The organism is Streptococcus cristatus ATCC 51100 (assembly GCF_011612585.1).
Lineage (GTDB): Bacteria > Bacillota > Bacilli > Lactobacillales > Streptococcaceae > Streptococcus > Streptococcus cristatus_H.
Window position 1 is genome coordinate 288,357 of record NZ_CP050133.1, and the last position, 57,671, is coordinate 346,027.

At 43.4% G+C, this 57,671-nt stretch carries 54 protein-coding genes and 1 pseudogene (2 of these 55 cut by a window edge); 49 read left to right on the forward strand and 6 right to left on the reverse strand.

The annotated features are described in order from the left end of the window. The 25 genes and pseudogenes from rsgA to HBA50_RS01585 all read left to right on the forward strand — a co-directional run. On the forward strand, positions 1-202 hold the end of the coding sequence (gene rsgA / locus HBA50_RS01465) for a ribosome small subunit-dependent GTPase A (protein ID WP_045500499.1). Its footprint begins 677 nt before the window's first position; the window shows 202 of its 879 coding nt (coding positions 678-879); the start codon falls outside the window, past its left edge; its stop codon occupies positions 200-202. 14 nt (positions 203-216) lie between these two features. Further along, positions 217-876: a ribulose-phosphate 3-epimerase gene (gene rpe, locus HBA50_RS01470; protein ID WP_045500502.1), complete on the forward strand. Its 660-nt coding sequence runs from the start codon at positions 217-219 to the stop codon at positions 874-876. Continuing rightward, a complete protein-coding gene (locus HBA50_RS01475; protein WP_045500504.1) occupies positions 869-1,501 on the forward strand; it encodes a thiamine diphosphokinase in 633 nt (210 codons plus the stop codon). The genes rpe and HBA50_RS01475 overlap by 8 nt, the downstream gene beginning before the upstream one ends. A gap of 1 nt (position 1,502) precedes the next feature. Further along, positions 1,503-2,759, forward strand: coding sequence for a DNA recombination protein RmuC (locus tag HBA50_RS01480; protein WP_045500506.1), 1,257 nt, complete (start codon positions 1,503-1,505; stop codon positions 2,757-2,759). Further along, positions 2,749-3,693, forward strand: a complete 945-nt coding sequence (locus tag HBA50_RS01485; protein ID WP_045500508.1) for a 3'-5' exoribonuclease YhaM family protein — start codon at positions 2,749-2,751, stop codon at positions 3,691-3,693. The genes HBA50_RS01480 and HBA50_RS01485 overlap by 11 nt, the downstream gene beginning before the upstream one ends. A 200-nt stretch (positions 3,694-3,893) precedes the next feature. Then, the gene (gene purR, locus HBA50_RS01490; protein WP_166492628.1) at positions 3,894-4,709 is read left to right on the forward strand and encodes a pur operon repressor; all 816 of its coding nucleotides are present in this window, start codon (positions 3,894-3,896) and stop codon (positions 4,707-4,709) included. A 15-nt stretch (positions 4,710-4,724) separates the two neighbouring features. Then, a complete protein-coding gene (locus HBA50_RS01495) occupies positions 4,725-5,270 on the forward strand; it encodes a hypothetical protein (RefSeq protein ID WP_045500512.1) in 546 nt (181 codons plus the stop codon). Between the two features lie 333 nt (positions 5,271-5,603). After that, on the forward strand, positions 5,604-6,017 hold the full coding sequence (rpsL, locus tag HBA50_RS01500) for a 30S ribosomal protein S12 (protein ID WP_005591658.1): 414 nt from the start codon (positions 5,604-5,606) through the stop codon (positions 6,015-6,017). 19 nt (positions 6,018-6,036) lie between these two features. Next, on the forward strand, positions 6,037-6,507 hold the full coding sequence (gene rpsG / locus HBA50_RS01505) for a 30S ribosomal protein S7 (protein ID WP_005591659.1): 471 nt from the start codon (positions 6,037-6,039) through the stop codon (positions 6,505-6,507). A 172-nt stretch (positions 6,508-6,679) separates the two neighbouring features. Then, positions 6,680-8,758, forward strand: a complete 2,079-nt coding sequence (gene fusA / locus HBA50_RS01510) for an elongation factor G (RefSeq protein ID WP_045500513.1) — start codon at positions 6,680-6,682, stop codon at positions 8,756-8,758. Positions 8,759-8,997: 239 nt separating this feature from the next. Then, positions 8,998-10,005, forward strand: coding sequence for a type I glyceraldehyde-3-phosphate dehydrogenase (gap, locus tag HBA50_RS01515; protein WP_005591661.1), 1,008 nt, complete (start codon positions 8,998-9,000; stop codon positions 10,003-10,005). Between the two features lie 245 nt (positions 10,006-10,250). Beyond that, positions 10,251-11,450: a phosphoglycerate kinase gene (locus tag HBA50_RS01520; protein ID WP_045500515.1), complete on the forward strand. Its 1,200-nt coding sequence runs from the start codon at positions 10,251-10,253 to the stop codon at positions 11,448-11,450. A gap of 431 nt (positions 11,451-11,881) precedes the next feature. Then, complete coding sequence (locus HBA50_RS01525; protein ID WP_005591664.1) at positions 11,882-12,406, forward strand: FUSC family protein; 525 nt, start codon at positions 11,882-11,884, stop codon at positions 12,404-12,406. Positions 12,407-12,482: 76 nt separating this feature from the next. Then, entirely contained in the window at positions 12,483-12,848 is a 366-nt protein-coding gene (locus HBA50_RS01530) for a MerR family transcriptional regulator (protein ID WP_005591665.1), read from the forward strand. Between the two features lie 30 nt (positions 12,849-12,878). Further along, a complete protein-coding gene (gene glnA / locus HBA50_RS01535; RefSeq protein WP_005591666.1) occupies positions 12,879-14,225 on the forward strand; it encodes a type I glutamate--ammonia ligase in 1,347 nt (448 codons plus the stop codon). Positions 14,226-14,409: 184 nt separating this feature from the next. Next, positions 14,410-15,117, forward strand: a complete 708-nt coding sequence (gene purC, locus HBA50_RS01540; RefSeq protein ID WP_045500516.1) for a phosphoribosylaminoimidazolesuccinocarboxamide synthase — start codon at positions 14,410-14,412, stop codon at positions 15,115-15,117. Between the two features lie 45 nt (positions 15,118-15,162). After that, the gene (locus HBA50_RS01545) at positions 15,163-18,888 is read left to right on the forward strand and encodes a phosphoribosylformylglycinamidine synthase (RefSeq protein ID WP_045500518.1); all 3,726 of its coding nucleotides are present in this window, start codon (positions 15,163-15,165) and stop codon (positions 18,886-18,888) included. Positions 18,889-18,900: 12 nt separating this feature from the next. After that, a complete protein-coding gene (gene purF, locus HBA50_RS01550) occupies positions 18,901-20,343 on the forward strand; it encodes an amidophosphoribosyltransferase (RefSeq protein ID WP_045500520.1) in 1,443 nt (480 codons plus the stop codon). A 39-nt stretch (positions 20,344-20,382) separates the two neighbouring features. Continuing rightward, positions 20,383-21,405 carry a phosphoribosylformylglycinamidine cyclo-ligase gene (gene purM / locus HBA50_RS01555; protein ID WP_045500523.1) on the forward strand — a complete coding sequence of 341 codons (1,023 nt, stop codon included), beginning with the start codon at positions 20,383-20,385 and terminating at the stop codon, positions 21,403-21,405. Continuing rightward, on the forward strand, positions 21,402-21,953 hold the full coding sequence (purN, locus tag HBA50_RS01560; RefSeq protein WP_045500526.1) for a phosphoribosylglycinamide formyltransferase: 552 nt from the start codon (positions 21,402-21,404) through the stop codon (positions 21,951-21,953). The genes purM and purN overlap by 4 nt, the downstream gene beginning before the upstream one ends. A gap of 60 nt (positions 21,954-22,013) precedes the next feature. After that, the gene (locus tag HBA50_RS01565; protein ID WP_045500529.1) at positions 22,014-22,721 is read left to right on the forward strand and encodes a suppressor of fused domain protein; all 708 of its coding nucleotides are present in this window, start codon (positions 22,014-22,016) and stop codon (positions 22,719-22,721) included. 41 nt (positions 22,722-22,762) lie between these two features. Beyond that, positions 22,763-24,310, forward strand: a complete 1,548-nt coding sequence (gene purH / locus HBA50_RS01570; RefSeq protein ID WP_045500532.1) for a bifunctional phosphoribosylaminoimidazolecarboxamide formyltransferase/IMP cyclohydrolase — start codon at positions 22,763-22,765, stop codon at positions 24,308-24,310. A gap of 143 nt (positions 24,311-24,453) precedes the next feature. Beyond that, complete coding sequence (locus HBA50_RS01575) at positions 24,454-25,821, forward strand: AAA family ATPase (protein WP_045500535.1); 1,368 nt, start codon at positions 24,454-24,456, stop codon at positions 25,819-25,821. Between the two features lie 4 nt (positions 25,822-25,825). Next, positions 25,826-26,719 (forward strand): RloB family protein, encoded by an 894-nt coding sequence (locus HBA50_RS01580; protein ID WP_045500538.1) that lies wholly within the window; start codon positions 25,826-25,828, stop codon positions 26,717-26,719. 53 nt (positions 26,720-26,772) lie between these two features. Beyond that, a pseudogene (locus tag HBA50_RS01585) lies at positions 26,773-27,003 on the forward strand (IMP cyclohydrolase); the annotation flags it as partial. A gap of 117 nt (positions 27,004-27,120) precedes the next feature. Here HBA50_RS01585 and HBA50_RS01590 read toward each other — a convergent pair. Then, complete coding sequence (locus HBA50_RS01590) at positions 27,121-27,420, reverse strand: YbaB/EbfC family nucleoid-associated protein (RefSeq protein WP_045500544.1); 300 nt, start codon at positions 27,418-27,420, stop codon at positions 27,121-27,123. 169 nt (positions 27,421-27,589) lie between these two features. Here HBA50_RS01590 and HBA50_RS01595 point away from each other — a divergent pair, with 169 nt between their 5' ends. Further along, the gene (locus HBA50_RS01595) at positions 27,590-28,003 is read left to right on the forward strand and encodes a hypothetical protein (protein ID WP_045500546.1); all 414 of its coding nucleotides are present in this window, start codon (positions 27,590-27,592) and stop codon (positions 28,001-28,003) included. 36 nt (positions 28,004-28,039) lie between these two features. Here the strand turns inward: HBA50_RS01595 and HBA50_RS01600 are convergent, their stop codons facing one another. After that, entirely contained in the window at positions 28,040-30,331 is a 2,292-nt protein-coding gene (locus tag HBA50_RS01600) for a Xaa-Pro dipeptidyl-peptidase (protein ID WP_045500547.1), read from the reverse strand. Between the two features lie 102 nt (positions 30,332-30,433). Here HBA50_RS01600 and gla point away from each other — a divergent pair, with 102 nt between their 5' ends. From gla to HBA50_RS01655, 11 genes are all read left to right on the forward strand, one after another. Continuing rightward, a complete protein-coding gene (gene gla / locus HBA50_RS01605; protein WP_045500550.1) occupies positions 30,434-31,330 on the forward strand; it encodes an aquaglyceroporin Gla in 897 nt (298 codons plus the stop codon). Between the two features lie 192 nt (positions 31,331-31,522). Beyond that, a complete protein-coding gene (locus HBA50_RS01610) occupies positions 31,523-32,260 on the forward strand; it encodes a CppA N-terminal domain-containing protein (RefSeq protein WP_045500555.1) in 738 nt (245 codons plus the stop codon). After that, a complete protein-coding gene (locus HBA50_RS01615) occupies positions 32,257-33,189 on the forward strand; it encodes a serine hydrolase domain-containing protein (RefSeq protein ID WP_045500558.1) in 933 nt (310 codons plus the stop codon). The genes HBA50_RS01610 and HBA50_RS01615 overlap by 4 nt, the downstream gene beginning before the upstream one ends. 179 nt (positions 33,190-33,368) lie before the next feature. Continuing rightward, the gene (gene mvk / locus HBA50_RS01620) at positions 33,369-34,247 is read left to right on the forward strand and encodes a mevalonate kinase (protein WP_045500562.1); all 879 of its coding nucleotides are present in this window, start codon (positions 33,369-33,371) and stop codon (positions 34,245-34,247) included. Then, complete coding sequence (gene mvaD / locus HBA50_RS01625) at positions 34,229-35,176, forward strand: diphosphomevalonate decarboxylase (RefSeq protein WP_045500564.1); 948 nt, start codon at positions 34,229-34,231, stop codon at positions 35,174-35,176. Before mvk ends, mvaD begins: the two co-directional genes overlap by 19 nt. Beyond that, positions 35,166-36,185, forward strand: a complete 1,020-nt coding sequence (locus HBA50_RS01630; protein ID WP_045500567.1) for a phosphomevalonate kinase — start codon at positions 35,166-35,168, stop codon at positions 36,183-36,185. The genes mvaD and HBA50_RS01630 overlap by 11 nt, the downstream gene beginning before the upstream one ends. Continuing rightward, positions 36,169-37,173, forward strand: a complete 1,005-nt coding sequence (fni, locus tag HBA50_RS01635; protein ID WP_045500570.1) for a type 2 isopentenyl-diphosphate Delta-isomerase — start codon at positions 36,169-36,171, stop codon at positions 37,171-37,173. The genes HBA50_RS01630 and fni overlap by 17 nt, the downstream gene beginning before the upstream one ends. Positions 37,174-37,350: 177 nt before the next feature. Further along, on the forward strand, positions 37,351-37,641 hold the full coding sequence (gene rpsF / locus HBA50_RS01640) for a 30S ribosomal protein S6 (protein WP_002896497.1): 291 nt from the start codon (positions 37,351-37,353) through the stop codon (positions 37,639-37,641). A gap of 11 nt (positions 37,642-37,652) precedes the next feature. Continuing rightward, entirely contained in the window at positions 37,653-38,147 is a 495-nt protein-coding gene (locus HBA50_RS01645; protein ID WP_005591685.1) for a single-stranded DNA-binding protein, read from the forward strand. A 40-nt stretch (positions 38,148-38,187) separates the two neighbouring features. Beyond that, complete coding sequence (gene rpsR, locus HBA50_RS01650) at positions 38,188-38,427, forward strand: 30S ribosomal protein S18 (protein WP_000068664.1); 240 nt, start codon at positions 38,188-38,190, stop codon at positions 38,425-38,427. Positions 38,428-38,551: 124 nt separating this feature from the next. Then, positions 38,552-39,946 (forward strand): IS1182 family transposase, encoded by a 1,395-nt coding sequence (locus HBA50_RS01655; protein WP_045496874.1) that lies wholly within the window; start codon positions 38,552-38,554, stop codon positions 39,944-39,946. A 79-nt stretch (positions 39,947-40,025) separates the two neighbouring features. On the opposite strand, the gene HBA50_RS01660 is transcribed toward HBA50_RS01655, so the two are convergent. Further along, positions 40,026-40,700 (reverse strand): DUF1129 domain-containing protein, encoded by a 675-nt coding sequence (locus tag HBA50_RS01660; RefSeq protein ID WP_045500576.1) that lies wholly within the window; start codon positions 40,698-40,700, stop codon positions 40,026-40,028. A gap of 18 nt (positions 40,701-40,718) precedes the next feature. Then, positions 40,719-41,663 carry a magnesium transporter CorA family protein gene (locus tag HBA50_RS01665; RefSeq protein ID WP_045500579.1) on the reverse strand — a complete coding sequence of 315 codons (945 nt, stop codon included), beginning with the start codon at positions 41,661-41,663 and terminating at the stop codon, positions 40,719-40,721. Between the two features lie 122 nt (positions 41,664-41,785). Between HBA50_RS01665 and uvrA the strand changes: the two genes are divergently transcribed. Beyond that, positions 41,786-44,611, forward strand: a complete 2,826-nt coding sequence (uvrA, locus tag HBA50_RS01670; protein WP_045500582.1) for an excinuclease ABC subunit UvrA — start codon at positions 41,786-41,788, stop codon at positions 44,609-44,611. 113 nt (positions 44,612-44,724) lie between these two features. On the opposite strand, the gene HBA50_RS01675 is transcribed toward uvrA, so the two are convergent. Continuing rightward, positions 44,725-45,180 (reverse strand): universal stress protein, encoded by a 456-nt coding sequence (locus HBA50_RS01675; protein ID WP_005591690.1) that lies wholly within the window; start codon positions 45,178-45,180, stop codon positions 44,725-44,727. A gap of 257 nt (positions 45,181-45,437) precedes the next feature. Here HBA50_RS01675 and HBA50_RS01680 point away from each other — a divergent pair, with 257 nt between their 5' ends. From HBA50_RS01680 to HBA50_RS01725, 10 genes are all read left to right on the forward strand, one after another. Further along, a complete protein-coding gene (locus HBA50_RS01680) occupies positions 45,438-46,652 on the forward strand; it encodes a pyridoxal phosphate-dependent aminotransferase (RefSeq protein WP_045500585.1) in 1,215 nt (404 codons plus the stop codon). A 211-nt stretch (positions 46,653-46,863) separates the two neighbouring features. Then, positions 46,864-47,652 (forward strand): GTP-sensing pleiotropic transcriptional regulator CodY, encoded by a 789-nt coding sequence (gene codY, locus HBA50_RS01685; protein WP_005591692.1) that lies wholly within the window; start codon positions 46,864-46,866, stop codon positions 47,650-47,652. Then, positions 47,652-48,209 (forward strand): cysteine hydrolase family protein, encoded by a 558-nt coding sequence (locus tag HBA50_RS01690; protein ID WP_045500587.1) that lies wholly within the window; start codon positions 47,652-47,654, stop codon positions 48,207-48,209. Before codY ends, HBA50_RS01690 begins: the two co-directional genes overlap by 1 nt. Before the next feature lie 309 nt (positions 48,210-48,518). Further along, positions 48,519-50,255 (forward strand): aspartate--tRNA ligase, encoded by a 1,737-nt coding sequence (gene aspS, locus HBA50_RS01695; protein ID WP_045500590.1) that lies wholly within the window; start codon positions 48,519-48,521, stop codon positions 50,253-50,255. Between the two features lie 202 nt (positions 50,256-50,457). Then, a complete protein-coding gene (gatC, locus tag HBA50_RS01700; RefSeq protein ID WP_005591696.1) occupies positions 50,458-50,760 on the forward strand; it encodes an Asp-tRNA(Asn)/Glu-tRNA(Gln) amidotransferase subunit GatC in 303 nt (100 codons plus the stop codon). After that, positions 50,760-52,226, forward strand: a complete 1,467-nt coding sequence (gatA, locus tag HBA50_RS01705; protein ID WP_045500592.1) for an Asp-tRNA(Asn)/Glu-tRNA(Gln) amidotransferase subunit GatA — start codon at positions 50,760-50,762, stop codon at positions 52,224-52,226. Before gatC ends, gatA begins: the two co-directional genes overlap by 1 nt. Then, the gene (gene gatB, locus HBA50_RS01710) at positions 52,226-53,659 is read left to right on the forward strand and encodes an Asp-tRNA(Asn)/Glu-tRNA(Gln) amidotransferase subunit GatB (protein WP_045500595.1); all 1,434 of its coding nucleotides are present in this window, start codon (positions 52,226-52,228) and stop codon (positions 53,657-53,659) included. The genes gatA and gatB overlap by 1 nt, the downstream gene beginning before the upstream one ends. Before the next feature lie 90 nt (positions 53,660-53,749). Next, a complete protein-coding gene (locus HBA50_RS01715; protein ID WP_045500596.1) occupies positions 53,750-54,106 on the forward strand; it encodes a hypothetical protein in 357 nt (118 codons plus the stop codon). A 48-nt stretch (positions 54,107-54,154) separates the two neighbouring features. Then, the gene (locus HBA50_RS01720; RefSeq protein ID WP_045500598.1) at positions 54,155-54,448 is read left to right on the forward strand and encodes a hypothetical protein; all 294 of its coding nucleotides are present in this window, start codon (positions 54,155-54,157) and stop codon (positions 54,446-54,448) included. A gap of 103 nt (positions 54,449-54,551) precedes the next feature. Continuing rightward, positions 54,552-55,463, forward strand: coding sequence for a DMT family transporter (locus HBA50_RS01725; protein WP_045500600.1), 912 nt, complete (start codon positions 54,552-54,554; stop codon positions 55,461-55,463). Between the two features lie 66 nt (positions 55,464-55,529). On the opposite strand, the gene HBA50_RS01730 is transcribed toward HBA50_RS01725, so the two are convergent. Continuing rightward, positions 55,530-56,897, reverse strand: a complete 1,368-nt coding sequence (locus tag HBA50_RS01730) for an aspartate kinase (protein WP_045500602.1) — start codon at positions 56,895-56,897, stop codon at positions 55,530-55,532. Positions 56,898-57,142: 245 nt separating this feature from the next. Here HBA50_RS01730 and HBA50_RS01735 point away from each other — a divergent pair, with 245 nt between their 5' ends. Beyond that, on the forward strand, positions 57,143-57,671 hold the 5' portion of the coding sequence (locus tag HBA50_RS01735; RefSeq protein ID WP_045500604.1) for an enoyl-CoA hydratase. It continues 263 nt past the right edge of the window; the window shows 529 of its 792 coding nt (coding positions 1-529); the start codon lies at positions 57,143-57,145; its stop codon lies beyond the right edge, outside the window.

The window sequence follows — 57,671 nt, forward strand, 5'->3', positions numbered from 1 at the left end:
CTTTCCAGAAATTGCCGAAATCAGTCGGGACTGCAAGTTCCGCACTTGTACCCATACGCACGAGCCGGCTTGTGCTGTCAAACCAGCCGTAGAAGCCGAGCGAATTGCCGCTTTTCGTTTTGAAAACTACCTGCAATTTCTTAGTGAAATCGAAAATCGTCGTGAAACTTATAAAAAGACGGCTAAAAAACTTCCTAAATAGAGAAAGGAACTATCATGAAAACATTTAAAATTGCTCCCTCTGTTCTGAGTGCGGATTATGCTAATTTTGAGACTGAGTTGAAAAAGCTAGAAGCTAGCGGGGCGGAGTATGCCCATTTGGATGTCATGGATGGCCATTTTGTCCCTAATATCAGCTTTGGAGCTGGTGTTGTGGCCAGTATGCGTCCCCACAGCAAGATGGTTTTTGATTGCCATCTTATGGTGTCCAATCCTGAGCATCATATTGAGGAATTTGCTCGAGCAGGTGCAGATATTATCAGCATCCATGTGGAAGCGACACCGCATATTCATGGAGCTCTGCAGAAGATTCGGGCGGCAGGTGTCAAGCCTAGTGTGGTTATTAATCCTGGAACACCGGTTGAAGCGATTAAAAATGTCTTGAACTTAGTGGATCAGGTCTTGGTTATGACAGTCAACCCAGGCTTTGGCGGTCAGGCTTTTCTGCCCGAAACCATGGGTAAGATTCGTGAACTGGTCGCTCTGCGAGAGGCCAATCAGCTGAACTTTGATATTGAAGTGGACGGTGGGATTGATGATAAGACAATTCAGATGGCTAGAGAAGCTGGCGCCAATATTTTCGTAGCAGGTAGCTATGTCTTCAAAGGTGATGTCAGCCATCAAGTTCAGACCTTGAGGGATGCGTTAGATGCCTAGAATTGCTCTGTTTGCTGGCGGTGATTTGACGGAGGTCAATCGGGATTTTGATCTTTTTGTCGGAGTTGATCGTGGTGCCTTTTATTTGCTAAAGCAGGGCTTGCCTCTAGATCTAGCGGTTGGCGATTTTGATTCTGTTTCTGATGAAGAATTGCTGCGCATAAAAGCTGGCGCCAAGGAAGTCATTCAGGCTCAGCCTGAAAAGGATGATACGGACTTAGAATTGGCTGTTCTGGCTTGCTTTGAGCGCTATCCAAATGCTTATCTGACTATTTTCGGCGCCTTTGGCGGTCGTCTAGATCATGCTCTGGCCAATGTTTTCTTACCCAGCAATGATAAAATCGCTCCCTATATGGAGCAGCTGATCTTAGTGGATGCCCAGAATTGCATCTGCTATGTTCCCTCTGGCCGTCATGAGATCAAGCCGGTGGAAGGCATGGACTATCTGGCCTTTCTGCCGACAGAGGATGTTCCTTTGACCATTGAAGGAGCTAAATATCCTTTAAATGAAAGGAATTTTTTCTTTAAAAAAGTCTATGCTTCTAACGAATTTATAGATAGACCTGTATTTTTATCCTTTGACAGAGGTTATACGGTTGTTATTTACAGTAAAGATAGGAGTTGATATGGAGTATATCATCATCATCCTGCTTATCATCAATCTGGTCTTTCTCTATTTCTTCTGGCAGAGACAGGGGCAGCAGGAGCAGGCAATCAAAGTCTTGCTAGAAGAGCAGGAAGATCACTTGTCCGACCAGCTGGATTACCGCTTTGAGCAGGAAAGGCAGCAGGAGGCTCTTCGGCAAAAAGAGTTGGAACTTGTTCTGGGCGATCGGTTAGCCGAAGTTCGAACAGATTTGCACCTTCATTTGACGGATTTACGTACCGAAATGGCGGAGAGTTTCAGCAAAAATCGAGACAAAACCGATGAACGGATGCGTCAGATTCAGGAGTCCAATGACCTGCGACTGGAGCAGATGCGCCAGACCGTTGAGGAAAAATTGGAGAAGACTTTGCAGAGTCGCCTGCAGACCTCCTTTGAGACGGTGTCTAAGCAACTAGAGTCTGTCAATCGTGGTTTAGGAGAGATGCAGACAGTGGCTCGGGATGTGGGCAGTCTCAATAAGGTTCTTTCCAATACCAAGACCCGCGGCATTATGGGCGAGCTCCAGCTGGGACAAATTATCGAAGACATCATGACACCCAGCCAGTATGAGCGGGAATTTGCCACAGTGGTAGGTTCTAGTGAGCGCGTGGAGTATGCCATCAAATTGCCGGGGCAGACGGATCAGGACTATGTCTACCTGCCCATTGATTCCAAATTTCCTCTGGCGGATTATTACCGCTTGGAAGAGGCTTACGAGTCTGGCAACAAGGAAGAAATTGAACTTTATCGCAAGTCGCTGTTGGCTAGCGTCAAGCGTTTTGCCAAGGACATCAACAGTAAATATCTAGCTCCGCCAGCTACGACTAATTTTGGGATTATGTTTTTGCCAACGGAAGGTCTCTATTCTGAAGTAGTTCGCAATCCAGAGTTTTTCGACGGTCTGCGGCGAGATGAGCAGATTGTCGTGGCGGGTCCATCTACCTTGTCAGCCTTACTCAACTCTCTCTCGGTTGGCTTTAAAACCCTGAACATTCAGCGTAGCGCAGATGACATCAGCAAAGTTCTGGGCAGTGTCAAGCTGGAATTCAATAAGTTTGGCGGTATTCTAGCCAAGGCTCAGAAGCACCTAAAGAACGCTTCTGGCAGCATCGATGAATTACTGACTCGCCGAACCAATGCCATTGAAAGAACGCTACGGCACATTGAGTTGTCTGACCAAGACCTTCACTTACACTTGCTCGATATTCCAGATGAAAGGGAAGACTATGAAAATTAATCAAATGAAAAAAGATGAGATGTTTGAAGGCTTTTATCTGATTAAGTCAGCCGAAGTCCGACAGACCAGAGCTGGGAAGAATTACCTCGCCTTCACTTTCCAAGATGACACTGGAGTGATTGAAGGGAAATTATGGGATGCCCAACCCCATAATGTGGCAGAATTTACAGCGGGGAAGGTCGTTCACATGCAAGGCCGCCGCGAGGTCTACAATAACACCCCTCAGGTTAATCAGCTGACACTGCGCCTGCCAAAGGCCGGCGAGCCCAACAATCCTGCTGATTTCAAAGAAAAACCACCCGTTGACCAAAAAGAACTGCGGGAATATCTGGCGCAAATGATTTTCAAGATTGAAAATCAAGTCTGGCAGCGGGTCGTGCGTTCCCTTTACAGCAAATACGATAAGGAATTCTATTCTTACCCCGCAGCGAAAACCAATCATCATGCTTTTGAATCGGGACTCGCTTTTCACACAGCTACCATGGTCAAACTAGCGGATGCGATTGGTGACATTTATCCTCAGCTTAATAAGAGCCTTCTTTTTGCGGGGATTATGTTGCACGACTTGGCCAAAGTCATTGAGTTGAGCGGTCCAGAAAATACGGAATATACTGTCCGAGGCAATCTGATTGGTCATATTGCACTGATTGATGAGGAACTGACTAAAACCTTGGCGGAGCTGAAAATTGATGATACCAAGGAAGATGTCATCGTTTTGCGCCACGTCCTCCTCAGTCATCACGGTCTCCTTGAATACGGCAGTCCCGTTCGTCCAAAGATTATGGAAGCAGAAATCCTACACATGATTGACAATCTGGATGCGGAAATGATGATGATGACTACGGCTCTGTCTCTCGTTGCTCCAGGGGAAATGACCAATAAAATTTTCGCATTGGAAAATCGTTCCTTCTATAAACCAAAAATTGATAAGTGAAATACGAAAAATGGGCATTATATTTAGTATAATGTTCGTTTTTTTGATATAGTATGATATAATGAAAAAAATAAAATAAATATTCATAGAAATCACTCCAAACTTTGAAATAGGAAGAATTGATTACTGCTCTATGCGAGAAGAGCTACGTTCTCAGATTAGTTTGTGGCTGATTTTGATGGAATTGAATTGGTGAAAAAATGAAATTAAGAAGAAGTGAGCGCATGGTGGTTATTTCCAATTACTTGATTAACCATCCTTACCAATTAACAAGTTTAAACACATTTGCAGAGAAATATGAATCTGCCAAGTCTTCTATTTCAGAAGACATCGTGATTATCAAACGTGCCTTTGAAGAAATCGAGATTGGTACGATTGAGACAATTACCGATGCTGGGGGAGGTGTCGTCTTTACTCCTTCCATTTCAGAAAAGGAGGCCAAGGCTATCGTTCAAGACCTCCGCGATCAGCTGTCTGAGAGTAATCGAATCCTGCCTGGCGGCTATATCTACTTGTCAGATTTACTCAGTACACCATCTATTCTCAATAATATTGGCCGCATCATTGCCAAAGCTTTTAAAGATCAAAAGATTGATGCTGTTATGACAGTGGCGACCAAGGGTGTTCCCTTGGCCAATGCTGTCGCTAATGTCTTGAATGTTCCCTTTGTCATTGTTCGTCGTGATTTGAAAATCACTGAGGGTTCTACGGTCAGTGTCAACTATGTCTCTGGCTCTAGCGGAGATCGGATTGAGAAAATGTTCCTCTCAAAACGTAGCCTAAAGGCTGGAAGTCGAGTGCTGATTGTCGATGACTTTCTAAAGGGAGGCGGAACGGTTAATGGGATGATTAGTCTTCTGTCTGAGTTTGATTCGGAGTTGGCAGGAGTAGCTGTCTTTGCGGACAATGCGCAAGCCAATCGCGATCATCTGGAATACAAATCGCTGTTAAAGGTGACCAATATCGACGTTAAATCAAATATGATTGATGTTGAGATTGGGAATATATTTGATTAACTTTAGGAAAGAATTATGAGAAATATTTTTGATAAATTAGAGGGAATTTCTGTTTTTGTTCGTTCTGGAATTATATTGATCTTAGCGGCTATCTTGATTTCTGGTCTTTTATTTTTAAAACCGGCTCAGAAGAATACTGGCTCTACTAAAAACGTTAGTTACAGTAGACGTTCAAGCTCTAGCGACGCTAGCTCTACGAATCAAGCATCATCAGAGGATAATACGATTCAGAATGCTGAAGCTGCTGTTAAAAAAATAGAAGAAGAGCGTACCGATGAAAGTTTAGCTCAAGCACAAGCAGCGGTTGATAAGGTAAAAGATGAGGGAGCCAAAGCTAAGTTCCAAGGTCGAATTCAAGCCGTAAAAGATGCAATGAAGGCACCTGAGGAATCCTCTGAACCTGAATCAGACCAGCAGCCTGCTCCGTCTCCTGCACCAGCCTATGTAGCTCCCGCTGTTGTAAATGAGGTACCAGCTCAACCACAGGAAAATCACACCCCAGCCCCCTCTACAAGTTCGGAGCATACTCCCAGCTCGTCTTCTACTCTCTCAGGGGCTTAAGAGACACAGTGATTACTAGTAAAAGAATCATGCTAAAAATAATAAGAACTCTCAATCATGCAATATGAAGCATGTTCTGAGAGTTTTTTGGTTTGTTAGTAGTAAAATATTTTTATTTTAAACGCTTATTAAAGATTACAAGAATAAGCAAAAAATTAAGAAAACCTATTGACGAGGATATGCTTCTGTGTTACAATGATAAACGGTACTTTTTACTTTTGGTCTCTCAAAAGTGTACAGAGACGTGCTGACAAATGTTGCAAAAGTACACACAGATGGTAGCTGTCACCAAGTGTATCATCACCAAAATTAAAAAAATACAGGAGAATGTAGATGCCTACAATTAACCAATTGGTTCGCAAACCGCGTAAATCAAAAGTAGAAAAATCTAAATCACCAGCTTTGAACGTTGGTTACAACAGCCACAAAAAAGTTCAAACAAACGTATCTTCACCACAAAAACGTGGTGTTGCAACTCGTGTCGGAACTATGACACCTAAGAAGCCTAACTCAGCCCTTCGTAAATTTGCCCGTGTACGTTTGAGCAACTTGATCGAAGTTACAGCTTACATCCCAGGTATCGGACACAACTTGCAAGAGCACAGCGTGGTGCTTCTTCGTGGTGGACGTGTAAAAGACCTTCCAGGGGTACGTTACCATATCGTTCGTGGTGCACTTGATACAGCAGGTGTTACTGACCGTAAGCAAGGCCGTTCTAAATACGGTACTAAGCGTCCAAAAGCATAAAGAAAGGGGATAAAGATAAATGAGTCGTAAAAACCGTGCGCCTAAGCGCGAAGTATTGCCAGATCCGCTTTACAATTCACAATTAGTTACTCGTCTTATCAACCGCGTTATGCTTGATGGTAAGCGTGGTACAGCAGCTTCTATCGTTTACGGAGCTTTTGAGCAAATCAAAGAAGCTACTGGAAATGATGCACTTGAAGTATTTGAAACAGCGATGGAAAACATCATGCCTGTTCTTGAAGTACGTGCACGCCGTGTCGGTGGTTCAAACTACCAAGTACCGGTTGAAGTTCGTCCAGAACGTCGTACTACACTTGGACTTCGTTGGTTGGTAACAATTTCACGTGGTCGTGGTGAACACACTATGCAAGATCGTCTTGCAAAAGAAATCATGGATGCTGCTAACAACACTGGTGCAGCAGTTAAGAAACGCGAAGATACTCACCGTATGGCTGAAGCTAACCGTGCCTTCGCACACTTCCGTTGGTAAGAATAAGATACTACGAGCTTTTAGCTCGAGTATCATTCAACTTACCATTTCGTAAGTTGAAACCAACAAAAAAACAAGATAAACATTGAGAACGGGTAGGTCCTGCCTATCCGTTTTTTCTAAATAATGTTATAATAGATTGTAAAATAAAAAAATAGGAGAAACTAACCTCATGGCACGCGAATTTTCACTTGAAAAAACTCGTAATATCGGTATCATGGCTCACGTCGATGCTGGTAAGACAACTACAACTGAGCGTATCCTTTACTATACTGGTAAAATCCACAAAATCGGTGAAACTCACGAAGGTGCGTCACAAATGGACTGGATGGAGCAAGAGCAAGAACGTGGTATCACTATCACATCTGCTGCGACAACAGCTCAATGGAACAACCACCGCGTAAACATCATCGACACACCAGGACACGTGGACTTCACAATCGAAGTACAACGCTCTCTTCGTGTATTGGATGGTGCGGTTACCGTTCTTGACTCACAATCAGGTGTTGAGCCTCAAACTGAAACAGTTTGGCGCCAAGCAACTGAGTACGGAGTTCCACGTATCGTATTTGCCAACAAAATGGACAAAATCGGTGCTGACTTCCTTTACTCAGTAAGCACACTTCACGACCGTCTTCAAGCAAATGCTCATCCAATTCAATTGCCAATCGGTGCTGAAGATGACTTCCGTGGTATCATCGACTTGATCAAGATGAAAGCTGAAATCTATACTAACGACCTTGGTACAGATATTCTTGAAGAAGATATTCCAGCTGAGTACCTTGACCAAGCACAAGAATACCGTGAAAAATTGGTGGAAGCAGTTGCTGAAACTGATGAAGAATTGATGATGAAATACCTTGAGGGTGAAGAAATCACTAACGAAGAATTGAAAGCTGGTATCCGTAAAGCAACTATCAACGTTGAATTCTTCCCAGTATTGTGTGGTTCTGCCTTCAAGAACAAAGGTGTTCAATTGATGCTTGATGCGGTTATTGACTACCTTCCAAGCCCACTTGACATCCCAGCGATCAAAGGTATCAACCCAGATACAGACGAAGAAGAAACTCGTCCAGCATCTGACGAAGAGCCATTTGCAGCTCTTGCCTTCAAGATCATGACTGACCCATTCGTAGGTCGTTTGACATTCTTCCGTGTTTACTCAGGTGTACTTCAATCAGGTTCTTACGTATTGAATACTTCTAAAGGTAAACGTGAACGTATCGGACGTATCCTTCAAATGCACGCTAACAGCCGTCAAGAAATTGACACTGTTTACTCAGGTGATATCGCTGCTGCCGTTGGTTTGAAAGATACTACAACTGGTGACTCATTGACAGATGAAAAAGCTAAAATCATCCTCGAGTCAATCAACGTTCCAGAACCAGTTATCCAATTGATGGTTGAGCCAAAATCTAAAGCAGACCAAGACAAGATGGGGATTGCCCTTCAAAAATTGGCTGAAGAAGATCCAACATTCCGCGTTGAAACAAACGTTGAAACTGGTGAAACAGTTATCTCTGGTATGGGTGAGCTTCACTTGGATGTCCTTGTTGACCGTATGCGTCGTGAGTTCAAGGTTGAAGCAAACGTAGGTGCTCCTCAAGTATCTTACCGTGAAACATTCCGCGCTTCTACTCAAGCACGTGGATTCTTCAAACGTCAATCTGGTGGTAAAGGTCAATTCGGTGATGTATGGATTGAATTTACTCCAAACGAAGAAGGAAAAGGCTTCGAGTTTGAAAATGCTATCGTCGGTGGTGTGGTTCCTCGTGAATTCATCCCAGCGGTTGAAAAAGGTTTGATTGAGTCAATGGCGAATGGTGTCCTTGCTGGCTACCCAATCGTTGATGTGAAAGCTAAACTTTACGATGGTTCATACCACGATGTCGACTCATCTGAAACAGCCTTCAAGGTTGCGGCTTCACTTGCTTTGAAAGAAGCTGCTAAGACTGCACAACCAGCTATCCTTGAGCCAATGATGCTTGTAACCATCACTGTTCCTGAAGAAAACCTTGGTGATGTTATGGGTCACGTAACAGCTCGTCGTGGACGTGTTGACGGTATGGAAGCACATGGTAACAGCCAAATCGTTCGTGCTTATGTTCCACTTGCTGAAATGTTTGGTTATGCGACTGTTCTTCGTTCTGCAACACAAGGTCGTGGTACCTTCATGATGGTATTTGACCACTACGAAGATGTACCTAAATCAGTACAAGAAGAAATCATTAAGAAACACCGTGGTGAATAATTCACTACATGACGCTCGCTTCTAGCGGGCGTTTTTTCTTTTTGGAATCAAAATATGAAATTTATGAAAAATATCGAAAATACATGAAAGAAAATTTGTTACTTGTTAATAATAATGAAATCAGTTGCAATTTTGCTCAATAAGGTATATAATAGATATGTTGAAAGGTGATTTGTAGTGATTCAAGTTACTCTTTTCACATAAAATTTTTTTTGATTTTCATAAGGAGGAAATCACTAATGGTAGTTAAAGTTGGTATTAACGGTTTCGGTCGTATCGGTCGTCTTGCTTTCCGTCGTATCCAAAACGTAGAAGGTGTTGAAGTTACTCGCATCAACGACCTTACAGATCCAGTTATGCTTGCACACTTGTTGAAATACGACACAACTCAAGGTCGTTTCGATGGTACTGTTGAAGTTAAAGAAGGTGGATTCGAAGTTAACGGTAAATTCGTTAAAGTTTCTGCTGAACGTGACCCAGAACAAATTGATTGGGCTACTGACGGTGTAGAAATCGTTCTTGAAGCAACTGGTTTCTTTGCTAAGAAAGACGCTGCTGAAAAACACCTTAAAGGTGGAGCTAAGAAAGTTGTTATCACTGCTCCTGGTGGAAACGATGTTAAAACAATCGTATTTAACACTAACCACGACGTTCTTGATGGTACTGAAACAGTTATCTCAGGTGCTTCATGTACTACAAACTGTTTGGCTCCAATGGCTAAAGCACTTCAAGACAACTTTGGTGTTGTAGAAGGATTGATGACTACTATCCACGCTTACACTGGTGACCAAATGATCCTTGACGGACCACACCGTGGTGGTGACCTTCGTCGTGCTCGCGCTGGTGCTGCTAACATCGTTCCTAACTCAACTGGTGCTGCTAAGGCTATCGGTCTTGTAATCCCAGAATTGAACGGTAAACTTGATGGTTCTGCACAACGCGTTCCAACTCCAACTGGATCAGTTACTGAGTTGGTAGCAGTTCTTGAAAAGAACGTTACTGTTGATGAAGTAAATGCAGCTATGAAAGCAGCAGCTAACGAATCATACGGTTACACAGAAGATCCAATCGTATCTTCAGATATCGTAGGTATGTCTTACGGTTCATTGTTCGACGCAACTCAAACTAAAGTTCTTGACGTTGACGGTAAACAATTGGTTAAAGTTGTATCATGGTACGACAACGAAATGTCTTACACTGCACAACTTGTACGTACTCTTGAATACTTCGCAAAAATCGCTAAATAATTCAATTGTATGAAGAAGAGATCCGAATGGATCTCTTTTTTTGTTTTGTAGAACAGCTTGAAGGAATGGCTATTGGAAATCAACTCGATCATCTAGCAGCATTAGCATTTATCAGAAAAATGAGAATCGTGTAGTCTTTCATCTATCTTTGATTGGAGAAAAGGAAAAGCCATGAATTTTTGCTATCACTTTTGTAGATTTTGTGATATAATTAACACGTATAAAAAAAGAAGGAGTCATATCTAATGGCAAAATTGACTGTTAAAGACGTTGACTTGAAAGGGAAAAAAGTTCTCGTTCGTGTTGACTTCAACGTTCCTGTAAAAGATGGCGTGATTACAAACGACAACCGTATCACTGCAGCACTTCCAACTATCAAGTACATCCTTGAACAAGGTGGACGTGCGATCCTCTTCTCTCACCTTGGACGTGTAAAAGAAGAAGCAGACAAAGAAGGTAAATCACTTGCTCCTGTAGCTGCTGACTTGGCTGCTAAATTGGGACAAGAAGTTAAATTTATCCCAGGCGTTACACGTGGTGCTGAATTGGAAGCAGCTGTTAACGCTCTTGAAGATGGACAAGTTCTCTTGATTGAAAACACTCGTTTTGAAGATGTTGACGGCAAGAAAGAGTCTAAAAACGATCCTGAACTTGGTAAATACTGGGCATCACTTGGAGATGGTATCTTCGTAAACGATGCATTCGGTACAGCTCACCGTGCACACGCATCTAACGTTGGTATCTCAGCAAACGTTGAAAAAGCAGTTGCTGGTTTCCTTCTTGAAAACGAAATTGCCTACATCCAAGAAGCAGTTGAAGCTCCAGAACGCCCATTCGTAGCCATTCTTGGTGGTTCAAAAGTTTCAGACAAAATCGGTGTTATCGAAAACTTGCTTGAAAAAGCTGATAAAGTCCTTATCGGTGGTGGGATGACTTACACATTCTACAAAGCGCAAGGTATCGAAATCGGTAACTCACTTGTAGAAGAAGACAAATTGGATGTTGCGAAAGCTCTTCTTGAAAAAGCAAACGGCAAATTGATCTTACCAGTTGACTCAAAAGAAGCTAATGCTTTTGCTGACTACACTGAAGTGAAAGATACTGAAGGTGAAGCAGTAGATCCAGGCTTCCTTGGTTTGGATATCGGTCCTAAATCTATCGCTAAATTCGACGAAGCCTTGACTGGTGCGAAAACAGTTGTATGGAACGGACCAATGGGTGTGTTTGAAAACCCAGACTTCCAAGCTGGTACAATCGGTGTGATGGACGCTATCGTGAAACAACCAGGCGTGAAATCAATCATCGGTGGTGGTGACTCAGCTGCTGCAGCCATCAACCTTGGTCGTGCAGACAAGTTCTCATGGATTAGTACGGGCGGAGGCGCTTCTATGGAGCTTCTTGAAGGTAAAGTATTGCCAGGTTTGGCTGCACTTACAGAAAAATAATTTCAGCCCGTTAGTCTCTACAAAATCCTGATTTTGTAGAAAAAGGAACAAAACTGAAACGTTAACAAAAAGGTGGCTATGTCACCTTTTTGTGTTAGTGGAGGTATTTGTGACGCGGTGGTGGTGCCTCAATGGAACTCCTTGAAGGTAAAGTTCTTCCAGGGCTTGCAGCTTTAACTGAAAAATAATCTTTGAAACGAAAAGAGTTGGGGAACCAACTCTTTTTCTTTTGTACGCGTAGGCTTCTGAGGAAATGGATTTTTGGCTTCTATTTTCCTAATGAGTAATCAATAATGGGAAATATAGTTAGAAATACAGTAGAAGCTGGCTATGCATCCTTGTAGGATATAGACAATAAACTCGATGGACAGAGCCTTTTTGTTAGAAAATATGTTAGAATAAAGATAGTTTACTTTTAAAAAGGAAAAAGCATGAGCTATTTTAGTAAGTATAAATTCGATAAATCAAAATTTCGCTTGGGTATGCGGACGATGAAAACAGGGATAGCAGTCTTTATTGTCCTACTTATTTTTGGTATGTTTGGCTGGAAGGGGCTCCAAATTGGGGCTTTGACAGCGGTGTTTAGCCTGCGAGAAGATTTTGATAAAAGTGTTCATTTCGGAACTTCTCGTATTTTAGGAAATAGTGTCGGGGGCTTTTATGCCTTGCTATTCTATCTGTTGGGAAATTTATTGAACGGCCAATTTTGGGTGACCTTGGTATTTGTGCCAATCTGTACGATGCTGACGATCATGACCAATGTTGCTATGAACAATAAGGCTGGGGTGATTGGTGGTGTTTCAGCTATGCTGATTATCACTCTCTCCATTAGTCCGGAAGATACTATTTTATACGTTTTTGCTAGAGTTTTTGAAACCTTTATGGGTGTCTTTGTTGCAATAGTGGTAAATTCGGATGTGGATAGAATTAAGAATTTCTTTAAGTCTATAAATTAAAATGTGTGAGAAAATCTCACATTGATTATTGACATACAAAAAAAATTAGTTATAATAGTGCATAGAGAGGAAAAAAATGAAGGAAAAAGAGTTTCGCCGAAATATGGCAGTCTTTCCCATAGGTAGCGTTATGAAGTTGACGGACTTATCTGCCCGTCAGATTCGATATTATGAGGAGCAAAACCTCATCACTCCCCTTCGGAATGAGGGCAATCGCCGAATGTATTCCCTGAATGATATGGACCGACTTTTGGAAATTAAGGATTATATTTCTGAAGGTTATAATATCGCCGCTATCAAAAAGAAATATGCTGAGCGTGAAGCTAAATCCCACAAAACGATTAGTGAAAAGGAAGTTCGTCGGGCTCTCCACAATGATATTTTACAGCAAGGTCGTTTTGGCTCTTCTCTGCCAACTTTTGGTCACATGCGTCGACCATAAACTATTTTTTAAAACTATAAGGAGTTACCCATGCCCATTACAGCAGCTGATATTCGTCGCGAAGTAAAAGAAAAAAACGTCACTTTCATCCGTCTGATGTTCTCTGATATTTTGGGAACCATGAAAAACGTTGAAATTCCAGCAACGGATGAGCAGCTTGAAAAAGTCTTATCAAATAAGGCTATGTTTGACGGTTCGTCTATCGAGGGATTTGTTCGGATTAATGAATCTGATATGTATCTTTATCCTGATTTGGATACTTGGACAGTTTTTCCTTGGGGAGATGAAAATGGCAGTGTAGCAGGCTTGATCTGTGATGTTTATACGACAGAACATGTTCCCTTTGCAGGAGATCCTCGTAGTAACCTTAAGCGAGCTCTCAAACATATGGAAGCACTGGGCTTCAAGTCTTTTAATCTTGGTCCTGAGCCAGAATTTTTCCTTTTCAAATTGGATGAAAATGGCGATCCGACACTGGAAGTGAATGACAAGGGTGGTTACTTTGACTTGGCGCCGACAGACTTGGCAGACAATACTCGTCGGGAAATTGTCAATGTTTTGACTAAGATGGGCTTTGAAGTGGAAGCGAGTCACCATGAGGTGGCAGTCGGTCAGCACGAGATTGACTTTAAGTATGATGAAGTGCTTCGTGCTTGTGATAAGATTCAGATTTTCAAGTTGGTGGTGAAAACCATCGCTCGTAAGCACGGCCTCTATGCGACCTTTATGGCTAAGCCCAAGTTTGGTATTGCTGGTTCTGGTATGCACTGCAATATGTCCCTCTTTGACCAAGATGGAAATAATGCATTTTATGACCCAGAGGATCCAAAAGGAATGCAGTTGTCTGAGACAGCCTACTATTTCTTGGGTGGTTTGATTAAGCATGCCTATAATTATACGGCTATCATGAATCCGACTGTCAACTCTTATAAACGTTTGGTGCCTGGCTTTGAAGCGCCAGTTTACATCGCTTGGGCTGGGCAAAATCGCTCACCTTTGGTTCGAGTACCGGCATCGCGCGGCATGGGAACTCGCTTGGAGTTGCGTTCAGTAGACCCTATGGCTAATCCTTATATCGCTATGGCAGTGCTCTTAGAAGTGGGACTGCATGGAGTGGAAAATAAAATCGAAGCGCCAGCTCCAATCGAGGAAAATATCTATGTGATGACAGCTGAGGAGCGCAAGGAAGCCGGTATTACAGACCTGCCATCTACTCTCCATAATGCCCTTAAGGCTTTAACTGAAGATGAGGTCGTCAAGGCAGCTTTGGGTAACCATATTTACACTAGCTTTGTTGAAGCCAAGCGGATTGAATGGGCTAGCTATGCGACCTTCGTTTCCCAATGGGAAATTGATAATTATTTAGACTTATATTAATGAATTCTAGAACAGGGCTTGAAAAAGTCCTGTTTTTGTATGGAAACAAGATATTTTCATTTTTTAAATGTTGTATTTCCAATTTTTTTCATGTTTTTTATTCTGCAATGTACGGGGAATACTTGTAAAATATATTTAAAAGTGATAAACTTAAAGCATAAAAGCACGAAAGGCGAATAATAAAATGTCAAACAAGTTGTTATATTCGGGAAAAGCAAAGGATATTTTTGCGACAGAAGATGAGCAGGTGATTTTGTCCCGCTACAAGGATCAGGCGACTGCTTTTAACGGTGTCAAGAAGGAGCAGATTGCGGGCAAGGGAGTGTTAAATAATCAGATTTCAGCCTTTATCTTTGAAAAGTTGAATGCTGCCGGTGTAGCAACGCATTTTATCGAGAAAATCTCAGATACAGATCAGCTTAATAAAAAAGTTGACATCATTCCTTTGGAAGTTGTGCTCCGCAACTACACAGCTGGTTCATTTTCAAAACGTTTTGGCGTAGAAGAAGGTATCGCATTTGAGACTCCGATCGTTGAATTTTACTATAAAAATGATGATTTGGATGATCCTTTTATCAATGATGAGCATGTGAAATTCCTTAAAATTGCAGATGACCAGCAGATTGCCTACTTGAAGGAGGAAACGCGTCGTATCAATGAACTCTTGAAAGCCTGGTTTGCTGAGATTGGTCTTAAATTGATTGACTTTAAGCTAGAGTTCGGTTTTGACAAGGATGGCAAGATTATCTTGGCAGACGAATTTTCACCAGATAATTGCCGCTTGTGGGACGCAGATGGCAACCACATGGACAAGGATGTTTTCCGTAGGGGATTGGGAGAACTAACAGACGTTTACGAGGTTGTCTGGGAAAAGTTGCAAGAGTTGAAATAGCTTGTTGGGAACATTGCAAGAGCTGAAATAAAGGAATAAGAATTGATGGATAAACGTATTTTTGTTGAGAAAAAGGCTGATTTTCAGGTCAAATCAGAGAGTTTGGTAAGAGAACTCCAGCATAACTTGGGACTTTCAACTTTGAAAAGTATTCGCATTGTGCAGGTTTATGATGTCTTTGATTTGGCAGAGGACTTGTTTGCGCCTGCAGAGAAGCACATCTTCTCTGAGCAGGTGACGGATCATATCTTGGATGAATCAGCCGTGCAAGCGGATCTTGCTAACTATGCATTCTTTGCCATTGAAAGCTTGCCAGGACAGTTTGACCAGCGTGCAGCTTCGTCACAGGAAGCCTTGCTTTTGCTCGGAAGTTCTAGTGACGTGACAGTCAATACAGCCCAACTTTACTTGGTCAATAAAGATATTGATGCGACTGAGTTAGAAGCGGTCAAGAACTACCTGCTTAATCCAGTTGATTCTCGTTTCAAAGACATCACGACAGGGATTGCCAAGCAGGAATTTTCTGAGTCAGACAAGACTATTCCCAAATTGACTTTCTTTGAAAGCTATACAGCAGAAGACTTTGCCCGCTACAAGGCCGAGCAAGGGATGGCCATGGAAGTGGACGATTTGCTCTTTATCCAGGACTATTTTAAATCAATCGGGCGCGTGCCGACGGAAACAGAGCTTAAGGTTTTGGATACTTATTGGTCTGACCACTGCCGTCACACGACTTTTGAGACCGAGTTGAAACAGATTGATTTCTCAGCTTCAAAATTCCAAAAGCAATTGCAGGCGACTTATGATAAGTATATTGCCATGCGTGAGGAACTAGGTCGGTCTGAAAAGCCACAAACCTTGATGGATATGGCGACTATTTTTGGTCGTTATGAGCGTGCTAATGGACGTTTGGACGATATGGAAGTGTCTGACGAAATCAATGCCTGCTCGGTCGAAATCGAAGTGGACGTTGATGGTGTGAAAGAGCCGTGGCTTCTCATGTTCAAGAACGAAACTCACAACCACCCAACGGAGATTGAGCCATTTGGTGGCGCGGCTACTTGTATCGGTGGAGCCATTCGTGACCCGTTGTCAGGTCGCTCATATGTTTACCAAGCCATGCGTATCTCAGGTGCAGGCGATATTACAGCGCCGATTTCGGAAACGCGTGCTGGGAAATTGCCACAACAAGTCATTTCGAAGACAGCGGCTCACGGTTACTCTTCTTATGGGAACCAGATTGGGCTTGCGACAACTTATGTTCGTGAGTACTTCCACCCAGGCTTTGTAGCCAAACGCATGGAGCTTGGTGCCGTTGTTGGTGCAGCTCCCAAGGGCAATGTAGTCCGTGAAAAACCTGAAGCGGGCGATGTGATTATCCTCCTTGGTGGTAAGACTGGCCGTGATGGTGTTGGTGGTGCGACAGGGTCTTCTAAGGTTCAAACAGTTGAGTCTGTAGAGACTGCTGGAGCTGAGGTTCAAAAAGGGAATGCCATCGAAGAACGCAAGATTCAACGTCTTTTCCGTAATGGCGATGTCACTCGTCTTATCAAGAAGTCTAATGACTTTGGAGCAGGTGGTGTCTGTGTGGCCATTGGTGAATTGGCAGATGGTCTTGAAATCGACCTCAACAAGGTTCCTCTTAAATACCAAGGATTGAACGGTACAGAAATTGCTATCTCTGAATCACAAGAACGGATGGCGGTCGTGGTTCGTCCTGAAGATGTGGATGCCTTCGTTGCCGAATGTAATAAAGAAAATATTGACGCGGTTGTTGTGGCGACAGTGACTGAAAAACCAAATCTAGTCATGCACTGGAATGGTGAAACGATTGTCGACTTGGAACGCCGTTTCCTTGATACCAATGGTGTGCGTGTCGTTGTCGATGCCAAGGTGGTGGACAAGGATGTCAAGCTCCCAGAAGAACGCACAACAAGCGTTGACACACTTGAAGCTGATACCCTCGCGGTTCTATCTGATTTGAACCATGCGAGTCAAAAAGGCTTGCAAACCATCTTTGACTGTTCTGTCGGTCGTTCAACGGTCAATCACCCACTTGGCGGTCGTTACCAACTCACTCCAACTGAGGCATCTGTGCAAAAATTGCCAGTTCAACACGGTGTAACTCACACTGCGTCAGTCATGGCTCAAGGATTCAACCCTTATGTAGCAGAATGGTCTCCATATCACGGTGCTGCCTATGCAGTAGTCGAAGCAACCGCTCGTTTGGTTGCTGCTGGTGCTAACTGGTCTAAGGCTCGCTTCTCTTACCAAGAGTATTTCGAACGCATGGACAAACAAGCTGAGCGCTTTGGTCAGCCAGTAGCAGCTCTCCTAGGCTCTATCGAAGCACAAATCCAACTTGGCTTGCCATCTATCGGTGGGAAGGACTCTATGTCTGGCACCTTTGAGGGATTAACCGTACCACCAACCTTGGTTGCCTTTGGGGTGACGACGGCAGATAGCCGGAAGGTGCTCTCTCCTGAGTTCAAAGCTGCTGGTGAAAATATCTACTACATCCCAGGTCAAGCCTTGGCACAAGAGATTGATTTTGATTTGATTAAGTCTAACTTTGCTCAGTTTGAAGCCATTCAAAAGGTTCACAAGGTGACGGCAGCTTCAGCTGTTAAATACGGTGGTATCGTTGAAAGCTTGGCTCTTGCTACCTTTGGAAATCATATTGGTGCAGAGGTGACCTTGCTTGAACTTGAAACAGCCTTAACAGCTCAATTGGGTGGATTTGTCTTCACATCTCCTGAAGAAATTGCTGGAGTGGAGAAAATCGGTCAAACAAGTGCCAACTTTACACTCCTTGTCAACGGTGTGAAGTTAGATGGACACAAGCTTGACAGTGCTTTCCAAGGAAAACTGGAAGCAGTATACCCAACAGAATTTGCCCAAGCTAAAGAACTAGCAGAAGTTCCAGCTGTCGCTTCTGGCGCAGTCATCAAAGCCAAAGAAAGAGTTGAAAAACCTGTGGTTTACATCCCAGTCTTCCCAGGAACCAACTCAGAATATGACTCAGCTAAGGCCTTCGAAAAAGAAGGTGCAGAGGTCAACTTGGTGCCATTTGTGACTTTGAATGAAGAAGCTATTGTCAAGTCAGTTGAAACTATGGTTGACAACATCGGCAAGGCTAATATCCTCTTCTTTGCAGGTGGCTTCTCAGCTGCGGACGAACCAGATGGATCAGCTAAGTTTATTGTCAACATCTTGCTCAATGAAAAAGTGCGTGCAGCCATTGATAGCTTTATCGCTCGTGGTGGCTTGATTATCGGTATCTGTAATGGATTCCAGGCCCTGGTCAAATCAGGTCTTCTTCCATACGGGAACTTCGAGGATGCCAGCAGTACTAGCCCAACTCTCTTCTACAATGATGCCAACCAACACGTGGCCAAGATGGTGGAAACTCGAATTGCCAATACCAACTCACCATGGTTGGCTGGTGTACAAGTGGGCGATATCCATGCCATTCCAGTATCGCACGGCGAAGGGAAGTTTGTTGTGACGGCTGAGGAATTTGCAGAGCTCCGTGACAATGGTCAAATCTTTAGCCAATACGTTGACTTTGAGGGCAAACCAAGCATGGATTCTAAGTATAATCCGAATGGTTCTGTCAATGCCATCGAAGGAATTACTAGCAAGAACGGACAAATCATCGGTAAGATGGGCCACTCAGAACGTTATGAAGACGGTCTTTTCCAAAACATCCCAGGAAATAAAGATCAACACCTGTTTGCGTCAGCTGTGCGTTATTTCACAGGGAAATAAAAGGTATAAAAAATGACATACGAAGTAAAATCTCTTAATGAAGAATGTGGTGTTTTCGGTATTTGGGGACATCCGGATGCGGCTAAAATGACCTATTTTGGGCTCCATAGTCTTCAGCACCGTGGTCAGGAGGGGGCTGGGATCCTCTCCAATGACCAAGGGAAATTGAAGCGCCATCGTGATATGGGGCTTCTATCAGAAGTTTTCAAAAATCCTACCAAATTGGATAAACTGACGGGGACTAGCGCGATTGGACATGTGCGCTATGCGACCGCAGGAGAAGCTTCTGTAGATAACATCCAGCCTTTCATTTTTCGCTTTCATGATATGCAGTTCGGGCTGGCTCATAATGGGAACCTGACCAACGCATCGTCGCTCAAGAAAGAATTGGAACAAAGAGGTGCTATCTTCAGTTCAACTTCGGACTCGGAAATCTTAGCTCACCTCATTCGTCGTAGTCACAATCCAAGTTTGATGGGCAAAATCAAGGAGGCACTCAGTCTCGTCAAAGGTGGCTTTGCTTATATCTTGCTGTTTGAGGACAAGTTGATTGCGGCTCTTGATCCTAATGGCTTCCGTCCGCTTTCTATTGGGAAAATGGCAAATGGAGCGGTGGTTGTTTCCTCTGAAACTTGTGCTTTTGAAGTCATTGGTGCTGAGTGGATTCGCGATGTGAAACCGGGAGAGATTGTCATTATTGATGATAAGGGTATCCAGTATGATAGCTATACAGATGATACACAGTTGGCAATCTGCTCTATGGAGTATATCTACTTTGCCCGTCCTGACTCCAATATCCACGGTGTCAATGTCCATACAGCTCGCAAACGTATGGGAGCTCAGCTGGCGCGTGAATTTAAGCATGAGGCGGATATTGTGGTCGGTGTGCCCAACTCCTCACTCAGCGCAGCCATGGGCTTTGCAGAAGAATCAGGCCTGCCAAATGAAATGGGACTGATCAAAAACCAATACACGCAACGCACCTTTATCCAACCGACTCAAGAATTGCGGGAGCAAGGGGTGCGGATGAAACTGTCTGCTGTTTCAGGCGTTGTCAAAGGCAAACGTGTGGTCATGATTGATGATTCCATTGTCCGCGGGACGACCTCTCGACGTATCGTTCAGCTTTTGAAAGAAGCGGGGGCGACGGAGGTTCACGTTGCCATTGGCAGTCCAGCGCTAGCTTATCCATGTTTCTACGGTATTGATATCCAGACCCGTCAGGAGCTGATTGCGGCCAATCATACGGTCGAAGAAACCTGCCAAATCATTGGTGCGGATAGCCTGACCTATCTTTCGATTGATGGCTTGATTAACTCTATCGGGATTGAAACAGATGCGCCGAATGGTGGTCTCTGTGTTGCTTACTTTGACGGCGACTATCCAACACCTCTTTACGACTATGAAGAAGAATACCGTAGAAGTTTGGAAGAAAAGACCAGTTTCTATAAATAGGCGGAAGACGATTCTCCATTAAAGAAAAGGAATGTACAAATGACAAATAAAAATGCTTATGCGCAATCTGGTGTGGATGTTGAAGCGGGTTATGAAGTTGTTGAACGGATCAAAAAGCACGTGGCTCGTACGGAGCGTGCAGGTGTCATGGGAGCTCTGGGTGGTTTCGGTGGCATGTTTGACCTTTCAAAGACTGGGGTTAAAGAGCCTGTTTTGATCTCAGGGACTGACGGTGTCGGAACCAAGCTCATGCTGGCTATCAAGTATGACAAGCACGATACCATCGGTCAGGACTGTGTGGCCATGTGTGTCAACGACATCATTGCTGCAGGTGCTGAGCCCCTCTATTTCCTCGACTACGTAGCAACTGGTAAGAATGAACCAGCTAAACTAGAACAAGTGGTTGCTGGTGTGGCAGAAGGCTGTGTGCAGGCAGGCGCTGCTCTCATCGGTGGGGAAACGGCTGAAATGCCTGGTATGTATAGCGCAGATGACTACGACTTAGCTGGTTTTGCAGTCGGTGTGGCTGAAAAATCTCAAATCATTGACGGTTCAAAGGTGTCTGAAGGAGATGTTCTTCTCGGACTTGCTTCAAGTGGGATTCACTCCAATGGTTACTCACTCGTTCGTCGTGTTTTTGCAGACTACACAGGTGAAGAGGTCTTGCCAGAATTGGAAGGCAAGAAACTCAAGGAAGTCCTTCTTGAGCCGACTCGTATCTATGTCAAGGCTGTCTTACCACTCATCAAGGAAGGTTTGGTCAACGGTATTGCTCACATTACAGGTGGTGGCTTTATTGAGAATGTTCCTCGTATGTTTGCAGCTGACTTGGCTGCTGAGATTGAAGAAAGCAAAGTTCCAGTGCTTCCGATTTTTAAAGCCCTTGAAAAATACGGTCAGATCAAACACGAAGAAATGTTTGAAATCTTCAATATGGGTGTGGGACTCATGCTGGCAGTCAAACCTGAAAATGTAGGCCGTATCAAGGAATTGATGGATGAACCAGTCTATGAAATTGGTCGCATCGTCAAGAAAGAAAACGAAAGTGTCATCATCAAATGAAAAAAATAGCGGTTTTTGCCTCTGGTAACGGCTCAAATTTTCAGGTGATTGCGGAAGAATTTCCAGTGGAGTTTGCCTTTTCAGACCATCGTGACGCCTATGTGCTAGAGCGTGCAGAAAAGCTCGGCGTCCTGTCCTATGCTTTTGAACTCAAGGAGTTTGAGAACAAGGCAGACTACGAAGCAGCCCTCGTCGAGCTTTTGGAAGAACACCAGATTGACTTGGTTTGTCTAGCAGGCTACATGAAAATCGTTGGGCCAACTTTATTGTCAGCTTATGAGGGCCGAATCATCAATATTCATCCAGCCTACCTGCCAGAATTTCCAGGAGCTCATGGGATTGAGGATGCTTGGAATGCTGGCGTTGCTGAGAGTGGCGTGACCATTCACTGGGTGGACTCGGGTGTGGATACAGGCAAGGTTATCAAACAGGTGCGCGTGCCACGTTTGGCTGATGATACCATCGAAAACTTTGAAGCCCGCATTCATGAAGCAGAGTACAAGCTGTATCCAGAGGTTCTGGATAGCTTGGGAGTTGCACGAAAATAAGAAGGAAATCATAGCTGATTTTGTGGCAAGGATTAAAAGTCATCTGCTAAGGAGAAATTTATGGGGTTGTTTGATTTTTTTAAGAAGAAATCTTCTGATGAAGAGAAGTCAACTAAAGATGAAGACAAGATTGTTATTAAAGTTGAAAATACAGATGATAGCGCTCCAGGATGGGAAGCGATTGAGGCAGAATTTAATCGTTTATACCCTGATCAGCCCAGTCCTCTTCATTATGTAACAGTTATCAAGTATATGCTAGGCGGTCCAGATCCACTTGATGGCATCAGTGTTTACGATGCAGGAGATTTTTGGCATTTTGTGAGTTATGGTTTGTCAGAATTATATACCAAAGAAAGCGAAGATCCTGAATACAGTGGTTATGGGATTGAATTAACGTTTAAGTTAAAGAAATCAAATAATGACGAAGAAGAAATTAAAAATGGCTGTGGTTTGCTACAGTATGTGGCAAGATATATTTTTCAAACAGGTAAAGTGGTTTTGCCAGAAGAATACATTTATACCAAGCAAACGGTAGGAATTGATGCTCAACAGAAATCTAATTTGACAGGGTTCTTGACTGCTGCTGATGATTTAGCCAAGCCTCTAGATACTCCGCATGGAAAAGTGGAATTTGTAACCTTAATTGGTGCGACAGACGCCGAACTGCGAAGTATTTATGAAAGTGAAACAAGTAAGCTGGAGGTCAGGAAATTGTTGCAAGGACTTGGAGATCAGCTTACAGATTATAGTCGCCAGTCTTTGGTTTAAATGATGTGAAAGCACCTCTTGATACAATGAAAGGAAAAAACATGACAAAACGCGCCTTAATCAGCGTCTCAGACAAAGCGGGCATTGTTGAATTTGCCCAAGAACTTAAAAAACTTGGTTGGGAGATTATCTCGACAGGTGGGACTAAGGTTGCCCTTGATAATGCTGGGGTGGAGACCATTGCGATCGATGATGTGACTGGTTTCCCAGAAATGATGGACGGCCGTGTCAAGACCCTTCACCCAAATATCCACGGTGGCCTCTTGGCTCGTCGTGATCTCGATAGCCATTTAGAGGCGGCTAAAGATAATAATATTGAGCTTATTGACCTTGTAGTGGTCAACCTTTATCCATTCAAGGAAACGATTCTCAAATCAGATGTGACATACGCTGATGCGGTGGAGAATATCGATATCGGCGGGCCATCTATGCTTCGTTCAGCAGCTAAAAACCATGCCAGTGTAACGGTTGTGGTGGATCCTACTGACTACGCTGTGGTTTTGGACGAGTTGTCAGCCAATGGTGAAACGACTTACGAAACTCGCCAACGTTTGGCAGCCAAGGTTTTCCGTCACACAGCGGCCTATGATGCCTTGATTGCGGAATACTTCACAGCTCAAGTGGGCGAAAGTAAACCAGAAAAGCTCACTTTGACCTATGACCTCAAACAAGCTATGCGTTATGGGGAAAATCCTCAACAGGATGCGGACTTCTACCAAAAAGCTTTGCCGACTGACTATTCGATTGCTTCAGCGAAACAGCTCAACGGGAAAGAATTGTCCTTCAATAACATCCGCGACGCTGATGCGGCGATTCGTATTATCCGTGATTTCAAAGATCGTCCAACCGTTGTGGCCCTCAAACACATGAATCCATGCGGTATTGGTCAAGCAGATGACATCGAGACTGCTTGGGATTATGCTTATGAGTCTGATCCAGTGTCTATCTTTGGTGGAATTGTCGTCCTCAACCGTGAGGTGGATGCTGCAACAGCTGAGAAGATGCACGGTGTCTTCCTTGAAATCATCATCGCACCGAGCTATACGGATGAAGCGCTAGCCATTTTGACCAACAAAAAGAAAAACTTGCGGATTCTTGCCTTGCAATTTGATGCTCAAGATGCTAGTGAGGTAGAGGCAGAATACACAGGTGTAGTAGGTGGACTTCTGGTGCAAAATCAAGACGTGGTCAAAGAAAGGCCGGCTGACTGGCAAGTGGTGACCAAACGCCAACCAACGGAGACAGAGGCGACTGCTCTTGAGTTTGCTTGGAAAGCTATCAAGTACGTCAAATCAAACGGAATCATCGTGACCAATGACCACATGACACTTGGGGTAGGTCCAGGTCAAACTAACCGTGTAGCTTCTGTTCGTATCGCCATTGACCAAGCTAAGGACCGCCTTGATGGCGCTGTTCTTGCTTCCGATGCCTTCTTCCCATTTGCAGATAACGTGGAAGAAATCGCTAAAGCGGGTATCAAGGCTATCATCCAGCCTGGTGGCTCGGTTCGTGACCAAGAGTCTATCGAAGCTGCGGACAAATATGGCTTGACCATGGTCTTCACAGGCGTAAGACATTTTAGACATTGAAATATTTTAAAAACATCCTTAAAATGGATGTTTTTAAAATGAGTGAAAAAATCACGGATTATTTAGAAAAAACTGTACGGTTACAGTAAAATACGGTATAATAGAGAATAGGAAGTGAATTAATCACGTAAGGAGTTATAATTATGTTGGTAAATTTTAGATTTGATAATTTTCTTTCAATTAATGAATTAGTTGAATTTTCTATGGTCCCAGGTAGAACAAAAGGACTTCAAGATAGCCTTATTAATTTAAGTAATCATAAAAAGCTATTAAAAATATCTGCTATATATGGGGCAAATGCTTCTGGGAAATCAAGTTTTATAAAAGCACTTTTGTATGCTAGATTTTTAATCGTGAATGGATTTCAGGACAAACTGGTATTTACAAGTAGTTTTAATAAAAACAAACCTGATAATAAGAGGAAAGAAAGTCGGTTTGAATTTGAGATTGTAGTGGGAAACAGAACTTATAGTTATGGTTTTTCGGTAATTTTATCAGAAAGAAAGTTTGTAAAAGAATGGCTTTATGATGTTACTGATGAAGAAACACTTATCTATACTGTAAATAGAGAATTACAAGAATTTAGCATTAATGATGACTTTATTGATATTAGTCAAGAAGATAAACAAAGATTATATATTTATATTGAGGATAATATACAGGATGAGAATCAGTTGTTTCTGAATGCTTTACAAGACGGGAAAAAAGCTATAACTATAAATGAAGATTTTCGAATATTTGATAGTATTTTTGAATGGTTTAGCGAGACATTAGAGGTTCTTCAGATTGATGATGAAGCAAGGGGGTCAATTCCTAGTGTCACTTTACAAGATGAAGTGTACAAAATGGATTTAGGAACTTATCTGGATATGAATGACACTGGAGTAGTTGATCTTGTACCAATACCTGTCGAAAACTTAGAAGGAATTCCAGCAAAAATACAAAGTCGTATACAAGAACAAATAATTAGTTCGGTCGCACAACGAAAAAATAAACAAGGAGAAATATCAACTATTCTTAAAACGCCTACTCATATTTTTATTATAACAGTCGATAGAGATAATAGTATGTCCTTTTCAGAGTTGAAGTTTAAACATAAGAATGGAACATTATATAGTTTGTTTGAAGAATCAGATGGTACGGTAAGACTTGTAGAATTGTTTTCTGTATTGTTTAATAATAAAGATAAAGTATTTGTTATTGATGAGATAGATAGAAGTTTGCATCCACTTTTAACATATAATTTTATTAAATCATTTAGAACTAAAAAAGGAAATAATCAACTTATTGTTACGACACATGAGGATATGTTGCTAGATTTCAGTGTTCTTCGAAGAGATGAGATTTGGTTTGTTGAGAAAAATGAAGAAGGTAATACATCTTTGTATAGTTTAGAAGAATTTAAAGAGAGATTTGATAAAAATATTGCAAATGCATATTTAGATGGTAGATATGGGGCGGTACCTAGATTACAGAATTTATTCACTTCCTTGGTCGAAGAGGGGAGATAAAGATATGACAGGGTATAAAAGTACAGGAAGTATGAGGTTGGCTGGGAAACAACCGTTTCAAGTAAGGGGAAATTCTGGAATTCGTGAACCAAGAAGGATATTTATTATATTTACCGAAGGTGTCGAGACTGAACAAAGGTATTTTGAGGAATTATCAAAATCTGAAAAAGTAAAGAAAAACATTCAAATCAAAGTATTAAATAGATGGAAAGAGCATTCAGGAAGATCGAATCAATTCCAAGTAGTAGATGATATAAGAGAATTTATTTTTCAAGCGACTAAGATTAATGAAAAAGATAAATCTAACTTTGAAAGTTATTTCAAGCAAATTGTTGATGGCTGTAATAGCCAGACTTTACTAAATATTGCGAATAAAATTCCCAAACTAATCAAAAAATATCCAGATTTAATATCTGAAAAAGAAAATATTCAAAATCAGTTATATGCGTTGGCAACAATTACAACTTATGATTCAACTTATGATAAAATCTGTATTATAATCGATAGGGATGTGAATAGTTTTAGTGAAGAGCAATATCAAAATGCAATAAATTTATCTGAAGAAAACAACTTTATTTTGGGAATCTCTAATCCTTGCTTTGAGTTCTTCTTATTACTGCATATCTATGATGTTTCAGATATTTCAAAGGATGATATATTGGAAAATAAAAAGGAGCAGGGGAAAACTTTGATGGAGCGTATTTTGAATCAATGTTTGAAGCAAGAAATAGGCACCTCTTTTAAGAAGCGAAGTTATGATGTTAAATATTTCATAGAGAATATAGACAAAGGAATTGGAAACTTAAAGTTATATCAATTTGAAAACCATAAACTCATTAATGAAGTTGGAACATCAGTATTTACAATATTGAATGAAATATTAGAATCCTCAAGCTAAAAAATCTCTATTAGTTTACAAATGATAAACTCCTAATGAGCCGTCCAATAGTTGTGGTCTCAGTCCGCATCGCGATTGATCAAGCCAAAGACCGCCTTGATGGCGCTGTACTTGCTTCTGATGCCTTCTTCCCATTTGCAGACAACGTGGAAGAAATTGCCAAAGCAGGAATTAAGGCCATCATTCAGCCGGGTGGCTCTGTCCGTGACCAAGAATCCATCGAAGCCGCTGACAAATATGGCTTGACCATGGTCTTCACAGGAGTGAGACATTTTAGACATTAAGAAGATTTATATTGGAGAAAATGCAGAGATCTTTTCTCCAATTTTTGCGCAAAAAAACTCCCAAAAGAATGAATATATCATCTTTTGGGAGTTGATTTTTATAGGGGCTTAACAGAATTAGAAAGAAAGTCCACTTTGGAAAGCGCTGAGTTTTTGCTTAGCTACTTCGTTGATTTGATCGATAGCAGCATTGATAGCTTGGCTAGTCAGATCAGACAGAGTTTCTGTATCTTCTGGATCTACGATAGCAGGCTGAAAGTCAATTTTGACAACCTTTTTATCACCAGTAAGAGTTGCTACAACTAAATCTTGGCTAGATTTTCCAACAAATTCAGTTGCGGCTAATTCTGCTTGAGCAATGTCCATTTCTTTTTTAAGTTTTTGGGCTTGCTTCATCATGTTTTGCATATTCATCATAAGATTTTCTTTCCTTTCTCTCGCAAGGGCTGAGCCCCTTGGTAATCTTCACTCTTTAATTATATCATTTTTTAGAAAAGTGGCAAGAAGAACATTTCTAGAAGGTTTGACAAAGATTTAGTCTTTATAGTAGAATGGTCATGAATCTATATCCCAAGGAGAAGACAACTTGAAAAATAAGAAGATAAAAGCTTTGCTGTTGGTAGTGCTCTCATCCCTCTTCATCCTAATCGGCTGTAGTGGTAGCCCTAAAATTCAGGGGAAATGGAATGTTCAGGATGTTAGAGGAGAACAAATGACCATTGAAATAAAGGAGAAAACCATCATTATCAACGAAGAAGAGTATAAGTATACTCAAAATGCTGTTGGTTTTAAAAATGGGGTGAGTTATTATGGCCTGACTCGGAAAGATAATGGCAAAATATTTTCTATCGTCTTTCCTGAGAAAGATAAAAATGTTGCTATTATGCTAATTCCTGATTCAGACGAGGATTATCTCACAGGCAGTATGCTCTTTGCTATGAACCGCAAGGAAAAGCCAGATTATAAAAAATATGCAGAAAAATATTTCAATCTACAATAAAAGAAAAAGGCGCTGAATTTCAGCGTCTTTTAGGTTTTATGAAAGTGATGCCATGGTTGGCAAGTCTAGACTAGACTGCTCTAGATCTACCGTCAGCTGATAATCGGTCTTATCACGGACGGTGTGTTCGAAGTCAGTGGTGTAGAGGACGAGGCGGAGTTGGTCGCCTTTTTTCATCTTGTAGATGGTTGGTTGCAGCTCAAAGCTACATTCCATCCATTGGTCAGGAGTAACTTCTTCGACCGTCAGCAAATCTGTCCGATTTTGCAGGTTGAGGAAACCTTTGGTAATGACACGGTGTGGCGTTTCAGCAAAAGGTAGTTCAAGTAGATTGTCCAGCATATAGTAGCGGCCATTGTCCATGACTCGAGGCTCAAGTGGTGTCGGAATCGGAGTGAGGCGTTTAGCTGGTCCAAAGTCCAGTAGTTGGGCAGAAATCAGCCCCTTGTCCGTGCTGGATTTAAGGCGCAGTTTGAGCTGGGTGGCCCCGTTGAGGAAGAGGTCGTCTTCCAAAGTCCAATCCAGATTAATCTGGTTGACCTTGCCGTCAAAGAGCTCGTTTTTAAAGCTTTGGTAGTTTTTGGCAAAGCGGTTATAATCTTCTTCTGAATACTGGTTTTGAATCTCTTGAGCGCCTTCACCTAGTTGGAAATGAGCGTAGTTCTTCTGTCCACCAAAGTCTTCCAGAGTTAGCCAGCTTTGAGCTTGGCTGTTGTCCTGCCAGATGACTGGTGGCAGTTCGAAGTCTGAAGCATGGCCTAGCAGTTTCTTGCTGAGGAGGGCATTCATGGCTTCGCGGAAGTCGATGGACTGCCAGTTGTTCATGTAAACATGGGCACCGTTATGGAAAAAGAGGTGCTTTTTGATGTGAGCTGGCAGAGCTCGGAACATATTATAAACATGGAGGGGCTTGACATTCCAGTCTTGAGAGCCATGGGTGAAGACGACTTCGGCCTTGACCTTATCTGCATGGAGCAGGTAGTTGCGGTCATGCCAAAATTGATTGTAATCTCCGGTTTGCCGGTCTAGGTCTTTGCGCTGTTGCTCTAGGCTTTGCTGATAAGCGTCGTTGTTGTGCAGGTAGTCACCAGCCCTCATGTTGCGGGAGTAGGTCAGTTCGGTCAGGGATTCAAAGTCCTCTCCTGGGTAGCCACCAGGACTAGTGACGAGACCGTTTTCGCGGTAGTAGTTGTACCAAGAAGAAATCCCTGCTTCGGCGATGATGACTTCCAGTCCATCTACTCCAGTCGTTGCCAGCCCGTTGGACATGGTGCCCAGATAGGAGATACCGGTCGTAGCCACTTTTCCGTTGGACCAAGTGGCCTTGATTTCCCGTTGGCGAGTGTGGTCGGTGAAGGCTCGACAGTGGCCATTGAGCCAATCAATAACGTTCTTATAAGCCTCGATCTGCTGATAGTCGCCGCTGGTCATCAGTCCTTCAGAGTCTTTAGTTCCCACGCCAGACACATAGAGATTGGCAAAGCCGCGGGGTAGCAAGTAGTCGTTGAGTGTGTAGGTGCCGATATGGCCTAATTTTTCCTCGGCTTCAGAGACTTCTTGGACAGGAGCTAGCGAATCCAGTTGGAGCAATTTAAGCTCGGGATCTTGTACTGTGATTTGATGTGGCTCTTTTTTTACTAAGTCCACATTCATATTATGGAGAGCCTTGTCGCTGGCCGGATCATTGGTTCCCTGATGATAAGGAGAAGCGGTCATGACAGCGGGGATTTTCCCTTGGTAACGAGGACGGATAATGCTAACCTTGACTAGATCTGGCTGGCCGTCTCCATCAGTATCAACTCGGCTTTCTACATAAACTACCTCACGAATGGCATCATGGCTGGAAAAGGTTGCCAGGCTCTTACCGTTGAAGTAGTGGTGGGTATTGTCCTCGGGAATCAATCCCTCGCTGACCAGCTTATCAACCAGCAAATTGCCATTTTTTGTTCGAGTGTTGAGCAACTGGTAGAGGTTTTCTAGCAGATCGCCATAAACGATAGGGAAGTTGCTTTCTGTTCGGAATTTCTCAAGATCGGTGAAATCAACAAAAGGCACAAAATCCAATAGCTGAAAGGCAGTCATGTAGAAGACCTCAGCTGTCAGTTCACGGTCTGACTCGAAGAAGGTCAATAGGTCAGTTTCGCTATCAGCTGCCCAAGCTCGAAGCAAGTAGTCAGTATCCTGATAGAGAAAGAAACAGCGTCGTAGGAAGCTTTGGATATTGTCTTTGTCAGAAAGGTGCGGCTCATAGATGAAGCCCAACTCGGCTAATTCTTGGCGCATAGTGTCTGGATTTGTCTTGCGATAACTATACTGATTAAAGCGCATATTTTTCCCTCTTTTTCTGGTTTTTATTTAAAATGACCTTTACATTATCCATTATACTTGATAAAATATAGATTGTCTAAAAAATTTAAAAGGAGAAATTAGATGGATTTCAGTTGGGCTATTAAATATGCCACGGAATTTTTAGGAACAGCTATCCTTATCATTTTGGGGAATGGTGCTGTTGCCAATGTTGAATTAAAAGGAACTAAAGGTCATCAAAGTGGCTGGTTGGTCATTGCTGTTGGTTACGGTATGGGGGTTATGATTCCAGCTTTGATGTTTGGAAATACCTCAGGTAACCACATCAACCCTGCCTTCACTTTAGCACTTGCGATTAGTGGTTACTTCCCATGGGCGCATGTAGCACCTTACATTCTTGCTCAAGTTTTGGGTGCTATCTTCGGACAGGCTTTGGTCGTAGCGACACACCGCCCTTACTACTTGAAAACAGAAAATCCAAACAATATCTTGGGTACTTTCTCAACCATTTCAAGTCTAGATCACGGAACACCTGAATCTCGTAAAGCAGCAACAATCAATGGCTTTATCAATGAGTTTGTTGGTTCCTTTGTTCTTTTCTTTGCAGCGATGGGCTTGACTAAACTTCACTTCGGTGCGGAACTGAAGGTTCTTATCGAGAAGAATGTACAACAACAAGCTCTTCAAGCAGCTCAAGCAGGTCAAAAAGTAGCAGAATCAGATGTTCAAAGTCTGATTCACAATACATTTGCACAAGCAACAAATGGTTCATCTGCTGTCGCTCACTTGGCGCTTGGTTTCCTTGTCATGGCTTTGGTAACTTCACTTGGAGGTCCTACTGGACCAGGTCTTAACCCAGCCCGTGACCTCGGACCTCGTATCTTGCACTTTATCTTGCCAAAATCAATCCTTGGTGAACACAAGGGCGATTCAAAATGGTGGTATTCTTGGGTACCGGTTGTGGCACCAATTGCGGCTGGTATTGCAGCAGTAGCTTTGTTTAAAGCGATTTACGGATAATATTTATCAAAAGACTGAGAAAAATCTCGGTCTTTTTTTGTTGGTTTCTGACTAATAGAAAAATGCGATTTGGTTTATATTTTTGGTCTGTTAGATTAGGATAGTGGAAATGTTCTGAAAATTGTTGGTTTGCGCATAATTTCTTGTCAAAAAAATGAAAATTTATTACAATAAAATAGTTTGGAGGAAGTTATGAGTGTGAATCATGTTGCAAGAATTGTTCCAGTAATAAAAGTAAATAATCGGAACCTAAATCAAGATTTCTATAGTAAAACGCTAGGGATGAAATCCCTATTAGAAGAAGGAGCCCAGTTGTCTTTGGGCGATCAAACCAAAACAGAAAGATTGATCTTAGAAGAATCTCCAAGCATGCGCTCTCGTCGAGTTAAAGGGGCAAAAAAATTGGCTCGCTTAGTGATCAAGGTGGCACAAGCGTCAGAAATTGAGGCTTTGTTGGCTCGAGGGATTGAAGTTGATAGTTTATATCGTGGGGAGAAAGGTTATGCTTTTGAAGCGATTTCCCCAGAAGGCGATCACATCCTGCTCCATGCAGAAGAGGATCTGAGCAGCTTACAACCAGTCCAAGAAACTCCTGCATTTGAAGTGCAGGACGACTTTATCGGCTTGAGTCAATTTGATGTGGAAAAGATTGAGCTTCGTGTCCCGGATTTACAGGCTGTCAAGGCTTTCTATCAACCAGTGAGCAATGTCTTGGATTTCCTAGATGTGCAGGAAGCCCAAGGAGACGATTTGCAGGCTGATAATACGAAAACTTGGGATTTAGCTATGCTCAAATGTTTGGTGGCAGACTTTGATGTGGAAAAATTGTCATCGATTTTTGCAACACAGGAATTTTTTGTCCCTAAATCTAAAAAATTCTTGGTCAGCCAAGACCAAAGTAATATTGAACTATGGTTTGAGCAACTATGACCCAGCGGATTTTAGAAAAGATCGATCAGCAGCTTGCTGCAGGGCTTTATCCTGGGGCTAGTTTGTCTCTTTATCGTGATGGACACTGGCAGAGTTTTTATCTGGGCTTAGCAGACCCGGCCAATCAATCAGTAACGCGAGCTGGTCTGGTTTATGATCTGGCCAGCGTCAGCAAGGTGGTTGGTGTAGGGACCTTGGTGGCATTTTTGCTTCAGACTGGTGACTTGGATATCGATGCGCCTTTGCGACAATACTATCCAGCCTTTCATGATGATCGGGTGACTCTGCGCCAGTTGTTGACCCATACCTCTGGGCTAGATCCCTTTATTCTTAATCGGGATAGGCTCAATGCTCAAGAATTAAAGGCGGCCCTCAATAGCTTGACAGTGCTGGATGACAAAGCCTTCCATTATACAGATGTTAATTTTCTCCTGCTGGGCTTTATGCTGGAGGAGCTGTACGGGGAAGCTTTGGACCGCTTATTTGAATACAAGATTTTTAAGCCGTGGGCGATGAAGAACACTAGCTTTGGGCCAGTAGCTTCTGCGGTGCCGACTGTTCGTGGCGTGAAAGCGGGAGTGGTTCATGATCCCAAAGCGCGTGTCCTAGGCCATCATGCCGGTAGTGCTGGACTTTTTTCAAGACTTGAGGATTTGCAGATCTTTTTAGAGCATTATTTGCGGGATGAATTTGCAGAGAAATTGAGCCAAAACTATGCTCTAGAGCCTGGCAAGACACGCAGTCTAGCTTGGAATTTGGAAGGGGAATGGCTGGATCATACTGGCTATACGGGTACTTTTATCATGTACAATCGGGCGGAACAGAAAGCCGCAATCTTTCTGTCCAATCGCACCTATGAAAAGGATGAACGTGCCCAGTGGATTTTAGACCGCAATGAACTGATGGATTTAATCAGAAAAGAGTGGTAGCATCCTCCCTACCGAGGCTAAAGGCCCGTCACTGATGATGAAATAGGATAGAACTCCGGCTTTTGCTTGGAGTTTTTGACTGCTTAACGTGACTTTGTCAGTCAAGATAGGAAAAGATCGCTTTTTTTCCAAAAGTATATTAAAATATAGAAGATAGAAGGAAGAAATAGAGAGAAAGTATGACAAAAGAGAAGGGTGTCGGCAAGGCACATAGCAAGATTATTCTGATGGGGGAGCATTCGGTGGTCTATGGCTATCCAGCCTTGGCTTTGCCTCTCAATAATATCGAAGTGACTTGTCAGGTATTTCCTTCTGAGAAGCCTTGGACTCTCTATGAGGAAGATACCTTGTCCATGGCTGTTTTTGCCTGTCTGGAGCACTTGGGGAAGCAAGGTGCTCAGATTCGTTGTCAGGTGAATTCCATGGTGCCAGAAAAACGAGGCATGGGTTCGTCTGCAGCTGTCAGCATTGCAGCTATTCGTGCGGTTTTTGACTACTTCGAAGAGGCCTTGGATCATGAGAGTCTGGAAATTCTGGCCAATCGAGCAGAGATGATTGCTCATATGAATCCTAGCGGTCTAGATGCCAAGACCTGCCTTAGTGATGTAGCCATCAAGTTTATTCGTAATGTCGGATTTTCAGAGATTGAGTTAGATTTGAGCGCTTATCTGCTGATTGCGGATACGGGCATTCACGGACACACGCGGGAAGCCATCAAAAAGGTGGAACGCTTGGGTCAGGAGGCTCTGTCCCTCTTACAGGAGCTGGGAAATCTGACAAAAATCGTTGAGAAGGCGATCCAGCTCAAGGATTTGCTAACTATGGGACAGGCCATGACTAGGGCTCACGGGAAACTAGCTCAGTTGGGAGTTTCCTGCCAGCTATCTGATGACTTGGTCGAGCTGGCACTTGAAAATGGAGCTCTCGGAGCCAAAATGAGTGGTGGTGGCCTAGGTGGCTGCGTGATTGTGCTAATAAAAGAAAAGAAAGAGGCGGAAGACCTAGCCCGTCTTTTGAGAGAGAAAGGAGCCAGCAATATATGGATAGAAAGCCTGTAAGAGTCAAGTCTTACGCCAATATTGCTATTGTCAAGTATTGGGGAAAGGCAGATGCTGAGCGGATGATTCCTTCCACTAGCAGTATTTCCTTGACTTTAGAGAATATGTACACCCAAACCCAGTTAAGTCCGCTTTCGGCTGAGGCTGCTGGCGATGAATTTTATATTGATGGGCAATTGCAAAGCCCAGAAGAGCATGCTAAAGTCAGTCGGATTATTGATCGCTTTCGGACGGAGCCAAGTGATTGGGTTCGGATTGATACCAGTAACAATATGCCGACAGCTGCAGGTTTATCCTCTAGTTCCAGCGGCTTATCTGCCTTGGTCAAGGCTTGTGATGCTTATTTTAAAACTCATTACAGTACCGAGGAGCTGGCCCAGTTGGCCAAGTTTGCTTCAGGTTCTTCGGCTCGCTCCTTTTTTGGTCCTTTGGCAGCATGGGACAAGGATAGCGGAGCAATTTATCCTGTGCAAACCGACCTTAAGCTAGCCATGATTATGTTGGTGCTTCATGATGAGAAAAAGCCGATTTCTAGTCGACTTGGCATGCAGCTCTGTGCCGAAACGTCCAAAAATTTTCAAGCTTGGATTGACCAGTCGGCTCAGGATTATCAGGATATGCTGGCCTACTTAAAGGATAATGATTTTGAGAAAGTTGGGCAGTTGACCGAGGAGAATGCCCTGCGGATGCATGCAACGACAGAGACAGCCACGCCTCCATTTACTTATCTGACGGAGGAAAGCTATGCTGCAATGGATTTTGTTCGCCAGCTCCGGGACCAGGGGTATCGTTGCTATTTCACCATGGACGCTGGTCCTAATGTCAAGGTTCTCTGTCTTGAAGAGGACTTGGAAGACTTGGTGCCCCTCTTTGCGGATCAGTACCGTCTGATTGTCTCCAAAACGAAGGAATTGCCTGATGACAACTAAGATGCAAGTCCAGACCTGCGGAAAGCTCTATCTAGCCGGAGAATACGCTGTTCTGAGCCCTGGTCATGCGGCCTTGATTAAGAATGTTTCCATCTATATGCGGGCAGAGATTGAGTCAGCGGATAGTTATGAGTTGGATTCGGATCTCTTTAGCCACAAAGCCAGTCTATCGCCAGACGCGGACTATGGCTTGATTCAAGAGACCATTCAGTTGATGAACGATTATCTCAGCTTGCTGCAACGCCCATTGCGCCCATTTGCTCTGACTGTCAGAGGAAAAATGGAGAAAGGCGGGCGCAAGTTTGGGCTGGGTTCCAGTGGCAGCGTGGTTGTCTTGACGATCAAGGCTATGGCTACCTTTTATCAACTGAAACTAAGCTCTGAGCTCCTCTTTAGACTAGCTGCGGTAGTGCTTCTCAAGCGGGGGGATAATGGCTCCATGGGAGATCTGGCCTGCATTGCTTATGAACAACTGGTTTATTACCGATCTTTTGATCGGATGGCAATCCGCCAGCGATTGGTCGACACAAGTCTATTAGAAATTTTAGATCAAGATTGGGGCTATGAAATCAAACCAATTCAGCCTAGTTTGGGCTGTGATTTCTTAGTTGGTTGGACGAGAGAACCGGCTATTTCGAGTGACCTTGTCAAGCAGGTTAAGTCGAGTTTAAACGAGGACTTCTTGACTCAAACCCAGCTTCAGGTGGACGGTCTGAAAGAAGCTTTTTTGTCGGCTGATAAGACAGCTGTAAAAAATAGTTTATTGACTGTCAGTCAGTTATTAGACAGGCTCAGTCCGCTGATTTACACGGAGAAATTACAGGACTTAAGAGAGGCGAGTCAGGGCTTAGATTGTGTCGCTAAAAGCAGTGGAGCTGGCGGTGGAGACTGTGGCTTCGCCCTGTCTTTTGCTACCGAAGATAGCCAAACCTTGATCCAACGCTGGAAAGAAGCTGGTCTGGAATTACTCTACCAAGAAAGGATAGGTGCTCATGAGCCAAAGTCGTAAAGATGATCATATCAACTACGCCCTAGAACAGCCCCTTGGCTACAATAGCTTTGATGATATAGAATTGATTCATCGCTCTTTGCCAGCATATGATTTGGACGAGATTGACTTATCCACTCATTTCGCCGGGCGTGACTGGGATTTTCCCTTTTATATCAATGCTATGACAGGTGGAAGTCCAAAAGGGCGAGAAATCAATGAAAAACTGGCTAAAGTGGCGGAGGCCTGCGGCATCCTCTTTGTGACAGGTTCCTACAGTGCTGCTCTGAAAAATCCAGATGATGATTCTTATGCTGTGGCAAAGGATAAGCCTAGTCTACTCTTGGCCAGCAATATCGGACTTGACAAACCAGTAGCAGCAGGCTTGCAGGCGGTGTCGGATTTGAAACCTTTGTTTCTCCAGCTACATATTAATGTTATGCAGGAATTGCTAATGCCTGAGGGAGAGCGGACTTTCAGAACTTGGAAGCAGCATTTGGAAGCCTATGGAAAAGATTTTCCAGTCCCCCTTGTCCTCAAGGAAGTAGGCTTTGGCATGGATCGGAAAACGATTGAGGAAGCTCAGGCACTAGGGATTTCAACCTTTGATATTTCTGGTCGTGGTGGAACGAGCTTTGCCTATATTGAAAATCAGCGGAGCGGTCAGCGAGACTACCTCAACGGTTGGGGGCAGACCACAGCTCAGGCTTTACTGGCAGCGCAAGATTGGGTGGACAAGGTGGAGTTGCTGGCAAGCGGTGGCATTCGCCATCCTCTAGACATGGTTAAAGCCTTGGTCCTTGGTGCTAAAGCAGTCGGCCTTTCTCGGACTATGTTAGACTTGGTCGAAAAATATCCAGTCGAAGAGGTCATTGCTATTGTAAATGGCTGGAAAGAAGATTTACGTCTGCTGATGTGCGCCCTGTCCTGTCGCAACCTTCAAGAATTAACATCCGTTCCCTATCTGCTCTACGGTCGCTTAAAAGAAGGAGCCGAGCAGGTGCAATAAATCACCAGCTTATGTGCTTTGTCTAGTTAATAAAATGCTTTAGCAAATCATTCAAGGAAAAGCGAAATTTATTCTTGCTATTTGCTGGAAAATCTAGTATAATTATTATTTGTGAGTGAACCTCACTTACCCCTTGCAGCGTCTTGGGGTCATTAGACCAAAAGGAGGAACATATCAATGGCTAAATACGAAATTCTTTATATTATTCGTCCAAACATTGAAGAAGAAGCTAAAAACGCTTTGGTAGCACGCTTTGACTCTATCTTGACTGACAACGGTGCAACTGTTGTTGAATCAAAAGACTGGGAAAAACGTCGTCTTGCATACGAAATCCAAGATTTCCGTGAAGGGCTTTACCACATCGTTAACGTTGAAGCAAACGACGATGCAGCTCTTAAAGAGTTTGACCGTCTTTCAAAAATCAACGCTGACATTCTTCGTCACATGATCGTCAAACTTGACGCTTAAGAAGGTAAATTATGATTAATAACGTTGTACTTGTGGGACGTATGACCCGTGATGCTGAACTTCGCTATACACCGCAAAACCAAGCGGTCGCAACCTTTACTCTGGCTGTTAATCGCAACTTTAAAAATCAAAGTGGTGAGCGTGAAGCGGACTTTATCAATGTTGTTATCTGGCGTCAGCAGGCAGAAAATCTTGCTAATTGGGCCAAAAAAGGAGCTCTAATCGGAATTACTGGTCGCATCCAGACTCGTAACTACGACAATCAGCAAGGCCAGCGTGTCTATGTCACAGAAGTCGTTGCAGACAACTTCCAGCTTCTGGAAAGTCGTGCCAGCCGTGAAGGGCAGCCTTCAGCTGGCTTTGGTGGCGGTGGCTTCGGTGGAAATTCTGCACCAAGCTATGGTAATGCTGACTCATTCAACCAAGTACCGAATTTTTCTCGTGATGAAAGCCCATTCGGCAATTCAAATCCGATGGACATCTCAGACGATGATTTACCATTCTAATAATGGACAAAACTAGAACTATAATATAAAGGAGAATAACATGGCTCAACAACGTCGTGGCGGATTCAAACGCCGTAAAAAAGTTGATTACATCGCAGCAAACAAGATTGAATATGTTGATTACAAAGATACTGAGCTTCTTAGCCGTTTCGTTTCAGAACGTGGGAAAATCCTTCCTCGTCGTGTAACAGGAACTTCAGCTAAAAACCAACGTAAAGTAACAACAGCTATCAAACGCGCTCGCGTAATGGCTTTGATGCCTTTCGTAAATGAAGACTAATATGAGTCCCTGCTTCTAGCAGGGATTCAGATTGAAGACAAAGTCCTTAGAAGACACTTTTCTAAGGGCTTTTCTTTTTGTAAAGTCGTATAATAGAGGTGAGAAGAATTGTGAGGTATTCTCTATGTTTCACAAAGAAAAACCTGATTATCATCGCTGCCAATATGGCTTCTATACGATCGACGAATTGGTCCCAGAGGATCACTTTCTTCGCCAAGTGGATTCAAAGCTTGATTTTGATTTTATCTATGACTTGGTAGAAGACACCTATAGTCCAGATAATGGTCGTCCTAGTCTCGATCCTGTCATGTTAGTCAAAATCCCTTTGATTCAATGTTTTTATGGCATTCGCTCCATGCGCCAAACCATTAAAGATATTGAAGTAAATGTAGCTTATCGTTGGTTTCTTGGACTAAGCTTGGATGACAAGGTCCCTCATTTTACCACCTATGGAAAGAATTACAGTCGTCGTTTTCAAGATAAAGAATTAATTTCAGAGATATTTTCGCGAGTGCTCCATCAAGCTTTATGTGCTGGCTTAATTGATCCTTCGGAACTATTTGTGGATGGTACTCACATCAAAGCGGCAGCTAACAGTCACAAATATCGTAAGAAAATGGTTGCCCAACAAGCTAAATTTATGAGTGAGCAATTGGAAGTTGAGATTGATTTAGATAGGAGGAAACATGAAAAAAAGTCCTTAAAGCCCGCAAAAGAAAGCGAGGCTAAAGAAAAGAAAATCTCAAGGACAGACCCAGAGAGTGGCTGGTTCCACAAGGGTCAACACAAGGAAGTATTTGCCTATTCTGCCCAGGTAGCTTGTGACAAGCATGGTTGGGCACTAGCTTATAGTGTTGAAGCAGGAAATGTACACGATAGTCAGGCTTTCCCTGCCCTTTTTTCAAAGATAGAAGCTTTCTCCCCACGCTACATTATTGCGGACTCAGGCTATAAGACCCCAGCTATTGCTCATTATTTATTAGAGCGAAACATCATCCCTGTCTTTCCCTATACCCGCCCCAAGGGTGTAAAAGGGAACTTAAGGCCCGGTGATTTTGTTTATGATGCCTTCTATGACTGTTACCTCTGCCCAGAGAACCAAGTGTTAACCTATCGCACGACGACCCGAGCAGGCTACCGTGAGTATAAGAGTGATCCAAAAGTATGTGTCGCCTGTCCCCTATCATCAGTTTGTACCCAGAGCCAGAATCAGCAGAAAGTCATCACAAGACATGTATGGAAAGATGACCTTGAATTTTGTGAAGAGATTCGCCACAAAAGAGGGATGAAGGAGCTTTATAAGAAGCGCAAGGAAACAATTGAGCGACTCTTTGGGACTGCTAAGGAATATCATAACTTGAGATACACCAGAGAGAAAGGAAAGTCCAAAATGGAAGATAAGGTTGGGCTTACTTTGGCGTGTTTGAATCTTAAAAAACTAGTAAAAATGAGGGTGGACAAGCCTTTTTATTTTGTTCAAATGACCATTATTCTATCAAAAGATGAAATATTAGCCTGACAAACAGAAAAAGACAAACACCATTTGGAATGTTTGTCTTCAATCTGAAAGAGGTTGCAAAACCTCTTTTTTATGCTGCTTAATATTTCGCTGGTCCCATAGTCGCACTCTTGATATTGAAGCGTTTCTTGAGATAGAAACGGAGTGCTAGAGTGATCCCTCCGATGATGGCAACGACAATGTTTGACAAATGTGGGTTGAGAGAGTCGGGCAGTAAGCTAGAACCAATGATTGAAAGGGTCCAAAGACCAATGGCTACTAGCATGATAAGGATAGATTTGAGTAGATGTGGACGCTGGCTACGGTCAGTGTCTGGTCCGTAAAAACGGTAAACGAAATGATAGAGGGCGTAGAAAGCGAGACCACCGACAATACTACCAAAGACAAGTGTCGTCATGCCGTAAACTGACGGTTTAGAAGATGCCAAATTGACGATGGAAGTCAGAACGGTAAAGAAACCGAAAATGAAAAGGACAGAATCCAGCATCATCCATTTTGGATCGTCGTTTTGTTTTGGATGTTCAGCGTCATAGCGCTCCTTAGCAGTGAGAGAAGAGGCCCAGTAAGTTGGTGCCCCATAGAGAGCACGGGCAGGGATGCCCTTGGCCTGATTTTCTAAAATGTTTGGAATGATTTCCTCTAAGATTGCTTTCACTTCTTCGTCGGATTTGCCATCTTTGAGGAGTTGATGAGTAGCGATGTGGAGAAATCCCTTATTTTTCTTAGTTAGTTTGTCTGATACTACTTGTGACATAAGCGTCCTTTCTGGTGATTAGAATAATTTTTTATGGAAGAGGTAGAGGGTCAGAGAGCCACTCAGAGCAAAGGCGATAAACATGATAATCCAGAAGGCATGTGGCTCGCCATTTAGAGGCAGTTCATTATCTTTGAAGTTCATCCCATAGGCTGAGAAAAGCATGGTCGGGATGGACATAACAACGGTTACTAAGGCCAGTGTCTTCATGACATTATTCTGATTGTTGGAAATAATGGAAGCAAAAGTATCTGTCATGCTGTGGAGGATATTTCCATAAATATCAGCCATCTCGATGGCCTGCTGGGTCTCAATCAGGGTGTCTTCCAGCAAATCTTCATCTTCCAAGTATTTCTTGATATTGCTGGTAGAGCTGGTTAGTTTTTTAATTACGCGTTCATTGGTTTTGAGGGAGGCTTTGAAATAGACGATGGTCTTTTCCAGCTCCATGAGCTCAATCAGTTCTTCATTTCGAGTTGATTGGTGCAGCTGGCTTTCAATCTGCTCGCTCTTGCGGTCAATGGAACGCAGGGCTGTCAGATATAGCTCGGCATTGCGATAGAGAATCTGAAAGATAAAACGTGACCGCATGAAAGTATAAAAGTTACGCAAGCGACGGTGGATAAAGATATCCAGCAGGGGCAGCTTTTCCAAGCAAGTCGTGATGATAGCTTCTTCTGTGATGATAATACCAAGCGGGATAGTAACATAGTAGGTCTGGTTATTCCGCTCCTCAGTGATAGGTACGTCTACGATGATCAGTGTGTACTCATCCTCGATGGTGACCCGAGACATTTCCTCGGCATCGAGGGGTGCCCGTAGGTCAGCTATGTCAATGCCAAAGGCGTTTGCGATTTCTAAAGATTCATTTTGGGAAGGATTTACCATATTTATCCAAGTTCCCGATTCAAGTGTATCAATCTCCTTGAACTCGGTTGTTGTTGATAAAAATACTTGCTTCATATCTCCTCCTAGAATCGTTTATAAGCACCGTCTTATTATACTACAAATTCTAGTCTTTTGGGAAAAAGTTTGCAGAAAAATTTGCTATAATAGAAGAAGTTTAAAGGTAAAGTGTGGAAGAGATGCAAGATAAAATTGTGATTCATGGAGCGCGAGCTCATAATTTAAAAAATATTGATGTAGAAATCCCCCGAGACAAGCTGGTCGTGGTGACTGGTCTGTCTGGTTCGGGTAAGTCTAGTTTGGCTTTTGATACCCTTTATGCTGAGGGGCAGCGCCGCTATGTGGAAAGTCTATCAGCCTATGCTCGGCAGTTTTTGGGCAATATGGAAAAGCCGGATGTGGACTCGATTGATGGTCTCAGCCCAGCTATTTCCATCGACCAGAAGACGACTAGTAAAAATCCGCGCTCAACAGTGGGAACTGCCACTGAAATCAATGACTACCTGCGCCTGCTCTATGCTCGTGTTGGAACGCCCTACTGTGTCAATGGACATGGAGCGATTAAGGCCTCGTCTGTTGAGCAGATTGTCGACAAGGTTTTAGAATTGCCAGAGCGTCAGCGGCTGCAGATTTTAGCGCCGGTCATCCGCAAGAAAAAGGGCCAGCATAAGACCGTTTTTGACAAGATTCAGAAAGACGGTTATGTCCGGGTGCGCGTAGATGGCGATGTCTACGATGTAACAGAAGTGCCAGAGCTTTCTAAGAGCAAGCAGCATGATATTGAAGTCGTGGTGGACAGAATTGTCATCAAGGAAGGAGTGCGCAGCCGCCTCTTTGACTCGGTTGAAGCAGCTCTGCGGATTGCTGAGGGCTATGTGGTGATTGATACCATGAACGGTCAAGAACTACTCTTTTCTGAGCACTATGCCTGTCCAGTATGTGGCTTTACAGTGCCTGAGCTAGAGCCACGTCTCTTCTCTTTCAATGCGCCTTTTGGTTCTTGTCCAGACTGCGATGGTCTGGGAGTTAAACTGGAAGTGGATCTAGATGTGGTCGTGCCAGAAGCTGGCAAGACTTTGCGCGAAGGAGTGTTAGCGCCTTGGAACCCCATCTCCTCTAACTACTATCCACAGATGCTGGAGCAGGCTATGGCAGCCTTTGGCATTGATATGGACAAGCCTTTTGAGGAGCTGACTGAGGAAGAAAAGCAGTTGATTTTCTTTGGCTCAGATGGACGGGAGTTCCATTTCCATTATGAAAATGAATTTGGCGGCGTACGCGATATTGACATTCCCTTTGAGGGGGTTGTCACCAATATCAACCGTCGCTACCATGAAACCAATAGTGATTTTACTCGGACGCAGATGCGGACCTATATGAATGAGCTGACTTGTGCGGCTTGCCATGGTTATCGACTCAGCCCTCAGGCTCTGTCTGTCAAGGTTGGCGGTGAAGATGGCTTGCATATCGGTGAGATTTCAGACTTGTCTATTGCAGATCATTTGGTCCAGTTGGACAAGCTTAGCTTGACTGACAACGAAGCTACGATTGCGCGTCCTATTCTTAAAGAAATTCATGACCGCCTGACCTTCCTCAATAACGTTGGTCTTAATTACCTAACCTTGTCTCGCTCGGCTGGGACTCTATCAGGAGGTGAGAGTCAGCGGATTCGCTTGGCAACTCAGATTGGCTCGAACTTGAGTGGCGTCCTCTATATCTTGGACGAGCCCTCTATTGGCTTGCACCAGCGTGACAATGACCGTCTGATTGCCAGCCTCAAGAAGATGCGTGACCTGGGTAATACCCTCATCGTGGTTGAGCATGATGAGGACACCATGCGAGAGGCTGACTGGCTAATTGATGTGGGACCAGGAGCTGGTGTTTTCGGTGGTGAAATCGTTGCAGCCGGCACTCCTGCGCAAGTGGCTAAGAGCAAGAAATCCATCACAGGCCAATACTTGTCGGGTAAGCGCGAGATCCCAGTACCATTGGACCGCCGTGTAGGCAATGGTCGCTTTATTGAAGTTATAGGGGCTCAGGAAAATAACTTGCAGAATATCACGGCTAAATTCCCCTTGGGCAAATTTATCGCTGTGACAGGAGTTTCTGGATCCGGCAAGTCAACGCTGGTCAATTCTATCCTTAAAAAAGCCATCGCCCAAAAACTCAACCGTAATTCTGCCAAGCCAGGTAAGTTTAAGAAAATCAGCGGCATTGAGCATGTGGATCGACTGATTGATATTGACCAAAGCCCGATTGGTCGGACACCGCGCTCTAACCCGGCTACCTATACTGGAGTCTTTGACGATATTCGCGATCTGTTTGCCAAGACCAATGAAGCCAAGATTCGCGGCTACAAGAAGGGCCGTTTCAGCTTTAACGTCAAGGGCGGTCGCTGTGAGGCCTGCTCGGGTGATGGGATTATCAAGATTGAGATGCACTTCCTGCCTGACGTCTATGTGGCCTGCGAGGTCTGTCACGGCACTCGCTATAATAGCGAAACTCTGGAAGTCCACTACAAGGAGAAGAATATCGCTCAGGTTCTGGACATGACGGTCAATGATGCGGTAGAGTTCTTCCAGCACATTCCCAAGATTGCCCGCAAACTCCAGACTATCAAGGATGTGGGACTAGGCTATGTGACTCTGGGGCAGCCAGCTACAACCTTGTCAGGTGGTGAAGCCCAGCGGATGAAGTTGGCCAGCGAGCTTCACAAGCGCTCGACTGGTAAGTCCTTCTATATCTTGGATGAGCCGACCACAGGGCTTCATACAGAGGATATTGCTCGTTTGCTCAAGGTTCTAGCCCGCTTCGTGGACGATGGCAATACGGTCCTTGTCATTGAGCACAATCTGGACGTTATCAAGACAGCTGATCATATCATCGACCTAGGACCGGAAGGCGGTGTCGGTGGTGGAACCATCATTGCGACGGGTACACCAGAGGAAGTCGCAGCCAATCCAGCCAGCTATACTGGCCAGTATTTAAAAGGCAAGCTAAAATAATATTGCTATCGTTTTAAAACACAAATCCCTCACTAGGCTAACCTAATGAGGGATTTTAACTTATAGTTATGAGGGAAGTAGGGCATAGCTATCGCAGCAACCTACTAGATATTTTAGAATGTTTTTTCTTTGTCACGAACGACCAGTAAGTCCACTTTAGCGTGGCGGAGGATATATTCGGATGATGAGCCGACTAGGAGGCGTTCAAAGGCATTGAGACCAGTAGCTCCGACCATAATCAAATCAACCTTGTGTTCGTCAGGAATATCAGTTGACAGGAGGGTTTTGGGATTGCCCAATTCAATGACGACATCAACGTATTTGACCCCTGCTTTTTGCGCCTTTTCCTTGTATTCTGTCATCAACTTTTGTGCTTCTTCTTGGAGGTCTTCGTAGACCTCGGCGTCAAAGGTTGAGACGCTTTGGAGAGCCCGTGTATCAATCACATGAGCAATTGTCAAACGAGAAGCATTTCTCAGTGCTACATTAACACCTTTTTCAAAAGCGAGTTCTGCTTCGCGAGAGCCGTCAACAGCGACCATGATATTTTCATATTTTTGTTGAGTCATAAAGCTACCTCCATCTTTTGTCGAATCCTAGATTCGAGTTTCTTATATCTTCACTTATATTGTAAACCTTTTCAGAAAAAAAGTAAAGCTGCAAATGAAATTCAGAAATCAAGTGAAATTATTGTGATGGATAAGTGTATTTTCCTAAATTAGAAGCTTTATTTTAGTTGAATGGAGCTTTCTTAGATTCTTCCTAATTGTCAATCTTTTTTTCTGGTGGTATAATAAAATCATTCAGATGAATTGAGGAAAATAGGATGAAAGAATTTAATAAGTCCAGCAAGCTGGAGCATGTAGCCTATGATATTCGTGGGCCAGTTTTGGATGAAGCGATGCGGATGCGGGCCAATGGAGAGAAAATTCTCCGCTTGAACACAGGAAATCCAGCTGAATTTGGCTTTACCGCTCCAGACGAGGTCATTCATGATTTGATTATGAATGCGCGTGATAGTGAGGGGTACTCTGATTCTAAAGGAATTTTCTCAGCCCGTAAGGCCATTATGCAGTATTGCCAGCTCAGAAATTTCCCTAATGTTGATATCGATGATATTTACCTTGGAAATGGAGTCAGTGAGCTGATTGTTATGTCTATGCAGGGACTCTTGGATGATGGAGATGAGGTCTTAGTACCGATGCCGGATTATCCGCTCTGGACGGCTGCAGTTAGTCTGGCTGGTGGGAATGCGGTTCATTATGTCTGTGATGAGCAGGCGGAATGGTATCCAGATATTGATGACATCAAGTCAAAAATCACTTCTAATACTAAGGCTATCATTATCATCAATCCTAACAATCCAACGGGAGCACTTTATCCTAAGGAACTTTTGCTAGAGATCGTGGAAATTGCTCGCCAGAACAATCTTATTATCTTTGCGGATGAGATTTATGACCGCATGGTGATGGATGGGCATGTACACACGCCTGTGGCAAGCTTGGCACCTGATGTTTTCTGTGTCAGCATGAATGGTCTATCAAAATCCCACCGTATCGCTGGCTTCCGAGTTGGCTGGATGGTGCTATCTGGACCTAAGCGGCACGTTAAAGGCTATATCGAAGGCCTCAATATGCTGTCTAATATGCGCTTGTGCTCTAACGTCTTGGCCCAGCAGGTTGTGCAAACATCGCTTGGAGGTCACCAGTCGGTGGACGAATTGCTTTTGCCAGGTGGCCGTATCTATGAACAAAGAAACTTCATTTACAATGCCATTCAAGATATTCCAGGTTTGTCTGCAGTCAAACCTAAGGCGGGTCTTTACATCTTCCCGAAAATTGATCGAGAAATGTACCGTATCGATGATGATGAGCAGTTTGTCTTTGATTTCCTCAAGCAGGAAAAAGTCCTTCTTGTCCATGGACGAGGCTTTAACTGGAAGGATCCAGATCATTTCCGAATCGTTTATCTGCCTCGAGTAGATGAGCTAGCCCAGATCCAAGAAAAAATGACACGCTTCCTACGCCAATACCGCAGATAAGCATAAAATACAAGTCATAAACCGTTTAAAACAAATTCGTCTTAGAATTGTTTTAAATGGTTTTTTTGATGGAGTGATTTTTTCGCAATCGCCAAATTCTGAATCTTTCAGAATTGTAGCGAATTTTTTTTCAATACACAATTTTCAGATAATTATTGAAAATTTCAGTCGATTATGGTACAATCAAGAAGACTAAATACGAGGTAAATGTATGGCAAAACTATTAGAAAAAACAAGGAAGATTACTTCTATCTTGAAACGTTCAGAGGAGCAACTTCAGGAGGAACTTCCTTACAATGCGATCACTCGCCAGCTTGCTGACATTATTCATTGCAATGCCTGTATCATCAACAGCAAGGGCCGTCTCTTGGGCTATTTCATGCGCTACAAGACAAATAATGATCGTGTAGAAGCCTTTTTCCAAGACAAGACTTTCCCCAAAGAATATGTCCAAGAAGCAAACATGGTGTATGAGACGGAGGCTAATCTGCCTGTAACTCACGATTTGACCATTTTCCCAGTGGAAACCAAGGATGAATTTCCAGATGGTTTGACTACTATCGCACCGATTCATGTTTCAGGAATTCGCTTGGGTTCGCTGATTATCTGGCGCAATGACAAGGAATTTTTGGATGACGACCTGATTCTGGTCGAGATTGCTAGCACGGTGGTCGGTATCCAGCTGCTTAATTTCCAGCGGGAAGAGGATGAGAAAAATATCCGTCGTCGGACAGCTGTGACCATGGCAGTCAATACCCTGTCTTACTCAGAGCTAAGAGCTGTTTCAGCTATTCTGGGCGAGCTCAATGGCAATGAAGGCCAACTGACGGCTTCGGTCATTGCTGACCGCATCGGGATTACTCGTTCAGTCATTGTCAATGCCTTGCGTAAGCTGGAAAGTGCGGGGATTATTGAAAGCCGCTCGCTGGGGATGAAGGGAACTTATCTGAAAGTACTGATTCCAGATGTTTTTGAGGAAATTAAAAAGAGGGACTATTAATGGCTAAAGCACTGATTTCCATTGATTATACAGTTGATTTTGTTGCAGATGAGGGCAAGTTGACCGCAGGAGCGCCTGCTCAGGCGATTTCTGAAGCCATTGCTCAGGTGACCGAGGCGGTATTTGATCGAGGCGACTATATCTTCTTTACTATTGATGCCCACGATGAAAATGATGCCTTTCATCCTGAGAGTAAGCTGTTTCCACCTCATAATATCAAAGGAACTAGCGGTCGCAATCTTTACGGTCCTTTGGCCGATTTTTATGACAAGCATCAAGCAGACTCACGGGTCTTTTGGATGGATAAGCGTCATTATTCTGCTTTTTCCGGCACAGATTTAGATATCCGCCTGCGGGAAAGAAAGGTAGATACGGTCATTTTGACTGGAGTCTTGACAGATATTTGCGTCCTGCATACGGCGATCGATGCCTATAATCTTGGTTACCAGATTCAGGTGGTAGAGCCGGCAGTGGCTTCTCTGTCAGAGGAAAATCACAAATTTGCCTTAAACCACTTGCAAAATGTCCTGGGTTCGACTATAATAGATACAATTTAAGAGTAAAAGAGAAGCAGAGTAGGCTTGCTGACTTGCACAGAGAGTACTGATAGCTGAGAGCAGTACCAAGAAAGCAAAACCGAAGAACATGTTTCATAATCTTTTGTGTGACCAAGCACAAACGTCGCTCACGTTACGAGCTCAGAGGCTGCCTTTTAGGGTAGCGAATAACAGTGGTACCACGGCTTTCGTCTGTTTCAGAGACGAAAGCTTTTTATTTTGCAAAAGGAAAAGTGGAGATGCTGGAAGAAAGTTGCTAATATGCCTAAGGACAGGGCGGCTTGCAAATGGATTTGAGAGGGAAAGAACATGAAAGAAATTTTTATCGGAAACTATGGTTTAGAGCAGGTCGGACAGACCATGACCGCAACTGGCTGGGTGGCCAATATCCGTAATCACGGCAAGTTAGCCTTTATTGAATTGCGGGACCGCGAGGGCTTGCTGCAGGTCTTCGTTGGCGGTGAGATTGAAGATTTTGCTAAGCTAGAAGACATTGGCAAAGAGGATGTTATTTCAGTGACAGGGCAAGTAGTTCAGCGGGAAGAGCGTTTTGTCAACAAGGCCATCAAGTCTGGTCAGGTTGAGCTAAGGGCAGAGAAGATTGAGGTCATTGCTAGCAGCAAGGCATTGCCTTTTGAACTGGACCAGCATGCCCATACTGGGGAAGATCTGCGTCAGAAATACCGCTATCTGGACTTGCGTCGTGAGAAGATGACACATAACCTCAAACTTCGTCATCAGGTCACCTCAACCATTCGAGATTATTTGAACGGTTTGGACTTTTTGGAAGTGGAGACGCCTTATCTGACCAAGTCAACTCCTGAAGGTGCTAGAGATTTCTTGGTTCCTAGTCGGATCTTTAAAAATCAATTCTATGCGCTGCCTCAGAGCCCACAGATGCTCAAGCAGTTACTGATGGGAGCTGGCCTCGAGCGCTATTATCAGATTGTTCGTTGTTTCCGTGACGAAGATTTGCGGGGCGATCGTCAGCCAGAGTTTACTCAGGTGGACTTAGAGCTGAGTTTTGCCAGCGAAGAAGAAATCCGAGCTCTGGTTGAAGCCATGCTCAAGGCTGTTGTTAAGAAAACTCATGGTTTAGAGTTGACAGAAGCTTTTCCGACTATCAGCTATGAAGAAGCTATGAGCCGCTTTGGTTCTGATAAGCCAGATACACGCTTTGGTTTAGAGTTGAAGAGTTTGACGGATTTGTGCCAGTCCAATGATTCGCTTCTCATCAAGAAAGCTTTGGACAACCAAGAGGAAGTGATGGGAATCTGTTTGCCAGATGCAGCTAGTGCTTTTAGTAAGAAACAGCTGAGCCACTACTATCAGGAAATGAAGGAATTTGGCTGCAGTCGTTTCGCCAGTCTAAAGGTTGAAAATGGCCAATTGGTTGGTGATTTGGCTAGCACCTTTGAGGCTGAGAGTCAGGATTTACTAGCACGTTTTGAAGCCACGGATGGAGACTTGATTCTGCTAGTCATGGCTAAGAAGCGTCGGGCTCAGGAAGCTTTGGGACATCTGCGTCTAGAAGTCGCAAAAGCTTTGGATTTGATTGACCTGAGTCTGCTTCATTTCCTCTGGGTTGTGGATTGGCCGCTGCTGGAGTGGAATGAAGACCAAAACCGCTATCAAGCCATGCACCATCCTTTCACCCAGGGCATTTTTGAAGAAGGTCAGGAGCCAGATCAATATCGCAGCCATGCCTATGACATCGTCTTGAACGGCTATGAAATTGGTGGAGGGAGTCTGCGGATTCATGATCGGAAGGCTCAGGAAGCGATGTTTGAGCTATTGGGCATGAGCCGAGAAGACTATGAGCGAGACTTTGGTTTCTTCCTAGAAGCCTTGGAGTACGGCTTCCCACCACACGGTGGCTTGGCTCTGGGCTTGGATCGCTTGGTTATGATTTTGACTGGGGAAGAAAATATCCGACAAGTCATTGCTTTTCCGAAAAATGGTACTGGCTTTGATCCTATGCTTGAAAGTCCGAGTTTGGTTGACCAAAGACAGCTCAAAGAACTGTATTTGGAATTGAAGAATTAGCCGGAAATATGGTAAAATGAAATGATGCGAATTCCTGAAAAAATCAGGAAGAAGTCAAAGAAAGAGGTCACAGCTACGAGAGCTTGGTGCCCCTATCTTAGCAAAACAATGCGAGTTAAATACCTCGAAAACAAAGATCTTTCTTAGATTTATCGTTTTCGGTCGGTATTCAGGCTCGCCTATCTTATGAAAGGAATCAGAGATGAAGATTACTCAAGAAGAAGTAAGTCACGTTGCAAAACTGTCAAAACTGGCTTTTTCACCAGAAGAGACAGCTGAGTTTGCGACAACCTTGTCTAAAATTGTCGACATGGTCGAATTGCTCAATGAAGTGGACACAGAGGGTGTGCCTTTCACTTCTAATGTGGCAGCTAATATCAACTATATGCGAGAAGATGTGGCTCAGCCAGGCTGGAACCGAGAAGAGCTTTTCCAAAATGTACCTGAAAAAGAGCGGGGCTACATCAAAGTGCCTGCCATCCTAGATGACGGAGGAGATGCCTAATGACTTTTAATCACAAGACCATTGAAGAGTTGCATGATCTGCTGGTCAAGAAAGAAATTTCTGCAGTAGAGTTAACTCAGGCGACTTTGGCAGACATCAAAGAACGTGAAGGAGCTGTGGATAGTTTTATTACTGTCAGCGAAGAAGAAGCATTGGCTCAGGCAGCAGCTCTGGATGCTAAGGGCATTGATGCTGACAATCTCATGAGCGGAATTCCGCTGGCGGTTAAGGACAATATCTCAACCAAGGGGATTTTGACAACAGCTGCATCTAAAATGCTCTACAACTATAAACCAATTTTCGATGCGACCAGTGTAGAGAAGCTCTATGGTAAGGATATGATTATCGTTGGGAAAACCAACATGGACGAGTTTGCCATGGGGGGATCCAGCGAAAACTCTTACTTTAAGACGACTAAGAATGCTTGGGACAGTAGCAAGGTTCCTGGTGGCTCATCTGGTGGTTCAGCGACAGCTGTTGCCTCTGGTCAGGTTCGTCTGTCACTGGGTTCAGATACGGGTGGTTCTATTCGCCAGCCTGCTTCCTTTAACGGTGTAGTCGGCCTCAAGCCAACTTACGGACGGGTTTCTCGTTTTGGTCTCATTGCTTTTGGTTCTTCTTTAGATCAGATTGGGCCTTTCTCTCAGACGGTTAAGGAAAATGCCCAGCTTTTGAATGTTATTTCTGGTAATGATCCTAAGGATTCGACATCATCACAAGAAGCAGTGCCAGACTTTACTAGCAAAATTGGCCAAGACATCAAGGGTATGAAGATTGCCTTGCCTAAGGAATACATGGGTGAGGGAATTGACAGCAAGGTCAAGGAAACGATTCTGGCAGCAGCTAAGCACTTGGAAAGCCTAGGTGCGATTGTTGAAGAAGTTAGCCTGCCCCACAGCAAGTATGGAGTGGCTGTTTACTATATCATTGCTTCTTCTGAGGCTAGCTCTAACCTGCAGCGTTTTGATGGCATTCGCTATGGCTATCGTGCAGAAGGCATTGAAAATCTAGAAGATGTCTATGTCAAATCTCGCAGCGAAGGCTTTGGTGAAGAGGTGAAACGCCGCATCATGCTGGGGACATTCAGCTTGTCGTCTGGTTACTACGATGCTTACTTCAAGAAAGCTGGTCAGGTTCGGACCTTGATTATGCAAGATTTTGCTAAAGTATTTGAAAAATATGATTTGATCTTAGGCCCAACTGCACCAACTGTAGCTTATGACTTGGGCAGTCAAAACCAAGATCCAGTGGCCATGTATCTGGCTGACCTTTTGACCATTCCAGTCAATCTGGCTGGTCTGCCTGGCATTTCAATCCCAGCTGGCTTTGCAGATGGTCTTCCAGTTGGCTTGCAGCTGATTGGGAACCACTTTGATGAAGCGACCATCTATCAGGCAGCCGCAGCATTTGAATCGACGACTGACTATCACAAACAGCAGCCAGTTATCTTTGGAGGTGAAAAATAATGAACTTTGAAACAGTTATCGGACTGGAAGTCCATGTTGAATTGAAGACTAATTCAAAAATTTTCTCACCGGCTCCAGCTCACTTCGGTGAAGATCCAAATGCCAATACCAATATCATTGACTGGTCCTTCCCGGGTGTCCTGCCTGTTATGAACAAGGGTGTCATTGACTATGGTATCAAGGCTGCTTTGGCTTTGAACATGGATATTCACCAGAAGATGCACTTTGATCGTAAGAATTATTTCTATCCGGACAATCCAAAAGCCTATCAAATTTCTCAGTTTGATGAGCCGATTGGTTACAATGGCTGGATTGAGATTGAGCTAGAAGATGGCACGACCAAGAAAATCCGTATCGAGCGGGCCCACTTGGAAGAAGATGCTGGAAAGAATACCCACGGCAGCGATGGCTACTCTTATGTGGACCTCAACCGCCAAGGGGTGCCTCTGATTGAGATTGTATCGGAAGCGGATATGCGCAGTCCAGAAGAAGCTTATGCTTACCTGACTGCTCTCAAGGAAATCATCCAGTACACGGGTATTTCTGATGTTAAGATGGAAGAGGGCTCTATGCGTGTCGACGCCAATATTTCCATCCGTCCTTACGGCCAGGAAGAGTTTGGTACTAAGACTGAGCTGAAAAACCTCAACTCCTTCAACTTTGTCCGCAAGGGTCTAGCATTTGAGGAAAAACGCCAAGCGGAAATCCTACGCAGCGGTGGTCAAATCCGTCAGGAAACCCGTCGTTATGATGAAGCAACTGGCGAAACATTGCTCATGCGGGTTAAGGAAGGTTCAGCGGACTACCGTTACTTCCCAGAGCCTGATCTGCCGATCTTTGAGATTGAGGATGCTTGGATTGAGCAAGTGCGCGACAGTCTGCCAGCCTTTCCAAAAGAGCGCCGTGCTAAGTATGTGGGCGACTACGGTCTGTCTGACTACGATGCCAAGCAGCTGACAGCTACGAAGGCTGTGTCAGACTTCTTTGAAGCAGCTGTTGCTGCAGGTGGAGACGCTAAGGCTGTCTCTAACTGGCTCCAAGGAGAAGTGGCTCAATACCTCAATGCAGAAGGCAAGACTATCTCTGAGATTGAGTTGACGCCTGAGAACCTGACTGAGATGATTGCCCTGATTGCAGACGGAACGATTTCTTCTAAGATTGCCAAGAAGGTCTTTGTCCATCTGGCTAAAAATGGCGGTTCTGCTAAGGAATATGTACAAAAAGCAGGCTTGATTCAAATCTCAGATCCTGCCCAGCTATTGCCAATCATTCAACAAGTCTTTGCGGATAATGAAAAAGCCATCAATGACTATAAGGGCGGCAACAAGAATGCAGCCAAGTCCTTGATTGGTCAGCTCATGAAGGCTACCAAGGGCCAAGCCAACCCGCAAGTAGCACAAAAACTGCTCAATGAAGAGTTGGAGAAATTATAGAAATAAGTAGAAAACCAGTCGTGAGGCTGGTTTTCGCCTTTTATTTGAAGGGAACTTATGGTAAAATAGGTAAAAAATAAAGGAGTCCTTATGTCAGAAATTAAAGTAAAACGCGGAACAGGCTTTGTAGGGATCATTGGGAATTTCCCAATTTTAATCAATGGTCAAAAGGTTGGTACAATCCAGAATGGCGACGAGGCGGCCTTTCCTATTGAGGGAGAAGAAGTTGTTGTTCGTGTAGGAGCTGCTCCTATGAGAACCAAGCCAGTGACAGTTAAAGCAGGGCAAACCTTGTTGGTTGAAACGAATTTTACGAATTTTTCTATCTGTCTAGGAGTTTTGTTGCTGGGCCTGTTCTTTGGTGGTCTAGTGCGTGCAATTCTCTTAATTCTTTATATTGTTTTAATGTTTCTTCTGCCTTTTTACTCAGCTAGGATTGAAGAATAAACTGAAGAGTTTTTGTTGATAGGCTGGATTGAAATAAGGGAGTTCTTGATGTCAAAATTTACCATTACGCGTTCTACGGGTATAGTTGGAGTAGCTCAAAATGTTGCAGTATATCTAAATGGTGCACTTGTGGATAAACTTGCGAATGATGAAAGTAAAACGCTGACTTTTGAGGAATACAGTGTTGAACTACAGGTTGGACAAAGCTTTATGAAATCGCATAAGATTCAAGTGAAAGATGGCCAGAAAGTACTTGTTACAGCTTCTGGAATGCGAGCTATGCTAGGAATTATTGGCTTTATATTAGGTTTGCCTTATTTACTTCTTGAGATAGAGGATTAGCCATTTTTGGGCTCTGCTAAATCATAAAAAATCAGTCAAAACAGACTGATTTTTCTTTATGGTTTATGTTATAATGATCAAAGCTAACAGAAAGAGGTTTGAGATGTCAAAAGTTTTAAGGGGAACTCTTTATACCTTGGCTGCGGGGATTGCTTGGGGCTTATCGGGAACAAGTGGTCAATATCTGATGGAGCATGGTTTTTCGGCGCTGAGCTTGACCAATGTGCGCTTGTTGCTAGCGGGGTTGGTTTTGATGATGTTGGCTTATGCCACAAATAAAGAATCCTTTAAAAAGATTTGGAAAGACAAGAGCTCTCTGTTACACATTTTAATTTTTGCAGTTCTAGGCTTATTTATCAATCAATATGCTTATCTAGCGGCCATTCATGAGACGAATGCAGGAACAGCAACGGTCTTACAATATCTCTGTCCAGTGGGAGTCTTGGCATACACTTGTATCAAAGACAGAGTAACACCGACTGTGGCTCAGGTTTGCTCTATGATTTTAGCTATCGGTGGAACCTTTCTGATTGCGACCCACGGTCAGGTCAATCAGCTCTCGATGACGCCGAAGGGCCTATTTTTAGGTGTTTTTTCAGCCTTTACATACGCGTTATATATTCTGTTGCCGATTGGACTCATTAAAAAGTGGGGAAGCATGCTGGTAATCGGGATTGGCATGACCATTGCAGGTATCTTGCTCCTTCCTTTTAGCGGTATTTTCCAGCATCAGTGGCAAGTCCGTTCGGATATCCTTCTGGCCTTGGTCGGCATCATTGTCATTGGAACAATCTTTGCTTACACCGTCTTTTTGAAGGGAACAAGCTTGGTCGGTCCTGTCAAATCTAGCCTCCTAGCCTCGATTGAGCCTATTTCAGCGGTCTTCTTTGCCTTTGTCATTATGAATGAACGCTTTTATCTGCTTGATTTTGTAGGTATGGGCATGATTTTGCTGGCTGTCCTGTTGATATCTGTCAAGGACCTAATCTTGGAAAAGAAAAAAGGTTTATTATAAGCAAGAAAGAATAAGGAAAGACCTGGCTCCATATAGAGCTAGGTCTTTGTTGTTTACTTATTCGGTTTATTCATCGCTTTCTGAGCTGCCAAAGAATGCTTTGTACAGAGCACGGATGGCCTCTTTTTCTTGGTTCTTATTGACAACAAACATGATAGAAACTTCACTTGAACCTTGTGACATCATTTGGATATTGATTTTGTTGTCAGAAAGAGCTCTAGTCGCAGTAGCCGTCACCCCGATATGACTTTTCATTTTTTCGCCGACAATCATGATGATAGAGAGGTCATGCTCAATCTCAGCGTAGTCTACTTCTGCCTTTTGTACAAGTTGGCGCAGAATTTCTTCTTCTTTGATTGGAGTTAATTCACGTTCACGAAGAATGATGGAAAGATCATCGATTCCTGTTGGCATATGCTCCCAACCGATATTTAAATCTTCCAAAATCTGAAGTGCCTTTCGACCAAATCCAACTTCTCGGTTCATGAGATACTTGGACATATTAATGCTTACGAAGCCAGAGTCACCAGCGATTCCTACAACAGGAGGATGATCTTCGCTATGTTTATGGACAATGCGCGTACCGGGGTGCTCTGGATTGTTGGTATTTTTGATAACGAGTGGAATTTTTCCGCGATAGGCTGGAAGTAGGGCTTCATCGTGAAGGACAGTAAAACCTGCATAGGCTAATTCTCGCATTTCACGGTAAGTAAGCTCAGCGATGGAGCGTGGCTTATGAATAATCCCAGGATGGGCAGCAAAGATGCCGTCTACATCAGTGAAGTTTTCATAGACATCAGCCTTGACACCAGCTGCAATAATTGATCCTGTAATATCTGAGCCACCACGAGAAAAAGTACAGATCTGTCCATCTTGAGTGACACCAAAGAAGCCAGGGATGACAAGGACTTCATCGGAATGAATTAGTTCTTCCAATTTATCATAGCTTGAAGGGAGGATTCGAGCATTTCCTGGTTCGCTTGAAACCACTAGTCCAGCTTCTCTAGGATGGACGTAGCGAGCCGGAATACCATTGTGGTTAAAGTAAGCTGCGATGAGCTTAGCATTGTTGTTTTCACCAGCTGCTAGGAAAGTATCGTAAAGAAATTCATTATTTTCAATTGGCAGAGTTGCTAGGGAGATGATGCTCTTAGAGATTTTTTCAATAATTGCAGATTTTAGACCTAGCTCAGAGACCATATCGGAGTAGCGTTTAATAATCCAATTTTGCTCCTTTGAGACATCATTTCCTGCAATGTACTGGCGATAATACTTAATCAGGGCATCGGTGACTTTTGTATCTTGGTCATCTCTTTTTCCTGGTGCGGAAACGACGACGAAACGACGCTCAGCATCAGACTTTACAATATGTAAGACTTTTTCTAATTGTGAAGCAGAAGCAAGTGAACTTCCGCCAAATTTTACAACTTTCATAGAAACTCCTAAACATGATTTAGGAAAAATTATAACAAAATTCTGAAAATTTTGCAAATCTATCAGAAGCACCGCTTTATATAAATTTATTGCAAAAATAAGCAAAAAACGAATATAAAATCAAATTTTCCAGTTTTTGTTTTCTTTCTTACATCTTTTATGCTAGAATAAATGTAATTTGACCATCAAATTATTTAATTATGAAATAAAATGACTGTAATTACCCAGTCTGGAATGGAGTTAGAATGACTTTTAATGGTATTCTTTATAAGGTAGTTGATGAAGTGGCGACTATCACCTTCAATCGTCCTGAAGTTTCAAATGGTTTCAATATCCCTATGTGCGAGGAGATTTTAGAAGCGATTGAGCTAGCCGCAAATGATGAGGCAGTGAATTTTTTAGTGATCAATGCTAATGGGAAAGTATTTTCTGTCGGTGGCGACCTAGCAGAGATGCAAAGAGCTGTCAGTGCTGACGATATTCAATCCTTGGTAAAAATTGCAGAGCTGGTCAATGACATTTCCTTTGCCATAAAACGGCTACCCAAGCCAGTTATTATGAGTGTGGATGGCCCTGTTGCGGGTGCAGCTGCCAATATGGTCGTGGCTGCAGATTTCTGTATTGCGACGGAAAAATCTCGCTTCATTCAAGCTTTTGTGGGAGTGGGCTTAGCGCCAGATGCCGGTGGACTTTATCTTCTGACTCGGGCAATTGGTGTGACTCGGGCGACTCATTTGGTCATGACGGGAGAGGCCTTGACTGCTGAGAAGGCTC

What these genes read in the sequence shown, in the direction of transcription:
- purH (WP_045500532.1), top strand. Translation starts at nt 22,763, where the DNA reads ATGACAAAACGCGCCTTAATCAGCGTCTCAGACAAAGCGGGCATTGTT.
- HBA50_RS01675 (WP_005591690.1), bottom strand. Translation starts at nt 45,180, where the DNA reads ATGACTCAACAAAAATATGAAAATATCATGGTCGCTGTTGACGGCTCT.
- HBA50_RS01565 (WP_045500529.1), top strand. Translation starts at nt 22,014, where the DNA reads ATGGGGTTGTTTGATTTTTTTAAGAAGAAATCTTCTGATGAAGAGAAG.
- HBA50_RS01480 (WP_045500506.1), top strand. Translation starts at nt 1,503, where the DNA reads ATGGAGTATATCATCATCATCCTGCTTATCATCAATCTGGTCTTTCTC.
- uvrA (WP_045500582.1), top strand. Translation starts at nt 41,786, where the DNA reads ATGCAAGATAAAATTGTGATTCATGGAGCGCGAGCTCATAATTTAAAA.
- HBA50_RS01580 (WP_045500538.1), top strand. Translation starts at nt 25,826, where the DNA reads ATGACAGGGTATAAAAGTACAGGAAGTATGAGGTTGGCTGGGAAACAA.
- gla (WP_045500550.1), top strand. Translation starts at nt 30,434, where the DNA reads ATGGATTTCAGTTGGGCTATTAAATATGCCACGGAATTTTTAGGAACA.
- gap (WP_005591661.1), top strand. Translation starts at nt 8,998, where the DNA reads ATGGTAGTTAAAGTTGGTATTAACGGTTTCGGTCGTATCGGTCGTCTT.
- HBA50_RS01485 (WP_045500508.1), top strand. Translation starts at nt 2,749, where the DNA reads ATGAAAATTAATCAAATGAAAAAAGATGAGATGTTTGAAGGCTTTTAT.
- HBA50_RS01475 (WP_045500504.1), top strand. Translation starts at nt 869, where the DNA reads ATGCCTAGAATTGCTCTGTTTGCTGGCGGTGATTTGACGGAGGTCAAT.
- HBA50_RS01655 (WP_045496874.1), top strand. Translation starts at nt 38,552, where the DNA reads ATGTTTCACAAAGAAAAACCTGATTATCATCGCTGCCAATATGGCTTC.
- gatC (WP_005591696.1), top strand. Translation starts at nt 50,458, where the DNA reads ATGAAGATTACTCAAGAAGAAGTAAGTCACGTTGCAAAACTGTCAAAA.
- rpsG (WP_005591659.1), top strand. Translation starts at nt 6,037, where the DNA reads ATGAGTCGTAAAAACCGTGCGCCTAAGCGCGAAGTATTGCCAGATCCG.
- purR (WP_166492628.1), top strand. Translation starts at nt 3,894, where the DNA reads ATGAAATTAAGAAGAAGTGAGCGCATGGTGGTTATTTCCAATTACTTG.
- purF (WP_045500520.1), top strand. Translation starts at nt 18,901, where the DNA reads ATGACATACGAAGTAAAATCTCTTAATGAAGAATGTGGTGTTTTCGGT.
- rpe (WP_045500502.1), top strand. Translation starts at nt 217, where the DNA reads ATGAAAACATTTAAAATTGCTCCCTCTGTTCTGAGTGCGGATTATGCT.
- aspS (WP_045500590.1), top strand. Translation starts at nt 48,519, where the DNA reads ATGAAAGAAATTTTTATCGGAAACTATGGTTTAGAGCAGGTCGGACAG.
- HBA50_RS01630 (WP_045500567.1), top strand. Translation starts at nt 35,166, where the DNA reads ATGACAACTAAGATGCAAGTCCAGACCTGCGGAAAGCTCTATCTAGCC.
- HBA50_RS01600 (WP_045500547.1), bottom strand. Translation starts at nt 30,331, where the DNA reads ATGCGCTTTAATCAGTATAGTTATCGCAAGACAAATCCAGACACTATG.
- HBA50_RS01690 (WP_045500587.1), top strand. Translation starts at nt 47,652, where the DNA reads ATGGCTAAAGCACTGATTTCCATTGATTATACAGTTGATTTTGTTGCA.
- mvaD (WP_045500564.1), top strand. Translation starts at nt 34,229, where the DNA reads ATGGATAGAAAGCCTGTAAGAGTCAAGTCTTACGCCAATATTGCTATT.
- purM (WP_045500523.1), top strand. Translation starts at nt 20,383, where the DNA reads ATGACAAATAAAAATGCTTATGCGCAATCTGGTGTGGATGTTGAAGCG.
- gatB (WP_045500595.1), top strand. Translation starts at nt 52,226, where the DNA reads ATGAACTTTGAAACAGTTATCGGACTGGAAGTCCATGTTGAATTGAAG.
- HBA50_RS01590 (WP_045500544.1), bottom strand. Translation starts at nt 27,420, where the DNA reads ATGATGAATATGCAAAACATGATGAAGCAAGCCCAAAAACTTAAAAAA.
- HBA50_RS01545 (WP_045500518.1), top strand. Translation starts at nt 15,163, where the DNA reads ATGGATAAACGTATTTTTGTTGAGAAAAAGGCTGATTTTCAGGTCAAA.
- HBA50_RS01615 (WP_045500558.1), top strand. Translation starts at nt 32,257, where the DNA reads ATGACCCAGCGGATTTTAGAAAAGATCGATCAGCAGCTTGCTGCAGGG.
- HBA50_RS01530 (WP_005591665.1), top strand. Translation starts at nt 12,483, where the DNA reads ATGAAGGAAAAAGAGTTTCGCCGAAATATGGCAGTCTTTCCCATAGGT.
- HBA50_RS01525 (WP_005591664.1), top strand. Translation starts at nt 11,882, where the DNA reads ATGAGCTATTTTAGTAAGTATAAATTCGATAAATCAAAATTTCGCTTG.
- HBA50_RS01520 (WP_045500515.1), top strand. Translation starts at nt 10,251, where the DNA reads ATGGCAAAATTGACTGTTAAAGACGTTGACTTGAAAGGGAAAAAAGTT.
- HBA50_RS01720 (WP_045500598.1), top strand. Translation starts at nt 54,155, where the DNA reads ATGTCAAAATTTACCATTACGCGTTCTACGGGTATAGTTGGAGTAGCT.
- HBA50_RS01645 (WP_005591685.1), top strand. Translation starts at nt 37,653, where the DNA reads ATGATTAATAACGTTGTACTTGTGGGACGTATGACCCGTGATGCTGAA.
- gatA (WP_045500592.1), top strand. Translation starts at nt 50,760, where the DNA reads ATGACTTTTAATCACAAGACCATTGAAGAGTTGCATGATCTGCTGGTC.
- fusA (WP_045500513.1), top strand. Translation starts at nt 6,680, where the DNA reads ATGGCACGCGAATTTTCACTTGAAAAAACTCGTAATATCGGTATCATG.
- mvk (WP_045500562.1), top strand. Translation starts at nt 33,369, where the DNA reads ATGACAAAAGAGAAGGGTGTCGGCAAGGCACATAGCAAGATTATTCTG.
- purC (WP_045500516.1), top strand. Translation starts at nt 14,410, where the DNA reads ATGTCAAACAAGTTGTTATATTCGGGAAAAGCAAAGGATATTTTTGCG.
- purN (WP_045500526.1), top strand. Translation starts at nt 21,402, where the DNA reads ATGAAAAAAATAGCGGTTTTTGCCTCTGGTAACGGCTCAAATTTTCAG.
- HBA50_RS01575 (WP_045500535.1), top strand. Translation starts at nt 24,454, where the DNA reads ATGTTGGTAAATTTTAGATTTGATAATTTTCTTTCAATTAATGAATTA.
- codY (WP_005591692.1), top strand. Translation starts at nt 46,864, where the DNA reads ATGGCAAAACTATTAGAAAAAACAAGGAAGATTACTTCTATCTTGAAA.
- glnA (WP_005591666.1), top strand. Translation starts at nt 12,879, where the DNA reads ATGCCCATTACAGCAGCTGATATTCGTCGCGAAGTAAAAGAAAAAAAC.
- rpsR (WP_000068664.1), top strand. Translation starts at nt 38,188, where the DNA reads ATGGCTCAACAACGTCGTGGCGGATTCAAACGCCGTAAAAAAGTTGAT.
- rpsF (WP_002896497.1), top strand. Translation starts at nt 37,351, where the DNA reads ATGGCTAAATACGAAATTCTTTATATTATTCGTCCAAACATTGAAGAA.
- HBA50_RS01680 (WP_045500585.1), top strand. Translation starts at nt 45,438, where the DNA reads ATGAAAGAATTTAATAAGTCCAGCAAGCTGGAGCATGTAGCCTATGAT.
- HBA50_RS01495 (WP_045500512.1), top strand. Translation starts at nt 4,725, where the DNA reads ATGAGAAATATTTTTGATAAATTAGAGGGAATTTCTGTTTTTGTTCGT.
- HBA50_RS01725 (WP_045500600.1), top strand. Translation starts at nt 54,552, where the DNA reads ATGTCAAAAGTTTTAAGGGGAACTCTTTATACCTTGGCTGCGGGGATT.
- HBA50_RS01730 (WP_045500602.1), bottom strand. Translation starts at nt 56,897, where the DNA reads ATGAAAGTTGTAAAATTTGGCGGAAGTTCACTTGCTTCTGCTTCACAA.
- HBA50_RS01715 (WP_045500596.1), top strand. Translation starts at nt 53,750, where the DNA reads ATGTCAGAAATTAAAGTAAAACGCGGAACAGGCTTTGTAGGGATCATT.
- HBA50_RS01610 (WP_045500555.1), top strand. Translation starts at nt 31,523, where the DNA reads ATGAGTGTGAATCATGTTGCAAGAATTGTTCCAGTAATAAAAGTAAAT.
- rpsL (WP_005591658.1), top strand. Translation starts at nt 5,604, where the DNA reads ATGCCTACAATTAACCAATTGGTTCGCAAACCGCGTAAATCAAAAGTA.
- fni (WP_045500570.1), top strand. Translation starts at nt 36,169, where the DNA reads ATGAGCCAAAGTCGTAAAGATGATCATATCAACTACGCCCTAGAACAG.
- HBA50_RS01665 (WP_045500579.1), bottom strand. Translation starts at nt 41,663, where the DNA reads ATGAAGCAAGTATTTTTATCAACAACAACCGAGTTCAAGGAGATTGAT.
- HBA50_RS01660 (WP_045500576.1), bottom strand. Translation starts at nt 40,700, where the DNA reads ATGTCACAAGTAGTATCAGACAAACTAACTAAGAAAAATAAGGGATTT.